We start from the raw sequence: 56038 nt of genomic DNA on the forward strand, positions 1-56038 counted from the left end.
CATTTCGCGCAGGCGCAGGCGGCGCTCAGCGCCACGCTGGCGGCGGCCGCGCGCTGGCTGGAACTGGAGCAGGCGCCGCCGGCCGCCATGGCGCAGCAGGATTTGCGCGGCGCCATGCAGACGCTGACCGACATGCTGAGACGGCAAGACCTCGACGCCCTGGCGCAGTTCCGCCAGTTGCGCCCGCAATTGGCCAGCGCGCGCGGCGCCGCCGCCGCGGCCCAGCTTGAAACCGCCATAGAAGCGCTGGACTTCGGTACCGCGCTCGACGTCCTGAGTGAGGAAGCATGGAAAGCACCATCCTGATCATCGATGACAACCCCGACACCATCCGCCTGCTCAGCGTCATGCTGCGCCAACAGGCGCGCGTGCTGTTCGCCACCAATGGCATGGCCGGGCTGGAAATCGCCCGCGCCCAGCGTCCCAACCTGATCCTTCTGGACGTGCAGATGAAGAGCATGGACGGCTTTGCCGTGTGCGAGCGCATCATGGCCGACCCCGACCTGCGCCACTGCCCGGTCATCTTCGTCACCGCCAGCGGCGGCGTGGAAAGCGAGATCGCCTGCCTCGATGCCGGCGCCGTGGACTTCATCACCAAGCCGCTGAGCGGGCCGGTGGTGCAGGCGCGCGTGCGCACCCACCTGCGGCTGCAGGCGGCGCTGGCCAGCCTGGACAACCTGGCGCACAAGGACGGACTGACCGGCCTGCACAACCGCCGCTACTTCGATGAACAGATGGCGCTGGAGATCGCGCGCCACCGGCGCCAGGGCGCGGCGCTGGGCGTGGCGCTGGTCGATGTCGACCACTTCAAGCTGTACAACGACCATTACGGCCACCAGATGGGCGACGAATGCCTGCGCGCCGTGGCGCAGGCGCTGACGCAGTGCACGCGCCGCCCGGGCGAACTGGTGGCGCGCTACGGCGGCGAGGAATTCGTGGTGCTGCTGCCCAATAGCTGCGAGGAGGAAGTGCTGCGCTACGGCGACTGGATCTGCCGCCACGTGGCCGCGCTCGCGCTGCCGCACGCCGCGTCGCCGGTGGCGCGCCACGTGACCATCAGCGCCGGCCTGTGCTCGGTGGCGCCGGACATCGAGGACGGCCCGGCCAGCCTGCTGGAGGCGGCCGACAAGGCGCTGTACGAAGCCAAGCGCTCCGGCCGCAACCGCGCCTGCATCGGCGGCCCGGCGCAGGCTAAGTGCCTGGCAGGCTGATACGGTTACGCCCCATATGCTTGGCGCGGTAGAGCGCCGCGTCGGCGGTGGCCACCAGCTGCGCCGGCTGCTGTTCGTGCGAGGCGATGGCGGTGGCGGCGCCGATGCTGACGGTGACGAAACGGGCCGGCGCGCCGCGATTGGGCTGGCGCAGCGCTTCGACCCGGCAGCGGATGCGTTCGGCCACGATGGCGGCGCCCTTCAGCGACTGGTTGGGCAGGATCACGGCGAATTCCTCGCCGCCGTAGCGCGCCACCAGGTCGTTGGCGCGCATTTCGCTGGCCAGCGCGGTGGCGATGCGCTTCAGGCAGTCGTCCCCGCCTACATGGCCGTAAGCGTCGTTGTACTGCTTGAAATTATCGACGTCGACCATCAGCAGCGACAAGGGCTGCGCCTGGCGCAGGGCGCGCTGCCATTCGGCCAGCAGCGTATGGTCGAAGCAGCGCCGGTTGGCCAAGCCGGTCAGGCCGTCGCGCGTGGCCAGTTGCTCGAGCGCGATCTGGGCCTGCTTTTCTTCGGTCAGGTCGCGCAGCGTCTCCACCACCGCCACCAGCAGGCCGTCGCTGTCGTAGATCGGGCTGGCGTCGGCCGCCAGGTAGCGGCGGCCGGTGGTGCGCGGCATCTCGCACCAGTTTTCCGCGCACAGCTTGTCGCGCGTGCCGCCCGGGTCGCGCGCCTGGCCGTCATACAGGTCGAGGATTTCGCCGGTGCGCCCGGCAATCACCAGGTCGGCCAGGGTAGGGCGCTGCATGGCGTAAAAGGCGCACCAGTGGCCGCTGGTGCCGAGCAGCTCGGCGGCCGGCACGCCGGTCAGGCGCTCGCAGGCGCGGTTCCAGATGATGACGCGGCCGGCGGCGTCGAGCACGAAGGTGGGAATTACCAGCAGCTCCATGAGCTTCAGGGCGAAGCCTTGCGGCTGCGCGGCCGTGGATGCGTCCATCAGAGGGGAGATCTTGAGGAGACTATTCATTTGGCGGCGTCCTGTTCACTGCGTCCGGAACCTGATTGTGCCGCCGCTGCCAGCGCTAAATGTTGACGAAGCGCAAAGCCGTTTCGTTTCGTGAAACGCGCTATAATGTAGGGTTGCCGATCAGTGGATTCACCCCGTGACTTATAGCATCAAGGAAATTTTCTACACCCTGCAGGGCGAAGGCGCCCATGCCGGGCGTCCCGCCGTGTTCTGCCGCTTTGCCGGCTGCAACCTGTGGACTGGCCGCGAACAAGACCGCGCCAGCGCCGTCTGCCAGTTCTGCGATACCGATTTCGTCGGCACGGACGGCGAGCGCGGCGGCAAGTTCGCCGCGCCGGCCGCGCTGGCGCAGGAAATCGACAGCCTGTGGCCGGCCGGGGCGGGGCACAAGTACGTGGTGTTTACCGGCGGCGAACCGCTGCTGCAGCTCGATGCGCCGCTGATCGAGGCCATGCATGCGCTGGGCTTTACCATTGCGATTGAAACCAATGGCACCATCGCGGTGCCGCCGGGCGTGGACTGGGTCTGCGTCAGCCCGAAGATGGGTTCGCAGCTGGTGGTGCGCAAAGGCAATGAAATCAAGGTCGTGATCCCGCAGAAGGAGCAGGACCTGGCCGCCTACGAAGGCCTGGATTTCGAGAACTTCTTCGTGCAGCCGATGGACGGCCCGCTGGCGGCCTTCAATACCGCGCTGGCGATCGAAACCTGCAAGCGCAATCCGAAATGGAAACTGAGCCTGCAAACCCATAAACTGTTGAATATTCCGTAAATGCTGACTATCACGCGCAAGCTGGAATTCGATGCCGGCCATCGTATTCCTGACCACAAGAGCCAGTGCCGCAACCTGCACGGCCACCGCTACACCCTGGAAATCACCCTGACCGGCAAGGTGATCGACGCCGAAGGCAATTCCGACAACGGCATGATCATGGATTTTTCCGACGTCAAGACCATCGCCAAGGAGCACCTGGTCGACGTCTGGGACCACGCCTTCCTGGTGTATGAAAAGGACGCGTCGGTGAAGGACTTCCTGGCCTCGCTGCCGAACCACAAGACGGTGGTGATCGACCGCATCCCGACGGTGGAAAACCTGGCCGCCGTGGCCTGGGACATCCTGCAAGCCGCCTTCCAGGACCGCTACGGCACCGGCCTGCACCTGCACAAGCTGGTGCTGCACGAAACCCCGAACTGCTGGGCTGAAATTGTCGAGTGAAGCGTATATGCGCGAAGCGCTGCTTGAAGCGCGCCGCGCCTGGGCCGAAGGCGAGGTGCCGGTGGGCGCCGTCGTCGTCAAGGACGGGGTGGTGATCGGCCGCGGCTACAACCAGCCGATCGGCCGCCACGACCCGACCGCCCACGCCGAAATCGTCGCCATGCGCGCCGCCGCCGAAGCGCTGGGCAATTACCGCCTGCCCGGCTGCGAGCTGTATGTCACGCTCGAGCCTTGCGTGATGTGTTCCGGCGCCATGATGCACGCCCGCCTGGCGCGCATTATTTACGGCGCGAGCGACCCCAAGACCGGGGCCTGCGGCTCGGTGGTGAATATCTTCGGGAGCGAACAGCTGAACCACCATGCCGAAGTGGAAGGCGGCCTGCTGGCCGGCGACTGCGGCCAGGTGCTGAAGGATTTCTTCGCCGAACGCCGGGCTTTGCGCAAAAACAACGTGGCCTAAGGGCGCGCCACGCCCGGCCGTGGCGGTGCTATGCTGGGCCATGGCCAGCGTTGATATAAACGGTATTACCATTAGTTACGAGTGCAGCGGCGACCCGGCCGGGCCGGCCGTGCTGCTGAACATGGGCCTGGCACTGCAACTCATTTCCTGGCCATATGAATTCGTCGATGGGCTGGTGCAGCGCGGCTACCGCGTCATCCGCTACGACAACCGCGATGCCGGCCTGTCTTCCCAGCTCGACCACCTCGGGGCGCCGAATCTCTGGCTGGCCTACCTGCGCCACCTGTTCGGCTGGCGCCAGCGCGCGGCCTATACCCTGAACGATATGGCCGGCGACGCGGTCGGCCTGCTCGATGCATTGGGCGTGGCGGCCGCGCATATCGTTGGCGTATCGATGGGCGGCATGGTGTCGCAGATCCTGGCGGCGCGCTATCCGGCGCGCACCCTGAGCCTGACCTCCATCATGTCGAGCAGCGGCCGTCCGGGCTTGCCGGGCCCTACGCCGGCTGCGCGCCGCATCCTGCTGCGCCGCACGCCCAGCGCCCACCACCGGGCGCGCGTGGTGGAGCAGATGGTCGACACCTTCCGCACGATCGGCAGCCCGGCCTTCCCGATGCCGGAACAGCTGCTGCGCCAGATGGTGGGCGAAGCCGTCGCCCGCAACGTCAATGGCGACGGCGTGGCGCGCCAGCTGCTGGCGATTGCGGCGTCCGGTGACCGCAGCGCACTGCTGCACGATATCCGCTGCCCGTCGCTGGTGATCCACGGCGATGCCGATCCGCTGGTGCCCTGCGCTTGCGGCATCGACACGGCGCGCCAGATCCCGGGCGCACGGCTGGAAGTGATCGAAGGCATGGGGCATGACATGCCGCCGGCCGTTGTTGGCAGGCTGCTAACCTTGCTCGAACAACACCTGCGGAGTAATATGGCCGGGTGAAAAATATCGGAATTGCCATCGCCGCTCCCGGCGGCTACGCCCTCGATGACGCCGCGCTGGCACGCGGCATTGCCCGCCTTGAAGCGCAGGGCCACATCGTCCACAACTACTACGATGCGGAGCGCAAGTTCCAGCGTTTCGCCGCGAGCGACGACGGCCGCCTGGCGCAGCTCAACGCCGCTGCCGCGGACCCGGCTTGCCAGCTCGTGGTGATGCTGCGCGGGCAGTACGGCATCAGCCGCATCCTGCCGCGCATCGATTTCCGGGCGATGGCCGACAGCGGCAAGCTGTTTTCGGGCTATAGCGATATCACCGCTTTTCATATGGGGCTGTTCCAGGCCACCGGCCGCATCAGCTTTGCCGGGCCCATGATGTGCGATGACTTCATCCGCGAAGAGCCGGTGGAGTACACGCTGCAGCAGTTCTGGGACTGCCTGCGCGGGCCGACCCATTCGGTGCGTGGTACGGCGGCCGGCAATCCGGCGCTCGACGTGGCGGGCACGCTGTGGGGCGGCAACCTGGCGATGGTCAACCATTTGATCGGCACGCCGTACTGGCCGCGGATTGAGGGCGGCATCCTGTTCCTGGAGGATATCGCCGAGCATCCCTATCGTATTGAGCGCATGCTGCTGCAGCTGCATTTCGCTGGTGTGCTGGGGCGGCAGAGAGCCATCGTTCTGGGGGACTTCTCCGGCTACCGCTTGTCTCCTAATGACAATGGCTTTGATTTCGACGCCATGCTGGCCTTCATCCGCGAGACAGTTGGCGTTCCGGTGCTGACTGGACTGCCGTTCGGCCACGTCAAGGAGCGTTGCACCTTGCCTTTCGGTGCGCAGGCGCACCTGGTTTCGGATGCCGAAGGATTCGAACTCACTGTCAGTGGCTATCCCACCTTGTGATGAACGGCGCGGGGAGCTACTACCGCGCCACCGCTCCCGGCGCGCAATACGCCGCGCTGGCGGGCCGTCATAAGGCTCGTGTCTGCATTATCGGTGCCGGTTTCGCAGGCCTTGCCACGGCCATGTCGCTCATGGAGCACGGCGAACGGGATGTGGTGCTGCTGGAGGCTGAACGGATCGGCCACGGCGCTTCCGGCCGCAACGGCGGCTTTGTGTTCGGCGGCTATTCGCTCGATGAACAGGCCTTGCTTGCGACGGTCGGGGTGGAGCAGGGGAGGCGGCTTTACCAGCTGACGCTGGGCGCCGTTGAGCAGATTCGCCGCCGCATCTCTCAATACTCGATCGATTGCGACGCGACGCATAGCGGCATCTATCTCGCCAACTGGTTCGACGATCCGCGCGCGCTCGATGAGCGCCAAACCTTCATGCGCGAACATCTCGGCGTTGAATGGCTGCGTATCCCGCCCGCCGATTTTGCGGACCGTGCGCGCAGCGAGCGCTATTTCGGCGCGCTGTATGAAGAAAACGCCTTCCACTTTCATCCGCTGAAGTACGCGCAGGGCCTGGCAGGCGCGCTGCAAGCGGGCGGCTTGCGCGTTCACGAAACAAGCCGCGCGACCGCGATCGAAGCTTTGGTCCGTATCGCCGATGGCGCAGGTGGCGGCGCACGCTGGCGCGTCGCAACGGCGGGCGGGGAGGTGGTTTGCGACGAGGTGGTTGTCTGCTGCGGCGGCTACATCGAGCGCCTTTATCCCGCGCTTGCCGGTGCTATTTTGCCAATCGCCACCTATGTCATGGTGACGGAGCCGCTGGGCGATCGCATGTCCCTGGCACTGGCGACCGAAGCCGCCATCTACGACACCCGCTTCGCGTTCGATTACTACCGCCCATTGCAGGACAGCCGCCTGCTGTGGGGCGGTCGTATCTCGATTCGTTCCCGCGGCCCGCAAGACGTGGCGCGCTTGCTGTACGAAGACATGCTGAAAGTCTACCCTCAGCTGTCTGGGGCCAAGGTCGATTACGCCTGGAGTGGCTTGATGAGCTATGGCCGCCATAAAATGCCGCAACTCGGCAAGCTGCCAAATGGCGTCTGGTACGGCATGGGTTTTGGCGGACACGGAGTCGGCCCCACCTCGCTGGCTGGCGACGTCCTCTCCGCAGCCCTGATGGGCGAATTGAGCAAAGTCGACCAGTTCGCCGCCTGGGGATTGCCCACCACCGGTGGCCCGGCCGGCCTCCTGGCCGCACAGCTCACTTACTGGTACTACGAGTTGCGGGACTGGATGCGGCAGTAGGGGATATATGTCGATTTCCCCCAAAAGTCTCCCACGGTCTGAAGCGAACTTTTTTGGTCTCCCTTGAACTTTTTTGGTCTGGTTTAGGTCCAAGTTGGCGCTCAAATTTGAAAGGACGAACGCTATGAAACCGTTTCTGTTCAGCTTGCCGGCGTCATTTGAAACCTATCAGGGCCTAGGGAATTTCATGTGCGAGCAGGGCATCAAGCAAGAAATGTATGAGCTTGTGGACTCCATTGTCAAAGAATGGATGGAGCGCTTCCTCGATCGACAAGCTCATCAATCAGCCTCGACGCTCGACGGCTATCAGTGGAAGTGCCTTTTTCTTCCAAATGGAACGACTTTGCGGACAGTCTACAAGCGTAAGAGTTATCTGGCTCATGTGGAAGGGAGTGAGCTTCGTTTTGAGGGGCGGTGCGTATCGCCAGGACAGTTCGTTGATGAGGTCGCCCATTGTCCCCGAAACGCTTGGCGGACTATATGGTTGCGCTATCCAAATGAGGTCGAATGGAAACAGGCGATGACTTTGCGCATGAAAACGACAGATCGGGAGACCAAAAGAGACGCTGGGAGACCAAAAAAGTAGCAAAGAGACCGAATCAGACTTTCGGCCCAAATCGAAAAGGGTCATCGACCGCTCCCGCGGCGTTCGCAGTGGTGATCTTTGCAATATTTTAGCCGCGCGTCCCATGGCCGATCCTAGGCGGCCGCTCGGTCGGCGGGGTATAATGCCCGATTCGCTTTTTCCCACTATTATTCCAGCATGCTTTCTACCGCTAACATCACCATGCAGTTCGGCGCCAAGCCGCTGTTCGAGAACATTTCCGTCAAGTTTGGCGACGGTAACCGCTACGGCCTGATCGGCGCGAACGGCTGCGGCAAGTCGACCTTCATGAAAATCCTTGGCGGCGACCTCGAACCGTCCGCCGGCAACGTGAGCCTGGACGCCAACGAGCGCCTCGGCAAGCTGCGCCAGGACCAGTTCGCCTACGAAGAGATGCGCGTGCTGGACGTGGTCATGATGGGCCACACCGAAATGTGGGAAGCGATGACCAAGCGCGACGCCATCTACGCCAACCCGGAAGCGACCGACGACGACTACATGGAAGCGGCCGAACTGGAAGGCAAGGTCGCCGAATACGACGGCTATACCGCCGAAGCGCGCGCCGGCGAACTGCTGATGGGCGCCGGCATCGACATCAGCCTGCACCAGGGCCCGATGAGCGCCGTGGCGCCGGGCTGGAAGCTGCGCGTGCTGCTGGCGCAGGCGCTGTTCTCCAACCCGCACATCCTGCTGCTGGACGAACCGACCAACAACCTGGACATCAACACCATCCGCTGGCTGGAAGACACGCTGAACCAGCGTGATTCCACGATGATCATCATTTCCCACGATCGCCACTTCCTGAACCAGGTCTGCACCCACGTGGCCGACATGGACTACGGCACGCTGAAGATCTATCCGGGCAACTACGACGAATACATGCTGGCCTCGACCCAGGCCCGCAACCAGCAGCTGGCCAACAACGCCAAGGCCAAAGAGAAGGTCGCCGAACTGCAGGACTTCGTACGCCGCTTCTCGGCCAACAAGTCCAAGGCCCGCCAGGCGACTTCGCGCGCCAAGATGATCGACAAGATCAAGATCGAGGACATCAAGCCATCGTCGCGTGCCTATCCGTTCGTGCGCTTTGACGGCGAGAAGAAGCTGCACCGCCTGGCCGTGGAAACCCAGGGCATCTCGAAAACTTACGACCGTACCCTGTTCAAGAACGTGGACCTGATGGTCGAAGCCGGCGAGCGCATCGCCATCATCGGCGCCAACGGCGCCGGCAAGACCACCATGCTGCGCTGCATCGGCGGCAAGGACATCACTGGCCTGGACAGCGACACCGGCCTGGTGAAATGGGCGGAAAACGCCAATGTCGGCTACATGCCGCAAGACCCGACCGAAGAATTCGCGGTCGACATCAACCTGACCGACTGGATGGGCCAGTGGACCAAGGAAGGCGACGACGACCAGGCCGTGCGCTCCTCGCTGGGCCGCCTGCTGTTCGGCGGCGATGAAGTCAAGAAATCTGTGAAGGTCCTGTCGGGTGGTGAAAAAGGCCGTATGATGTATGGCAAGCTGATGCTGGGCCGTCACAATGTCCTGCTGCTGGACGAGCCGACCAACCACATGGACATGGAATCGATCGAGTCGCTCAACATCGCCCTGGAAAAGTACGCCGGCACCCTGATCTTCGTGTCGCACGACCGCGAGTTCGTTTCCTCGCTGGCCACCCGCATCATCGAGATCAAGGAAAACGAAGTCGTGGACTTCCGCGGCGGCTATGAAGAATACCTGAAGAGCCAAGGCATCGAGTAATGATTGAAACTCCGATCAAGACTGTCGAATTCGAGAAGCCAGTCGAAGGCGGCAGCTGCGTGGCCCATGCGTGGGCGCGCACCCCGGCACCTGTGCCGGCCAATGAAAAGATCCTGCTGAAGGAACGCATCAAGACCCTGCTGCGCCAGCGCAACGCCGTGCTGGTGGCCCACTACTACGTGGACGCCGACCTGCAGGACCTGGCCGAAGAAACCGGCGGCTGCGTGTCCGACTCGCTGGAAATGGCGCGCTTCGGGCGCGACCACCCGGCCAAGACCCTGGTCGTGGCAGGCGTGAAATTCATGGGCGAGACGTCGAAGATCCTGAGCCCTGAAAAGACCGTCCTGATGCCGGACCTGGACGCCACCTGCTCGCTGGACCTGGGCTGCCCGCCGGAAGACTTCATCGCCTTCTGCGACCAGCACCCGGACCGCACCGTGGTGGTGTACGCCAACACCAGCGCCGCCGTGAAAGCGCGCGCCGACTGGATGGTGACCTCCTCGATCGGCCTGGACATCGTCAAGCACCTGCACGAGCAGGGCAAGAAGATCCTGTGGGCGCCGGACAAGCACCTGGGCGGCTACATCCAGAAGCAGACCGGCGCCGACATGCTGCTGTGGCAGGGCTCCTGCCTGGTGCACGACGAATTCAAGGGCGTCGAACTGGACCTGCTGAAAGCCGAACACCCGAACGCAAAAGTCCTGGTGCACCCTGAATCGCCGGCCAGCGTGGTCGAGCAGGCCGACGTGGTGGGCTCCACCTCGCAGCTGATCGCCGCCGCAGTCAGCCTGCCGAACACCGAATTCATCGTCGCCACCGACAACGGCATCCTGCACAAGATGCGCATGGCCGCGCCGGGCAAGACCTTCTTCGAAGCGCCGACCGCCGGCAACAGCGCCACCTGCAAGAGCTGCGCGCACTGCCCGTGGATGGCGATGAATGGCCTGCGCAACCTGGCCGACGTGCTGGAAAACATGAACAACGAAATCCACGTCGATCCTGAAGTGGGCAAGCTGGCGCAGCGTTCGATCAACCGCATGCTCGATTTCGCGGCCGCCAAGAAGGCCAAAGTCGCTCCAGGTGCAGACCTGGCGAAAGAAGCGCAACTGTTCCAAGGTATTGGTCCCGCATGAGCACCCTCAAAAATAGATTCGCACCGTTTGACGATGCGCTGGCGGGCGCGTACGAGCGCAACCTGCTGGCGGCCCTGATGGAAGACATCGGTACCGGCGACCTGACCGGCAAGCTGGTGCCGGAAGACGGCCGCGCCACCGCGCGCGTGATCGTGCGCGAAGAAGCCGTGCTGTGCGGCGCGCCCTGGTTCGAAGGGGTGATGGAAGCGCTCGATCCGTCCATCGGCATCGAATGGCACTACGCGGAAGGCGACCTGATGGCCGCCGACTCGCCCGTGTGCACCATCGTCGGCCCGGCGCGCGCCATCCTCACTGCCGAGCGCTCGGCGCTGAACTTCATGCAGCTGATGTCCGGGGTGGCGAGCGCCACCCGCCGCTATGTCGACGTGATCGCCGGCACCACTGCGGCCATCCTCGACACCCGCAAGAGCATTCCGGGCATGCGCCTGGCGCAGAAGTACGCGGTACGCGTGGGCGGCGGCCAGAACCAGCGCCTGGCGCTGTACGACGGCATTCTGATCAAGGAAAACCACATCGCGGCGGCCGGCGGCATCACCGCCGCGCTGGCGGCGGCCAAGCGCCTCGATGCCAAGGTCAGCATCCAGGTCGAAGTGGAAACCCTGGCGCAGCTGGAAGAAGCGTTGAGTGCGGGCGCGCTCTCGATCCTGCTCGACAACTTCAACCTCGATATGATGCGCCAGGCAGTGCAGATCAACGGCGGCCGTGCGCTGCTGGAAGCCTCCGGCGGCGTCAACTTCGACACCGTGCGCGCGATTGCCGAAACCGGCGTGCACCGCATCTCCATCGGCGCCCTGACCAAAGACATCAAGGCCACCGACTTCTCCCTGCGCATCATCGGCTAAACCGCCGGCGTAGCCGATACAGCTCAACACGCCGGCCTGTGTCCCCATCTAAGATGGTCTGGGGTGCAGGCTGGAACGTGCAATGGGCTGGTTTCTCGGCTATTCGTTTTGCTGGGACTCGCGGTAATGTCTGTTTGGCAGCACTGGATAAAATAAAGCCGCCCGTAGGCGGCTTTACCGGCTTGAGCGCAGTAAGTTTTAGTCGTGCGCGTAGATGTTATTGTCCTTGGTCTCACCCACGAACAGCGCGCCGATCACCAGGGTCGCCAGGGCGATCACGATCGGGTACCACAGGCCGTAGTAGATGTCGCCCTTGAAGGCCACCAGCGCGAAGGCGGTGGTCGGCAGCAGGCCGCCGAACCAGCCGTTGCCGATATGGTATGGCAGCGACATCGACGTGTAGCGGATACGGGTCGGGAACAGCTCGACCAGCATGGCGGCGATCGGGCCGTAGACCATGGTCACGTACAGCACCAGGATCCACAGGATCAGCACCATCATCGGCTTGTTGATCTGGGCCGGGTCAGCCTTGGCCGGATAGCCGGCGGCCTTGACGGTGTCGCCCACTGCCTTTTTCAGCTCGCCTTCCTTCTTCTTCGAATCGGCATCGAAGTTCAGGCCATCGGCGGTCATGCTGGCATTGAACGACTGCACTTCCTTGTCGCCCACCTTGATCACGGCAACGCTGCCGGCTGGCGCATCCTGGCGGGTATAGGCCACCGAAGCCTTGGACAGCATGGACGTGGCGATATCGCAGGACGATGGGAATTTCTTCTCGCCGGTCGCGTTGAACTGGAAGTGGCAGGAGGCAGGGTCAGCCACCACCACCACCGGCGAATTCTTGATCGCCGCTTCCAGCGCCGGATTGCCGTAGTGGGTGAGGGCGCCGAAGAGCGGGAAGTAGGTCGCTGCGGCGATCAGGCAGCCGCCCAGGATGATCCATTTGCGGCCGATCTTGTCCGACAGGCTGCCGAAGAAGATGAAGAACGGGGTCGCCAGCGCCAGGGCAATGGCGATCAGGATGTTCGCCGTGGCGATATCCATCTTCAGCGTCTGGATCATGAAGAACAGCGCGTAGAACTGGCCGGTGTACCACACCACCGCCTGGCCCATGGTCAGGCCGACCAGCGCCAGGATCACGATCTTCAGGTTCTTCCACTGGCCGAATGCCTCGCTCAGGGGCGCCTTGGAAGTCTTGCCTTCGGCCTTCATCTTGGCGAATGCAGGGGACTCATTCATGGACAGTCGGATCCACACGGAGATGCCCAGCAGCGCCACCGAGACCAGGAACGGAATGCGCCAGCCCCAGGCTTCGAATTCTTCCAGCGGCATCGCGGTGCGGCAGGCCAGGATCACCAGCAGCGACAGGAAGAAGCCCAGCGTGGCGGTGGTCTGGATCCAGGCCGTGAACATGCCGCGCTTGCCATGCGGCGCATGCTCGGCCACATAGGTTGCCGCGCCGCCGTACTCGCCGCCCAGCGCCAGGCCTTGCAGCAGGCGCAGCGTGACCAGGATGATCGGCGCCGCTGCGCCGATGCTGTCGTAGTTGGGCAGCAGGCCGACGATGAAGGTGGACAGGCCCATGATCAGGATCGTCACCAGGAAGGTGTACTTACGCCCGATCATGTCGCCCAGGCGGCCGAACACGATGGCGCCGAAGGGGCGCACGATGAAGCCGGCGGCAAAGGCCAGCAGGGCGAAAATGAAGGACGTGGTCGGATCGCCTTTGAAGAACTGCTTGGCGATGATGGACGCCAGGGAACCGTACAGGTAAAAGTCGTACCATTCGAACACGGTACCGAGGGAAGAGGCGAAGATGACCTTCTTCTCTTCCTTGGTCATCGGGGCTGCTTTACCCCCTACGCTCCGCCCGTCGGCGGTGCCGGAACTGATTGCCATGATGCTTATCTCCAATATAGTAGTAGTGTGTATTTCAAATGCTTCAACGGCAGGATGGAGTCTGGACCCTGTTCCTTACGTCATGCTTGCTTGAAACTTACACAAAACTTACACACCAAACAATTTATAGCACGACCGTGCTAAAGCTGTGCTATGCTGGCCCGAGACTATTTCACGAGGAGAGCTTCATGACCGACGCCGTCATCGTTTCGACCGCCCGCACCGGCCTTGCCAAGTCCTGGAAAGGCGCCTTCAACATGACCCACGGCGCCACGCTGGGCGGCCACGTGCTGCAGGCGGCCATCGCCCGCGCCGGCATCGAGGCTGGCGAGATCGAAGACGTGATCATGGGCTGCGCCAATCCGGAAGGCGCCACCGGCGGCAATATCGCGCGCCAGATCGCCCTGCGCGCCGGCGCCCCGGTCAGCGTGCCGGGCATGACCGTCAACCGCTTCTGTTCCTCCGGCTTGCAGACCATCGCCACCGCCGCCCAGCGCGTGCTGGCCGGCGAAGGCGACATTTTCGCCGCTGGCGGCGTGGAATCGATCTCCTGCGTGCAGCAGGAAATGAATATGCACATGTATATGGACGTCTGGCTCAAGGAGCACAAGCCGGCCATCTACCTGCCCATGCTGCAGACCGCGGAAATCGTGGCCAAGCGCTACTGCATCCCGAAAGAGCGCCAGGATGAATACGGCGTGCAGTCGCAGCAGCGCGCCGCCGCTGCGCAGGCCGCCGGCCGCTTCGACGCCGAGATCGTGCCGATAACCGTCACCATGGGCGTGGCCGACAAGGCCAGCGGCACCCTGGGCACGCGCCAGGTCACCATCGCCGCCGACGAGGGCATCCGCGCCGACACCACCATCGAAGCGGTGCGCGCCATCCGCACTGCGGTGCCGGGCGGGGTGATCACGGCCGGCAACGCCAGCCAGTTTTCCGACGGCGCCTCCTGCGCCATCGTCATGAGCGACCGCGTGGCCGCCGCCAAAGGCTTGCAGCCGCTGGGCATCTTCCGCGCCTTCGCCGTGGCCGGCTGCGAGCCCGACGAAATGGGCATCGGCCCGGTGTTCGCCGTGCCCAAGCTGCTCAAGAAGGCCGGCCTGAAAGTGGAAGACATCGGCCTGTGGGAATTGAACGAAGCCTTCGCCGTCCAGGTGCTGTATTGCGCCGACCAGCTGGGCATCCCGCTGGAGCGCTTGAACGTCAATGGCGGCGCCATCGCCGTCGGCCATCCTTACGGCGTGTCCGGCGCCCGCATGGTTGGCCACGCGCTGATCGAGGGCAAGCGGCGTGGCGTGAAATATGTGGTGGTCACCATGTGCATCGGTGGCGGCCAGGGCGCGGCAGGCCTGTTCGAGGTAGTGTGATGGCGCCCCGCCTGCTGAACAGGCGCGACCTCGAGTTCATGCTGTACGACTGGCTCGATGTCGAAAGCCTGGCCGCGCGCCCGCGCTTTGCCGACCATAGCCGCGAGACCTTCACGGCCGCCCTCGACACCGCCGAGCAGATCGCCACCGACTTGTTCGCCCCGCACAACAAGCTGAGCGACCGGCAGGAGCCGCAGTTCGACGGCGAGCGCGTGAGCGTGATCCCGGAGGTCAAGCGCGCGCTCGATGCCTTTTCGGCGGCAGGCCTGATGGCGGCCAGCCAGGATTACGCGCTGGGCGGCATGCAGCTGCCGCTGACGGTGGAAAAGGCGCTCACCGCCTATTTCACCGCCGCGAACATGGCCACCGCCAGCTATGCCTTCCTCACCATCGGCAACGCGAATACCTTGCTCAAATGCGCCAGCAGCGCCCAGGTCGAACATTACGTGCGGCCCATGCTGGAGGGGCGCTGGTTCGGCACCATGTGCCTGAGCGAGCCGCAGGCCGGCTCCAGCCTGTCCGACATCAGCACCCGCGCCGAGCCGGATGCCGGCGCACCCGGCCAGTATCGCCTGAGCGGCAACAAGATGTGGATTTCCGCCGGCGAGCACGAACTGGCGGAGAATATCGTGCACCTGGTGCTGGCGAAAATCCCCGGCGCCGATGGCAAGCTGGTGCCCGGGGTCAAGGGCATCTCGCTGTTCATCGTCCCCAAATTCCTCGACGGCGGCGAGCGCAATGACATCGCGCTGGCGGGCCTGAACCACAAGATGGGCAACCGCGGCACCACCAACTGCCTGCTCAATTTCGGCGAAGGCCGCCACCGCCCCGGCGGACGGGCCGGCGCCATCGGCTACCTGGTGGGCCGCGAAGGCCAGGGCTTGCTCAACATGTTCCACATGATGAACGAGGCGCGCATCGGCGTTGGCCTCGCCGCGGCCGTGCTGGGCTACACCGGCTACCTGCACGCGCTGGACTACGCGCGCGAGCGCCCGCAAGGCCGTCATCCCGCCGCCAAGGACCCGTCTTCGCCGCAGCTGCCCATCATTGCCCACACCGACGTGCGGCGCATGCTGCTGGCGCAAAAGGCTTACGTGGAAGGGGCGCTTGGCTTGTGCCTGTACAGCGCGCACCTGGTCGACGACGAGCACTCCGGCGACACGCCGGAGCAGCGCCAGCGCGCTGGCCGCCTGCTGGAATTCCTGACGCCCATTACCAAATCCTGGCCTTCGCAATGGTGCCTGGAGGCGAACAGCCTGGCCATCCAGGTGCACGGCGGCTACGGCTACACCCGCGAATACAACGTCGAACAGTTCTACCGCGACAACCGTCTGAACCAGATCCACGAGGGCACGCACGGCATCCACGGCCTGGACCTGCTGGGACGCAAGGCCACCATCCACGATGGGGCGCTGCTCAAGACCATGGGCGAAGAAGTGCGCGCCACGGTGAACACCGCGCGCGGCGTGCGCCAGCTGGCCGCGCACGCCGACGCGCTCGATGCCGCCTGGCGCCGGATCGAGCAGGTCACACAGGCCCTGTATGGCGCGCCCGACTTGAACCAGACCCTGGCCAACGCCACCGTCTACCTGGAAGCGGTCGGGCACGTCGTCGTCGCCTGGATCTGGCTGCAGCAAGCCATGGCGGCCGTCGCAGGGCTGCCTGAAGACGACGATTTCCGCCGCGGCAAACTGCAGGCCTGCCGCTATTTCTACCAATGGGAGCTGCCCAAGGTCCAGCCGCAGCTGGATTTGCTGGCCGCACTCGACACCACAACACTCGACATGCAAGACGCATGGTTCTAACAAGGAGATTTTGATGCGCACCACCCAGGAACTGTTCAACCTTTCAGGCAAAACCGCGCTGGTGACCGGCGGCTCGCGCGGCCTCGGCCTGCAAATGGCGCTCGCACTGGGCGAGCTGGGCGCGAAACTGGTGCTCACATCGCGCAAGCAGTCGGACCTCGACGAAGCGGTCGCGCTGCTCAAGGCGCAGGGCATCGAAGCCGTCGCCATCGCGGCCGACCTGGGCAAGGAGGCCGCCATCGGCCCGCTGGTCGAGGCCGCGCTTGAGGCGCTGGGCGGCCAGATCGACATCCTGGTCAACAACGCCGGCGCCACCTGGGGTGCGCCGGCCGAAGACTATCCGCTGGAAGCCTGGGACAAGGTGATGAACCTGAACGTGCGCAGCATCTTCCTCTTGTCGCAGGCGGTGGGCAAGCGTTCCATGATCCCGCGCCGCTCCGGCCGCATTATCAATATCGCATCGATCGCCGGCCTGGCAGGCAATGGCCCCGGCACCATGAAGACCGTCGCTTACAATACGTCCAAGGCGGCCTTGATCAACTTTACCCGCACGCTGGCCGGCGAGTGGGGCGAGTACGGCATCAACGTCAACGCGCTGGCGCCGGGCTTCTTCCCGTCGAAACTGAGTGCGGGCGTGATCAAGGCCATGGGCGAAGACAAGCTGGCGGCGGCAGCGCCGCTGCAGCGCCTGGGCGGCGAGGAGGACCTGAAGGGCGCGGTGGCGCTGTTCGCTTCCGACGCCGGCCGGCACATCACCGGCCAGGTCCTTGCCGTCGACGGCGGGGTATCGGCAGTTTAAGGAGTTTGCATGACCAAGTATCAACGCATCGTGCTGGCCTCGCGCCCGCGCGGCGCAGTCGTGCCGGAGAATTTCCGGCTCGAGGAAGCGGAAGTGCCGGCACTGGCCGAGGGCCAGCTGCTGGTGCGCAATCACTACCTCTCGCTGGACCCGTATATGCGCGGCCGCATGAGCGAAGCGAAAAGCTACGCCGTCCCGCAGCCGCTGGATGAGACCATGATCGGCGGCACCGTCGGGGAAGTGGTTGAATCGCGCCATCCGGGCTTCGCCGTGGGCGAGTTCGTGGCCGGCATGTTCGGCTGGGCCGAAATGGGCGTCTCCGGCGGCGCCGGCCTGCGCAAGGTCGACACCGGCGCCATCCCGGCTTCGGCCCATCTTGGGGTGGTCGGCATGCCGGGCATGACGGCCTGGTACGGCATGCACGAAATCCTGCGCCCGGCGCTGGGCGAAACTGTCGTGGTCTCCGCGGCCAGCGGCGCGGTCGGCAGCGCGGTCGGCCAGCTGGCCAAACTGGCTGGCTGCCGCGCGGTCGGCATCGCCGGCGGCCGTGCCAAATGCGACTATGTGGTGCAGGAGCTGGGCTTTGACGCCTGCGTCGACTACAAGGCCGGCAACCTGAAGGCCGACCTGGCCGCCGCCACGCCGGACGGGATCGACGCCATTTTTGAAAACGTGGGCGGCGAAGTATTCGACACGGCGCTGGGGCGTACCAACGCTTTCGCCCGGGTTGCCTTGTGCGGCCTGCTGGCCGGCTACACCGGCGCCGAGATCCCGATCCGCAACGCCAAGAAGCTTCTGCTGAGCCGCATCATGCTGCGCGGCTTCATCGTCACCGAGCATATGGACATGTGGCCGCAGGGCTTGTCCGACATGGGCCGCCTGGTCGCCGCCGGCAAATTGAAATACCGCGAAAGCATTTCGCAGGGCCTGGCCTCGGCGCCGGACGCCCTGATCGGCCTGCTGCAAGGCCGGAATTTCGGCAAACAACTTGTGAAACTCATCTGAGAGACGATATGAAAAAATTCCAGGGCAGGGTTGCAGTCATCACCGGCGGCGCCAGCGGTTTTGGCCGCGAATTCGCGCTGAAAGCCCACGCGCTGGGCATGAAGCTGGTGCTGGCGGACGTCCAGCAGGACGCCCTCGATGCGACGGTGCACGGTTTGCGGGCCGCCGGCGCGCAAGTGATCGGGCAGCGCTGCGACGTGTGCAAGGCGGCCGAAGTGCAGGCCCTGGCCGATGCCGCCATGCGCGAATTCGGCGCCGTGCACCTGGTCTTCAACAACGCGGGGGTCGGCTTTGGCGGCCTGCTGTGGGAGGCCAGCGAGGCTGACTGGGACTGGGTGATGGGCGTAAACGTGAACGGCGTGGTTCACGGCGTGCGCATCTTTACCCCGCTGATGCTCGAATGCTCCAGGCGCGATCCGGATTACGAAGGCCACATCGTCAATACCGCTTCCATGGCGGGCGTGCTGTGCCCGCCGGTGATGGGCGTCTACAACGTCTCCAAGCACGCCGTGGTGGCCTTGAGCGAAAGCCTTTACCACGACCTGGCGCTGGTTGCGGCGCCGATCGGCGCTTCGGTGCTGTGCCCGTATTTCGTCCCGACCGGCATCCACCAGTCGCACCGCAACCGGCCGCAGGACACGCCGATGGAAGGCAAGCCGACCGCCAGCCAGATGGCGGCGCAGGCGATGGTGAGCAAGGCTGTCGCTTCGGGCAAGGTATCGGCGCAGGACGTCGCCCAGCTCACCTTCGATGCGATTGCGCAGGACAAGTTCTACATTTTCACCCACCCGCAGGCCCTGGACGGCGTGGCGCAGCGCGCGCGCGACATGGTGGCGCAGGCCAATCCCGCCGACCCCTACGCGGCCGCGCCGCAAGTGCGCGAGACCCTGCGCTCCATGTTGTGAGAGAATGCGCGGCATGACGACGACACTCCGCTTTGGCGATTGGTCCGCAATGCAGGCCGACGCAAAACCGATCCGCATGGAAGTCTTCGTGCGGGAACAGAATGTGCCAGCCGAGCTGGAAATGGACGATAAGGACGCCGCCTGCCTGCACGCGGTGGCCTACGGTGCCGCCGGCCAGCCGCTGGGCACCGGCCGCCTGCTGCCGGACGGCCATATCGGCCGCATGGCCGTGTTGAGCAACGCACGCGGCCAGGGTATCGGCGGCGCCATCCTGCAGGGGCTGATGGACAAGGCGCGCGAGCGCGGCGACCACCAAGTCGTCCTCAGCGCGCAGACCCACGCGGCGGAGTTCTACCTGGCCCACGGTTTTGCCATGGCCGGCGACGTCTTCTACGAAGCAGGCATCCCCCACATCGAAATGCATTTCGAATTTTAGGAGTTGAAAATGAAACGTTCGATCATCGCCCTCGGCGTATGCGCCGTGTTCGGCGCAGGCTTCCTGGCCGGTTCCATCAGCCCGTTCCAGACGGCGCAGGCGCAGGTAGGCGGCAGCAGCATGACCTGGCCCGCTGCCGCGGCAGCGCCGGCCAGCGCCAACGGCGCGACCCATTTCTATGCCATCGACACCGGCACCCGCACCCTGATTTCCTGCTCCCGCCAGGGCAAGGACAAGCCGGCCTGCACCCGCGAGCAGCTGCCCTGAATCCCCTTAGCGAATCTGTACTTCGTGCAGTTCCGCCGGCGCGTCGGCGTACAGCTTGACCACGGTGGAACTGCGGGTTCCGTAGTTAGGTGACTCGATCTTCACTGCCGACAGCAGGCGTTCCAGTTCCAGCGGCACGCCTGTTTCCGGCAAGCGCATGTCCGGCGCCCGTGCGGTGTCGGACAGCATCTCGAAATAGGCGTCTTCCGGGGCGCCAAGGCACAGCAGGCTGGCAAATTGCGCCTTGGTCTTGAGCACCTTGGGCCAGGCCGAATCGAGCAGCGCATTGGAAAGGCCATAAATGCCCGCCGCGAGCGGCTGGCCGTTGCGCGGGTCGTCGTTGCCCTTGTTCGAATACCAGACCAGCTCCCTGCCGTCGCACAGGACCAGGTTGAAGCCGTTGTATTGCGCCGCGCGCGGCGCGATCTGCGCCACGTATTCCTGCGCCGACATGGCGCCAGCCAGGAAATCGGCCACCAGCTGGCCGCGTGAAGGCGCCAGCGGATTGTGTTCCTGCGGATTGCGTACATTGGTAATCGCCGCAAAGCGCGAAGGGGCGCAGGCCGAAGCGGCCGCGCCGGCAGGCGCATCGCCCGCACCGCATTCGGCCCGCAAGTCCGGCAAGGCGCCAGGCGCAGCCGCGCCGGCTTCGGCCGGGCGCGTGATGCCCATCCAGCTGCCGCCGGCCTTCAGGTCGCGTCCCGCGTAGATGTGCGGTGCGTCTGCCCATGGCGCGGCAGGCGTGGTGTCGCGGTCGTAGAATTCATCGCGGTTGGCGGCGGCAATCAGCGGCACGCCGGGCACGACCTGCCAGGCAAAGACAATCAGGCACATGGCGGCAAATCCTCAAACATCTCGACATGGCGTGCGCCATCGATCCATTGCGCCAGCCCGGCGCGTGCCGCGGCGGCCTCAAGAGAGGCCAGGAAGTCCTCGCCCCCGGCCGCCGGATACACTTCCATCCAGGTCTGCACGCCCGCGGCGGCTTGCGGACGGCGCTTCAGCTGTGGCGCCACGCCATGCGCCGCCGACAAAGCGGACTGCATGGCGATAACCGCCGCCTGCAGGCCAGCCGCGTGCGCGGCCTGCACCTTGTAATACACGTAGAAGTCCATGGTCAGACGTCGAGCTTATCCAGCACGTAGGGCAGGGGCTTGAACTGCAGGGCCGGGCCGCTGGCCGAACCAAAGCGTACGTCGCCCGCTTCCAGCGCTTCCAGCTTCATCTCCACCAGCGCATCGACGCCGCCCGTGCCATTGCGCGCAGTGTTGACCACCATGCCGCAAGGCTGCTCCGGGTCGGCCGGAGAAAACACTTCGGCGCCAGGCGCCGCCGCCGCATCGGCGATCGAAGCCAGCGCGGTACGGCGCTTCAGCTTGCCCAGGTACTGGCTGCGCGCCACGATTTCCTGGCCAGGGTAGCAGCCTTTCTTGAAATTGACGCCGCCCAGCAGCTCGAAATTCACCATCTGCGGCACGAACTGTTCCTGGGTGCCCGGGCCGACTTGCGGGATGCCGGCATGGATCTCGGACAGGCGCCAGCCTTCGTTGCCGCCAACGGCCAGCCGTTCTTTGAGCACCGGGGCCGCGACCGATGCCGTTTCCGGCGAGGTCAGCCACAGGTAGCGCGCGGCGCCGAATGCATCGGCCACGCGCAGCAGCGTACCCAGCGGATGATCGAGCTTGCTGAACGGTTTGGCCGGCAGCGCATCGAACCAGTTCTGCAGCATCGCCTCGGCGTCGCCGCCGCCGATCCCCAGCGTGACGAACTGCTCGGAAACGTCAGCCGGCTTGGTCTTCGCGCGCAGGATAAACATCTGCAGGCGCTTCTGCACCGCCGGCTGGATCGCGCGCGGCAGCTGCAGGAAGATCGATTCGTCCGTGCGCCACATCAGGAAGGAGGCCAGCAAGCGCCCCTTGGGCGAGCAATAGCCGGCCAGGCGCACGTCGCCCGGGCCCAGGTGCTCGACATCATTGGTCAACTGGCTGTGCAGGAAACTGGCCGATTCCTCGCCGGTGAAGGCGATCAGGCCCTGGTCGGTCACGGCGGCCACGAAGCCGGTCGCGAGCTGGGTGGCGCCCAGGCTTTCTTGTTCCTGTGTCAAAACTTGATTCCAGTTATTCATAATTTCACATATCCTGACGGTGAGGCATTATCATTACGGGCTTCATTATAGTGATCCCGCGAAATTTGCGCCGGGTGTCCGGAATTTGCTGTTGCCCGGGCTGAATCTGGTTCAAGATGGGAGTATCGAACAGGCATTCGAAATGGCGTTTATAAGCAAGACGATAGGATTGGGTTTGCTGGCTGCGGCAGGGGCCGTGGGCGGGTTCGCCTGGTGGGCCGGCCAGCCTGTGATAGGCCAGGAGCCGGCCATTGAATTCACCATCAGCAAAGGCAGCGGCGCCAGCGCCGCGGGCCAGCAGATCGCTGCCGCCGGCGTGCCGATCCAGCCGCTCATGTTCAACCTGCTGGCGCGGGCCACGGGCAAGAGCGGCCAGCTCAAAGCTGGCACGTACGAACTCAAACCTGGCACGACTCCGCTGCGCCTGATCGACCAGCTGGTGCGCGGCGAATTCGCGCAGGAATCGCTGACCATCATCGAAGGCTGGACTTTCCGCCAGATGCGCCAGGCCGTAGCCGCGCACACCGGCCTCAAGCACGACACGGCCGAGCTGAGCGACCGCGAACTGATGGAGCGCATCGACCCGGACTTCAAGGAGCCGGAAGGCCTGTTCTTCCCGGACACCTACCTGTTTGCCAAGAATTCCAGCGAGCTGGCGATCTTCCGCCAGGCCCACAGCATGCTCATGAAGCGCCTGGGCGACGCCTGGGAAAAGCGCGCCCCCGGCTTGCCATACAGGACGCCGTATGAAGCCCTGACCATGGCTTCCATTGTGGAAAAGGAAACGGGGCAGAAATCCGAACGCGCCATGATTGCCGCCGTCTTCGTCAATCGCCTCAAGCTCGGCATGCTGCTGCAGACCGATCCGACCGTCATTTACGGCATCGGGCCCAAATTCGACGGCAATATCCGGAAAAAAGACCTGGAAACCGATACCCCCTACAATACCTATACGCGGGTGGGCCTGCCGCCGACCCCGATTGCCTTGCCCGGCGTCGCCTCGCTGACGGCCGCGCTGGACCCGGCCAAGTCCGGCGCCCTGTATTTCGTCGCGCGCGGCAATGGCACCAGCCAGTTTTCCGATAACCTGACCGACCATAACCGGGCGGTCAACCAGTACCAAAAACAATAAGACAATGAGCAAGCGCGGTAAATTCATCACATTCGAAGGCATCGACGGTGCCGGCAAATCGACCCATATCCAGTTCGTCGGCGAACTGGTCAAGGCACGCGGCCTGGAGCTGGTCAGTTCCCGCGAACCCGGCGGCACGCCCCTGGGGGAAAAGCTGCGCGAACTGTGGCTGCATGAAGCCATGCATGTGGAAACCGAAACCCTGCTGGTCTTTGCCAGCCGCCGCGAACATCTGGCCCAGGTGATCGAGCCGGGCCTGGCGCGCGGCGCCTGGGTCATCTCCGACCGCTTCACCGACGCCAGCTTCGCCTACCAGGGCGGCGGCCGCGGCCTGAGCCGTGAAAAGCTGGAAGTGCTGGCGCACTGGGTGCACCCGAACCTGGAACCGGACCTGACCATCCTGTTCGACCTGCCGCTGGAAGTGGCGCGCGCGCGCCTGGACGCCACGCGGGACCTGGACCGTTTCGAGCGCGAACAAGCCGACTTCTTCATGGCCACCCGTGCCGAATACCTGCGCCGCGCGGCCGAAGCGCCGCACCGCTTCCGCGTCATCGATTCCACGCGCAGCATCGCCGACATCCAGGCCGAGCTGGCACACATCATTGGAGCGCTCGCGTGAGCGGACAAAGCTATCCATGGCAGGAAGGCGCCTGGCAGCAGCTGCAGCAGCTGCGCCAGCGCATGCCGCACGCCATCCTGTTCCACGGCGCCGCCGGCATCGGCAAGGCCGATTTCATCGAACAGTTCGCCCAGGCGCTGCTGTGCGAAAACGCCCGGCCGGACGGCCATGCCTGCGGCGAATGCCCGAGCTGCGGCTGGTTCCTGCAAGGGAGCCACCCCGACTACCGCCGGGTGCGCCCGGAGGCGATGGAAGACGAACCGGGCGAAGGCGAGGAGGGCGAAGACAGGAAAGCGGCCAAGAAGGCGCCTTCCAAAGAAATCAAGATCGAGCAGATCCGCGCCTTGTCCGACTTCATGAACATTTCGACCCACCGCCAGGGCTTGCGGGTGGTGGTGCTGTACCCGGCCGAAGCGCTGAACATGCCGGCCTCCAACGCCTTGCTGAAGACGCTGGAAGAGCCGCCGCCGGGCACCGTCTTCCTGCTCTCGTCCAATGGCCTGGACCGTGTGCTGCCAACCATCCTGTCGCGCTGCCGCAAATTCGCCATGCCGATGCCGGCCCACGCTGAAGCGCTGGCCTGGCTCAAGCAGCAGGGCGTGCCCGACGCCGACAGCTGGCTGCGCGAGCAGGGCGGCTCGCCGCTGGCCGCTGCCGCTGCCTCCGAAACAGGCAATCGTGAAGAATTGGACGCCTTCCTGCAGTACCTGGCACGCCCAAGCGTGGAAGGGGCCTTGAAAACTGCCGACAAATTGCAGAAAGTACCGTTGACCGCCTTGGTTAGTTGGCAACAGCGCTGGCTTTATGACCTGTTTTCGTACAAACTTGCAGGAAACATCCGTTATTATCCTCGTTACCAGCGTGAGCTGGCTGGACTGGCGGATAAGGTGAACATCAGCCGGCTGATGGGAGCGATCAAGGGCGCCAACGAGCGCCGCGCAACTTCGGACCACCCGCTGTCGCCGAAACTGTTTATTGAAGATATGCTTCTTGACTACACTGCTTGCTGTAGCTGAAGAAAGGAAAAAATGAGCGCAAGCCCTACCGATCCGAGCACCGCGGCCATCAACCGGCCGACGGTGCTGTCACTGGCCATCAAGGAAAAGGCGGCCCTGTACGCAGCCTATATGCCGTTCCTGAAAAACGGCGGCATGTTCGTGCCGACCCAAAAGCCATACAAGATTGGTGACGAAATCTATCTGTTGCTGACCCTGATGGACGATCCGAACAAATACGCGATCGCCGGCAAGGTCGTCTGGATCACGCCTGCGGGAGCGGCCAATAACAAGACCCAGGGCATCGGCGTGCATTTCCCGGAAGACGAATCCGGCACCCGTACCCGCCTGCGTATTGAAGAGATCCTGGGCGCCGCGCTGCGCTCTTCCCGCGCCACCCACACGCTTTAACGCATGACGACGTTCCGCCATCGCCTCGCCACGCTGGACGACCTGCCCGCCATTGTCGCCATCTACAACAGCACCATCGCCTCGCGCAAAGTGACTGCCGATACCGAGCCGGTATCGGTCGCATCGCGCCTGCCGTGGTTCCATGAGCACCAGCCCGGCCGCCGGCCGCTGTGGGTGCTCGAAGAAGCCGGCCGCGACGGCATTATCGGCTGGATCTCGTATTCCAACTTCTATGGCCGTCCCGCCTATTCCGGCACCGCCGAAGTCTCGATCTACATCGACCAGGCATGGCGCGGCAAAGGCGTCGGCCGCTACGCCCTGCAGGAAGCCATCGCTTTCGCCCCGCAGGTGAATGTGCACACCGTGCTTGGCTTCATCTTCGGCCACAACAAGCCATCGCTGGCATTGTTCGAGAAGTTCGGCTTCGAAACCTGGGCCAATCTGCCGCGCGTCGCCAACCTCGACGGCGTCGAGCGCGACCTGATCATTCTCGGCAAGCGCGTCGCATGAGGGCAGCTGACTCACCAAGGTCCCGCCAGCCGTGCAATGATGCCCAAGACCAGGGCCAGGATCGATAGCAATGCGCTGAAAGTCCAGCGGAATCCGCCTTGCATTTCTTGCCGCAACTCGACGACGGAGCCTTGGACTGGTTTATCCTGAACAGTTCAAGAAGCCGGACGCAGCGTCGTCGGTATACAATGCCGGGATGTTTATCGACTCCCACTGCCATATCGACTTCCCGGAGCTGTCCGCCCGGATGCCTGAAATCCTCGCCAAGATGGCGGAAAACAAGGTCAGCCACGCGCTCTGCGTGTCGGTTGACTTGCCTGACTTCCCGCGCGTCCTGGCGCTGGCCGAGCAGTATCCGCATATCTACGCCTCCGTCGGCGTGCACCCGGACTACGAAGACACGCCCGAACCGACCGTCGAGCAACTGGCCGAGCTCGCAAAGCACCCAAAAATCGTCGCCATCGGCGAAACCGGCCTCGACTACTACCGCCTGGAAGGCAACCTCGAATGGCAGCGTGAGCGCTTCCGCACCCACATCCGCGCCTCGCGCGAGACGCGCAAGCCGCTGATCATCCATACCCGCTCCGCTTCCGAAGACACCATCCGCATCATGCGCGAGGAAGGCGCGGGCACCGATAAGGGCGGCGTTGCAGGCGTCATGCACTGCTTCACCGAATCGCTGGAAGTGGCGCGCGCTTCGATGGAACAGGGCTTCTACATTTCCTTCTCCGGCATCGTCACCTTCAAGAGCGCCAGGGAGTTGCAGGCTGTAGCGCTGGAAGTGCCGCTCGAACGCATGTTGATCGAAACGGACTCGCCTTACCTGGCGCCGGTGCCGTATCGCGGCAAGATGAACGAGCCGGGCTACGTAGCCCACGTGGCCGAATTCATCGCCAAGCTGAAGGGCGTGCCGCTGGAACAGGTCGCCGAACAAACCAGCGCCAACTTCTTCGAACTGTTCAAGGCGGCCGCCTGATGCCAACCCGCCGCGCAGCACTCGCCATCCTGGCCAGCGCCGCGCTGGCGCTGGCGAGCGGGCAATCGCGGGCGGCAACGGATGCGGAAGCCGACGCCGTCAGCTTTTTCCGCGCCATCCAGCTCGATAACGATGTCGCGGTGAAGGCCGTCCTTGCGCGCGGCCTCGACCCCAACCTGCGCGATCCGGTGCGCGGCGAAACCGGCCTGATCGTCGCCATGCGCTACGATGCGATGAAGGTCGCCCAGCTCCTGCTCGCCCATCCCAAACTGAAAATCGACCAGCAAGCCGCCAACGGCAACACCGCCCTGATGATGGCGGCTTTCCAGAAAAACAAGCCCGCTGTGCTGGCGATGCTGGAAAAAGGCGCCCAGGTCAACCGGCCGGGCTGGACCGCCCTGCATTACGCCGCCGCCGCCGGCGACACCGCCATCATGAAATTGCTGCTCGAGCGCCACGCCTCTATCGATGCCGAATCGCCAACGGGCACCACGCCGCTCATGCTGGCCGCCCGTGAAGGCCAGGAAGATGCGGTCCGGCTGCTGCTGGAAGAGGGCGCCGACGCTTCCCTGAAGGACCGCGCCTGGAAGGAAAACGCCGCTGAATTCGCTATTCGCGCGCAAAAACCGTGGATCGCCGAGCAGATCCGCCGTTACCCCGGCCGTAAATAGAGCGGTATTTCCCTTTCATATCGTGCAAATGGCGCAAGCCGGATGGGGCGACAATGCAAACGTCGAAAACCCACTGCGCCTTGCCGCGCCACCGCCATGCTGAATGAACGCGAAATCGAAAGCTGCTACCTTGGCCAGTTCATCCCGGTCCATTACCACCACAATATGCTGATGGATGCCAACCGCATGCACAACTTCAAGGCGGCCATCGATTACGTGGTCCAGCCGGGCATGAAGGTGCTGGAACTGGGCGGCGGCACCGGCGTGCTGTCCTTCTTCGCGGCGCAAAAGGCCAGCAAGGTCTACTGCGTCGAATTCAATCCCGACATGGTGCAGGAAGCGCGCAAGTTCCTGGCCATCAACAAAAATGGCGAGCGCGTCGAGGTCATCCATGCCGACGCCTTCGAATACCTGCCGCCGGAGCCGGTCGATGTCGTGATCTGCGAAATGATCCACGTCGCGATGCTGCGTGAAAAGCAGGTCGAAGTCATCGAACACTTCAAGCAGCGCTACCTGGAACGTTTCGGCGGCCCGCTGCCGGTCTTCATGCCGGAAGCGGTGCTGATGGCGGTCCAGCCGGTGCAGCAGGAATACGATTTCGACGGTTTTATTGCCCCGATCGTCCAGTTCCAGCAGCCCGGGCAGATCCAGAACGGTACCGTCGAGCTAAGCCAGCCGCAAGTCTATTCCCTGATTGATTTCACCCAGCCCAACGATACGCTTTACCGCTGGGAAGGCCTGTTCACAGCCGAGCGCGACGGACAATTGAACGCCCTGCGCTTCATTACCAAAAACATCCTGGCCGTGGTCCCGGAACGCAACAGCACGATCGACTGGCTGAACCATTACATGACGCTGCCGCTGGCCGAACCGGTCAATGTGCGCGCCGGCGAGACTGTCCAGGTCAGCTTTGCCTATCGCGCCGGCGGCCAGATCCAGTCCCTGCAGGCGGCCATGCGCGCCGTGGCGCTGCGCGAAGCTTCGTCCATCCCTGCCTTCGCAGCATAAGGCGCCATCTATCCCCGGATTTCGGCCCTTCATCGCCTCCTGCGGCATTTGGTCGCATGCCCGTTGTCCGGGGCGGACGTCCGCTTTACAGTTGCCACATCTTCAATCGGAGGTATTGGGATGTTCGGCTTCTTACTTTGGCTCTTGCTGCTGTTCCTTTGCTGGCCGCTGGCCTTGCTGGCCCTGGTGCTGTATCCGGTCGTCTGGCTGATGCTGCTGCCGTTCCGCCTGCTCGGCATTGGCGTCGAAGCCGTGTTCGAACTCTTGCGCGCAATTGTCCTGCTGCCGGCAAGGGTGCTCGGAGGGCGCTAGAATGGCGCATGACTCAGCCATTTGAACACTTCAAACCCGTCGACCTGGACCACGCCAGCCGCCTGCTCAACCATGGCCCGACAGTCCTGGTCACCAGCGCCCATGCGGGGCGCCGCAACATCATGGCTGCCGCCTGGTCAATGCCGGTGGAATTCACCCCGCCGCGCATCGCCATCGTCATCGACAAGAATACACTCAGCCGCGAACTGATCGCCGCCAGCGGCGTTTTTGGCATTTGCCTCCCGGGTGCTGCGGCCGCCGACCTGGCCTACGCCGTTGGCACATCCAGCGGCCGGGAAGGTGATAAATTCAGCCGTTTCAGCCTCGTTTCCGTCCCGGGCCGCCAGACCGGCGTTCCCCTGGTCGCCGATGGCTGCGTGGCCTGGCTCGAATGCCGCCTGATCCCGGAGCGCCATACGGAACACGCCTACGACACCTGCTTTGCCGAAGTCGTGGCGGCCGCAGCCGATGACCGTGTGTTTTCCAGCGGACACTGGTCCTTCCGCGAAGACAATGCCGACCTGCATACCTTGCACCACCTCGGTGCGGGCAACTTTGCCCGCGCCAGCGCGATGATAAAGGCGAAACCGCTCCCTTGATTTCTTGTTGAGCCGCCCAATCTTCGCAGTCCTGTTACTGATAGAATCGAAGATGCCCGCAAGGCATCGTTCAAGGAGATTGTGATGAGCCGCAAGACACCTATCGAGCGTTACCGCAATATCGGCATTAGCGCCCACATCGACGCCGGCAAGACGACGACGACGGAGCGTATCCTGTTCTACACCGGGGTCAACCACAAGCTGGGTGAGGTGCACAATGGCGCCGCGACCATGGACTGGATGGAACAGGAGCAGGAACGCGGCATCACCATCACCTCGGCAGCCACCACCGCCTTCTGGAAAGGCATGGGCGGCAATTTCCCCGAGCACCGCATCAACATCATCGACACGCCGGGCCACGTCGACTTCACGATTGAAGTGGAGCGCTCGATGCGCGTGCTCGACGGCGCGGTCATGGTCTATGACTCGGTGGGCGGCGTGCAGCCGCAATCGGAAACCGTCTGGCGCCAGGCCAATAAATACAAGGTGCCGCGCCTTGCCTTCGTCAACAAGATGGACCGCGTCGGCGCCGACTTCTTCCGCGTGCAGCAGCAGATCAAGGATCGCCTGAAGGGCACTGCCGTGCCGATCCAGATCCCGATCGGCGCCGAGGAAAACTTCCATGGCGTGGTCGACCTGGTCAAGATGCGCGCCATCATGTGGGACGATGAGACGCTGGGCGTCAAGTTCACCTACGAGGACATCCCCGCCAACCTGAAAGAGCTGGCGCAGAAGTGGCACGACCATATGGTCGAGGCAGCCGCCGAAGCGACGCCCGAGCTGACGGAAAAATACCTGAACGGCGAAACCTTGAGCGAAGACGAAATCAAGGCGGCCCTGCGCGAGCGCACGATCCGCAATGAAATCGTGCCGATGCTGGCCGGCAGCGCCTTCAAGAACCGCGGCGTGCAAGCCATGCTGGACGCGGTGATCGAATACCTGCCGTCGCCGATCGACGTGCCTGCGATTGCCGGCCATGATGAAGACGACCAGGAAATCGAACGCCATCCATCGGACCAGGAGCCGTTCTCCGCGCTCGCCTTCAAGATCATGACCGATCCGTTCGTCGGCCAGCTGACTTTCTTCCGCGTCTATTCGGGCCTGGTGAATTCAGGCGACACCGTCTACAACCCGACCAAGGGTCAGAAAGAACGCCTGGGGCGCATCCTGCAGATGCATGCCAACGAACGCAAGGAGATCAAGGAAGTGTTCGCGGGCGATATCGCCGCGGCGGTGGGCCTGAAGAATGTGACCACGGGCGATACCTTGAGCGACCCGGACAAGGTCATCATCCTGGAAAAGATGGTCTTCCCCGAGCCTGTTATTTCGCAGGCGGTGGAGCCGAAGACCAAGGCTGACCAGGAAAAGATGGCGATTGCCCTGAACCGCCTGGCGCAGGAAGACCCGTCGTTCCGCGTCCACACCGACGAGGAATCGGGCCAGACCATCATGTCCGGCATGGGTGAGCTGCACCTGGAAATCCTGGTGGACCGCATGCGCCGCGAGTTCAGCGTCGAGACCACGGTGGGCAAGCCGCAGGTGGCTTACCGCGAAACGATCACCAAGCCGGTGAGCGATATCGAGGGCAAGTTCATCAAGCAGTCGGGCGGCAAAGGCCAGTACGGCCACGTCGTGCTGAAGCTGGAACCGATGGAAGCGGGCAAGGGCTTTGAATTCGTGGATGCGATCAAGGGCGGCGTGGTGCCGCGCGAGTTCATCCCTGCGGTCGAGAAGGGCATCCGCGAAACGCTCAATGCCGGCGTGCTGGCGGGCTATCCGGTGGTCGACGTGCGCGCCACGCTGACCTTCGGCTCTTATCACGACGTCGACTCGAACGAGAACGCCTTCCGCATGGCGGGTTCGATGGCGTTCAAGGACGGCATGCGCAAGGCGAACGCGCAATTGCTGGAGCCGATGATGCACGTCGAGGTGGAAACGCCCGAGGAATTCATGGGCAATGTGATGGGTGACCTGACCACGCGGCGCGGCATGGTGCAGGGGATGGACGAAATCCCTGGCGGTGGCGGCAAACAGGTGCGCGCCCTGGTGCCGCTGGCGGAAATGTTCGGTTACTCCACGTCCCTGCGCTCACTGACGCAGGGCAGGGCGACCTACACCATGGAGTTCCAGCACTACGCTGCGGTGCCGAAGCACATCCTCGACCAGGTAGCGACCGAACGCGCAGCCTCGAGAAATTAAGCTGCGTCGAGCAAGGCCGCGAATTCGTCGGCCGGGACAGGGTGGCCGTACAGGTAGCCCTGTCCCTGTTCGCAGCGCAGCAGTTTGAGGAGCTTCGCTTCTTCTTCCGTTTCAATCCCCTCGGCCACGACCTTGAGGTCCAGGTTGTGCGCCAGGGACACCACCGTGCTGACCAGGCCCATATAGCCGGCATCCTGCGACATACGGGTGACGAAGGAACGGTCGATCTTCATCACGTCCACCGGCAGGCTGACCAGGTAGGACAGCGAGGAATAGCCGGTCCCGAAATCGTCGATCGCCACCGGCACTTCAAGCGCCCGCACCCGGCTCAGGATATCGACCACGCGGTCATGGTCCGACACCAGGGAGCTCTCGGTAATCTCAATCGAGAGCGGATGCATTTCTGCGCCCGCCGTATTCAGCGCCTGCTCGATATCACTGAACAGCGAATCGCAGCGGAACTGCGCCGGCGCCACGTTGACCGCGATCTGCGGCGGCTGCAGGCCAGCTTCGCGCCAGGCGCGCCAATCCTGCATGGCGCGCTGCATGACCTGGCGGCCGACTGCGATGACCAGGCCGGTGCGTTCCAGCTCCGGCACGAATTCCGAAGGCTGCACCAAGCCGCGTTGCGGATGGCGCCAGCGCACCAGCGCCTCGGCGCCGGTCAGTTTCCCTGTGCGCAGGTCGATCTTGGGCTGGTAGAAGTTGACGAACTCCTGGCGTTCCAGGGCATCGCGCAATTCCACTTCAAGGCTGATCTGGCGCGCCACGACCCGGTCGGCTGCGCGGTCGTACTGGCCGAAGCGCAGGTCGAGGTCGCGCGCGGAGGCCAATGCATCCCAGGCCTTGACCAGCAATTCATCGGCGCTGGTGCCGTCGTCCGGCAGCGCAGCGGCGCCGGCATTGATGGTGCACCAGATCTTGTGTTCCTTGACCTGGTAAGCCCCTTGCAGCATCGGCACCGCGGTCTCATGGATGAATTCAGCGGCAGTCTGCGTCCCGTGTGCAGGCAGGAAAACGGCAAAGCGGCCCACGCCTACGTGGGCCAGCAGCATGCTCTCCGCCACCACGGAGCGCAGGCGCTGCGCGATATGGCGCATCAAGCCCACGGCGGCGGCATTGCCATAGGCAGAGCTGATCTCGTCGAAGCGGTTGATATTCAGCAGCAGCACCGTGCCGCGGGCGTCGGACGCGGCCAGGGCGGCGATTTCCTCCTCAAATTGCAGGCGGCTGGGCAGGCCTGACAGCACATTGGTGCGCGCCAGGCGGTGCATTTCCTGCGCATTGACCAGGCGCTCGATGCCGTAGCTCAGCTCATTGCTCATTTCGCCCGCGCGCTCGCGGTAGAAGGCATCGAAATGCTGTTCGCGGCGCGAATAGAAGGTCGCCACGCCCCAGGGCTGGTTGTTCACAAAGAGCGGCACGGCCATGCAGGAGGCAATCTCGTGGCCCCGGCGCGAACCCGATTGCACGCGGCCGGTGGCCATCACATGGGCCGCCAGTTCCGCCGCCAGCCAGTCGGGCGGCGTCTCGCCGGTGCTCCAGTGGCGCTCCTGGCCTTCGCGGCTGGCCGATGCGAACAGGTGCAGGAATCCGTCTTCGCCTTTGCGGCTGATCGCGGCGCAATCCAGGCCAGGCTGGTGCGCGGCCAGGCGGCAGGCGTCCAGGCATAGCTGTTCCAGCGTACGCGAGCGGGGAATCAGGGCGCTCAGGCGCGACAGCAGCACGTAGAAATTATCGTGGCGGATCAGGGCGCGTTCTTTTTCCACTTCCGTGGTGACGTCGATCGCCGAACCGCCGGTAAACGATTCGCCATTCACATGGATGGGAAATTTATGCACCAGCCAGTGGCGCTTGCCCTCATCCGTGGTCTCCATGGTCTTGGTGACGTCCGGGTTGTCCAGCGCCGCCCCGTCCTGGTAATCAAGGCTGCTGCCCATGACGTAGCCGCCTTCCGCATCCTTGATCCACAGCGGGGCAGGGGCATGCTCGGCAAATCCGGCCAGGAACCCATTGGCGCGCGCCAGGCTCTGGCGCAGGTCCTGCTGGGCGCGCACGCAGGTCGCCAGGTCGGCCAATGCGGCGCGCTGCTCATCGGAATGGTTTTGCGGCAAAAACGAGAACAAGCGCTCCTCATCGGCCAATGCTTCAGCCGGTACAGGCTTGCCGCATACAAAGCTGGCCAGGCGCTGCATTTCCCCCAGCGAACCGGCCTGCATGTGTTCAATGGAAGCGCGCTTGTTCATCTTGAATCACAGCAGTTTGAACTTTAATTGCACGGAAAAGGCGCCATGCAAACGTTCCTTGTATGTAGGTACGATAGCAAAGTTAACGCCGACGCGTTGATATTCCATGCTGATTACCGGGATAGCGGCCAGGAACCAGCCGCCGTCGCGCATTTTGGGATAACCGTTAAAGCCGCCCACGACGGCGCCCAGGCGTACCGGGCCGATGGCCCAGGGCTGGTAATAGACGCCCGCATAATTCGACATGCGGCGGTCGCTATTGTGGAAGCGGCCTGCAGTGGCGGACGCAACGGTGGAAAAGCGGTATTCGGCGCCCCAGCCAGGATTGGTGTCGTCAAAGCCCTTATCGCGCTGGAAGTGATAGGAATAGAAGCCGGGATTGACCCAAAGTTCGGAAAGCGGCTGGTTTTCGATCGTCGTAAAGGTGTCGGCAAAGGCCGGGAACGACAGGGCGGCAAAAGTTGCCCCGAGCAGAAGCTTTTTCATTTATTTCCAAAAATATAATGACTGCGAGTGAATTATAGCGTTTGTGTCTTTTCGATAGATTTCAATTGCCCGCCTTTGCATGAACAAAATGTAATACTGTTGTAATTAAGTCATCCGCATCGACGGGTTTGGCGATAAAACCATCCATGCCGGCGGCATTGCATTCGGCCCGTTCATCGAGTGTCACGCCGGCGCTCATCGCCACTACAGGCAAATCCAGGTGCAACTCATGGCGGATTGCCTGGGTCGCGGCAAAGCCATCCATCACCGGCATTTGCACGTCCATCAGGACCAGATCCAGCGGCGGGGGCGCATTGCGCAGGAACTCCAGCGCCAGGGCACCATTCTCGACAATGTGTACGGTGGCGCCGACGGCTTCGAGCATGCTGCGCGCCACGAGCTGGTTCAATGCATTGTCCTCCGCCAGCAGGATGGTCAAGCCCTCCAGCGCCTTGTTGCCACTCCTGAAGGCAGTCTGGGGCACGGTCTCGGCGGCGCTCGCCTTCTGCTGCGCCAACAAAGCATGGAACAGGGCGCTGCGCGTCAAGGGGCGCAGCAATTCGGGATCGTGACTGGCGCCCGCTGCGGCGGCCTGCAAGCCGCTGCGTACGCAGATGCGCTGTGCCGCGCCAGCCGTGCCCGCGCTGGCAGCCAGGCAGCTGTCATAAATCAGCAAGTCGTAATTTCCGCGCGCAAGCGCGGCCTCAATTCCCGCCGCCCTATCGACGCTGTCGCAGCGCCAACCCCAGCGCGCAGCGATCTGGACGACATCGTCGTGCAGCTGCGGGTTCGGATCGGCGTAAAGTACCCGCCAACCACGGCGCACGCTGGACATGGCATAAGGATCGGGCAAATCGCCTTCCCTGAGCGGCATCAGGAAAGTGAAGGTGGTGCCGCGGCCCGGCACGCTCGCCACGTCGATCGAGCCGCCCATCATCTGGGCCAGGCGCTGGGAAATCGCCAGTCCTAGTCCGGTGCCGCCATAGCGCCGCGCCATCGACGCATCGGCCTGGCTGAACGGGGTGAAAAGGCGCTGTAATTGTTCGCTGCTGATGCCGATCCCGGTATCGCGGATTTCCCAGCGCAGCATGCCTGGCTGTACCGGGTCGCGGCTGCCGTGCACACTGACCATGCCGTGTTCAGTGAACTTGAGCGCATTGCTGACCAGGTTGAGCAGCACCTGCTGGATGCGCTGCACATCGCCGTGCAAGGAGACCGGCACATCGGCCTCGACGCAGAGCGAGAGCGCCAGGCCTTTTTCCGCACTGGTCATCGCCATGACTGCGGACAGCGCCGACAGCACATCATCGACCAGGAAATCTTCTTCGGCGAGTTCCAGTTTGTTGGCTTCGATCTTGGAGAAGTCGAGTACGTCGTTCAGCAAAGCCAGCAGGGAGCGGCCGGCGCCGGACACCATGTCCAGGTACTGGCGCTGTTCGGCATTCAGCGGCGTGCGCGCCAGGATCTGGCTGACACCAAGCACGGCGTTCATCGGCGTACGCAGTTCGTGGCTGATATTTGCTACGAAAGCGCTTTTGGCCGCACTGGCCGATTCGGCCTGGGTCTTGGCGTCGTTCAATTCCTTTGCAGCGGCTTTCTCGGCCGTCACGTCGCGTACGATCATGGCATAGCCGATGCAGCGCCGCTGTTCATCATGGACCGGGAACAGTTGCTTCAGCCCCAGGAAGGTGCTGCCGTCGCGCCGGCGGCGGGCAGACGTGGCTTCGTACTGTCCATGCTCGAGCGCCAGCGTCATGCTGGTCAGGCTGTCGCTCTCGGGCGAGAGCCGCTGCAAGGGCTGGCCAACAATTTCGTCGGCACGGTAGCCGAACAGTTTTTCCGCACCTTCATTCCATGTGGTGATAATGCCGGCAGGGTCGAGCAGCACGATGGCGTGGTTGCGGATGTGCGAAGTGAGCAGCTTGAACCGCGCCTCGGATTCTTCCAGGCTCGCAGTCTGCTGCTCCAGTGCTTTCGCCGACTGGTCCTTGGCCCGCACCGCAGCAGCACGCTCGTGGACCAGGTTGCGGCTGGCGCCAAAAAACAGCAGGCTGATAAGCGTACCCATCACCAGCACCATGAAGGACTTGCCCTGGTCCACCGAAGCGTCGAACAGCGCTGTCGGACGGATGCTCAGGGACCAGGTCTGGCCGTTGCCGCCCACTTCCACCTTTTGCACGCTGAGCAAGCGCGTGAAGCTTTGCCCGACGCCGCTGCGGGCGCTGGTGTACATCAGCTGGCCCTTCGGATCATCGAAATTGACGTCGAGGCGCACTTCCCGCAAAGCTTCGCCAAAGATGCCCTGCATCAGGTCGCCCATGCGGAACGGACTGTAGACGAAGCCTTTCAGTACATGCTGGCCTGCCGTGTTGTTGCCATAGACCGGATTGAAGACCAGGAAGCCGATTTGCTTGGGGCCGCTGACCTCCTGCACAAGCGTAATGGGACCGCTGGCGGTCATCTTTCCACTCTGCATGGCCGCCACCATTGCGTCGCGCCGGGTCGGTTCGGACATCATGTCGAAGCCGATGGCCACCAGGTTGCGCGGAGAGCGCGGTTCAAGGTAAAGGATGGGCGCGTACAGATCGCGGTTGCCTTCCGGCCAGACCCGAACTTCCTTGTTCAGCGTAGCCAGGGCGCCGGCCGGTGCGAAACGCGCAAAGCCCAGGCCAAGTACGCCGGGATAGTCCTCCGGCAGCCGCAAACCAGCCACGAAGGCTTGCCATTCAGCGCGCTCGACATTGGATGAGGCATCGAAAAGGGCGCTGCCTGCACGCAATAGCGCCTCATAGCTTTCCATGCGCAGGCGCAGCGTTTCCCTCACGTTGTCGGCGGCGCGCTCGAAACGCTCGCGCGTGCGGCTTTCCGTGTCAAAGCTGATCCAGCCCCAGGCCGCGACCGTGATCGACATGCACGCCAGCAGCGTCAGGATCGGCGTCCAGGCATAACCTTCGGCCACTCCGGGATCGTCTTCCGTTGCCAGGACCCAGGCCAGGATGCTGGTGATGGCCAGGTAGGTGGAAAGCGAGAGCAGGGAATGGTGCAGGACGCCTGAGACGAAAGGTCCGTGGTTCAGTACCGTGGCCGGAATGGCGACGCCCGCAATAATCAGCAGTGTCATGCGCACCATCGCGCGCCAGCGCTTTACTGCGGCCAGGCCGAGGAAGAACAGCAGGCAATACGGCAGGAATTGGGCCGCACCGTACTGCGCATCGGTCAGGAACACGGCCAGCGCAGCTGCGGACAGGATGCCGAGGAAAGCGTATTGGCCGGACGTCCACTGGGGCAGCCGCGGATGGTCCGGCACGGCCATCGCCAGCGGCGCCAGCAGCAGTAGCCCAAGAAAGTCGCCGGTCCACCAGGTCGCGGCAACTTGCCCCGCAAGCTCGGAAGGGATGATCCCGAACGCGATCAGCGACAGCACGCCGACCAGTGCGGAGGCCAGCGCCGCGAGCGCGACGCCGCCGCCAAACTTGTAGACCTCGCGCTGGGTTGCCAGCCGGAGATCTGCGATGGCCAGGTGGCGCAACAGCCAATGCGCCAGCAGCGCCTCCGCCGTGTTGCCTGCTGCGATTGTTAACGACGCGGCCAGCAGCACCGGCATCGAAGCGGCATGATTGTTGTGGAATACAGCGAGGTTGGCGAGGAAGGCGCCGGCGAGGATTGCCGGCCACAAGTTCCGTCCAAAGCGCAGCAAGAGTACCAGCGCAAAACCGGATGGCGGCCAGATCGGACTGGCGTTGCTATGGGCCAGTGCAAGCATCAGGCCAAAGCGGGCCAGCAAGTAATACGCTCCAGCGGCGAGCAACGTGGCTGTTAGCGTACGCAGGCGAGGTGGCATGGTTTGGCGTGCGGGTCGATGGTGATGCCTTTATATCACGGGGAAGGCCATATCTGAAATGATCTTGTCATAATTGACCAGTAGCATCACATCATGCAATTCACTCAAGAAAATCGAATCCGCCTGCGCGGCACGGTGTTTGGAAAGACCGCTGCCGGCCGGGCAGAAGTTGGACAGCGCAGCGCCGGCTTGACGGCCCGTCAGCGCTCCGTGCTGATCATGCTGGACGGACAAAAGTCGCTGGCTGATATCGGCCCGCTGGTGGGTGAGGACGAGATGCTGGCAGCCGTCGAAGGCCTGCTGCGTAAAGGCCTGGTCGGCATTTCATCGGCCCCTGCCTCTGCCGCCGCCGTCGCAAAGCCTGAACCGCCGGCCCTGTCGCCGCGGGCGGCAGGCGTCGGCGCCGCTGCATTGGCCGCCGCACGCGACTTGATGGCGGTGGCAGCGCGCCAGCATCTTGGCCTGCTTGCAGCTGACCTGGTGCGCCGCATCGAACACGCAAAGGACGAAAGCCAGCTGGCCGGCGTGATCGGCCTGTGGCATGTCTCAATCAGGGAATCGAAGACCGGCAAGCCCTGCGCCGAGGACTTGCTGGCCGAAGCTCGCGCGCTGCTGGCCTAGCCAGGGCGCTTGCGGTGGAATACCAGCGGGCTGTAAGGCACCGCCGATGGAGGCGGAGAGTTGAGGATGCCCGGCTTCATCGCGCCGACGACGTGCATTTCGCACGGCTTGCAATCGAAGCGCAAGGTGTAGGTATGGTCACCGCTGACCAATTGCATCGGCTCGGCCTTCACCTGGCCCTGCACGCCTTGCACGCCCTTGGCCTGCTTTGGACACAGGTTGAACGAGAAGCGCAGGCAATGCTTGGTGATCATCAGCGGCACTTCGCCGGGCTCCTCATGGGCTTCATACGCCGCATCGATCAGCTGCACACCATGCTTGTGGTAGAACTCGCGCGCCTTTTCGTTGTAAACGTTGGCGAGGTAGCTCAATTGGGTGTCGGGGTACACGGCGCGCGGTTGCGCCGGAGCCTTGCGCTGCGGACGCTGCCAGGCCGCGAGCCGCGCCGCTTCATGCGCCGCCACCGCATCGCGGCGCAGCGCGTTGATCGCGGATGAAGGCACGAACCAAGGCTGCGACAGTTTCAGCTCCACGTGGTCGGCCACGAACATGGTATTGCCCATCTTCGCCAGGCTTGCGCGCAGGCCGCTCTCGGCCTGTTCGGCATTCTGGGCCGGCTGCAGGGCGATGGCTGCATCGGTGCTGCTGGTAATGCCGTCTTCATCGATGATGGAAAGGCGCAAGCCGCCTTCGATCTCCGACAGCGCCAGTTGCAGGCCAACGTGGCGGTCCGAGGACTTCTTGTGCAGCGCCGCTTCCCACTGGTGGTCGCGGTTGCGGTGGATCACAGTGCCGACTTTGAGCCCCGGCAGGGCGGCCATCTGTTCGTTCGGGAATATGCGCCAGCGCTGGCCGTCTTCCGTATCGCCCAGCTTCTCGGCCCAGTTGGCCTGGATGCCGACGGTGGTGCGCTTGTTCATGTAATTCAGGCCATCCCCATTGGCCATCGGCGCATTGGTGATGACGTCAATATGGTCGCCGCCCATGCGCGCTACGCTGCCCAGCTCCACGCCAATGTATTTCGGCGAATCGAAAGCGCCGATATCGTCTTGGCGCCCGTTGGCGAAGTAGTCGGTATGGCCGCGGTGGAAGGTCTTGTCGACGTCCGGCGTAAACAGCACGCGGGTGCGGCCGCTGGCGGCGCGCGCAAATTCAGGACGCCGTTCCAGCAGTTCGTCCAGCAGCAGGCGGTAGTGGGCGGTAATGTTCTTCACATAGCCCATGTCCTTGTAACGGCCTTCGATCTTGAACGAGCGGATGCCGGCATCGACCAGCGCTTCCAGGTTGGCGCTCTGGTCGTTATCCTTCATCGACAGCAGGTGCTTTTCGAAGGCGACCACACGGCCCTGGTTGTCCGACAGGGTGTAAGGCAGGCGGCAAGCCTGCGAGCAGTCGCCGCGATTGGCGCTGCGGCCGGTGTCGGCGTGCGAGATATAGCACTGGCCGGAGAAGGCCACGCACAGCGCGCCGTGCACGAAGTATTCGAGCGGGGTATCGACTTCGGCGCGAATCTGCCTGATCTTGTCCAGGGTCAGCTCGCGCGCCAGCACCAGCTGCGAGAAACCCACGTCGCCCAGGAACTTGGCTTTTTCAACCGTGCGGATATCGCACTGGGTCGATGCGTGCAATTGAATCGGTGGCAGGTCCATTTCCAGCAGACCCATGTCCTGGATGATCAGCGCATCGACGCCGGCTTCATACAGCTGCCAGATTTGCTTGCGCGCGAGGTCCAGCTCCGAATCGTGCATGATGGTATTCATTGTCACGAAGATGCGCGAGCGGTAGCGATGGGCGAATTCCACCAGCGCGGAGATGTCCTCGATCGGGTTGCTGGCGTTGTGGCGCGCGCCAAAGGCTGGGCCGCCGATATAAACGGCGTCCGCTCCATGCAGGATGGCCTCGCGGCCAATGTCCGCGGTCTTGGCTGGCGCCAGCAGTTCGAGCTCGTGGTCAAGCAATGACATTCTGTGATAACCCTACAGTTGCAAGGGTGGATATTATACCGGCTCGTCGAAGCCGCGATCGCCCAGTTTTTCCTTCATGTAGCCGACAAACGACGCGATGCGCGCCGAGAGCGCGGTATTGCGGTAGTAAACGGCATTGATCGGTTGCCGAACCTCCAATGTTTCGGCCGTCAATAGCTGCTGCAGGCGGCCCGATTTACGGTCGGCGCAGGTCATGAAATCGGACAGGCAGACGATGCCGGCTCCCTTCAGCGCAAGTTGCAGCAGGGTTTCGCCGCTGGACGAGTAGATTTGCGGCGTAATGTTCAGCGGCTGGCCATCGCTATCCGGCAGAGGCCATTCGTTGAGCGATGAGGGCTGGTTGAATCCCAGCAGCGTGTGGTTCGCCAGGTCGGCCACCGTAGCCGGCATGCTGTACTTCTGCAGGTACTCCGGGCTGGCCAGGACACGCAGGCGGCTGCTGCCGATCGGCGTGGCATGCAGGGTCGAGTCCTTCAAGCGGCCAATGCGGAAGGCGACGTCGGTGCGTTTTTCCATCAGGTCGATGAAGCCTTCATTGCTGTTCAATTCCAGTTCAACCCGCGGAAAGCGCTCGCGGTAGCCGTTCACCAGCGGCACGATGATGTGCAGCATGAAAGGCGTCGCCGCGTCGATGCGCAAGCGGCCGGCGGGCCCCTGGCGGCGCAGCGACATCTTTTCTTCCGTCTCCTCGACTTTTTCGATAATGCTGCGCGCGCAGTCGAGGAAGGCTTGGCCCTCTTCGGTCAATTCAAGGCGGCGGGTGGTGCGGCGCACCAGCGTGGTTTCAAGTTTCTCTTCGAGCCGCGACAGCGTGCGGCTGGCAGCGGAAACGGTCAGGCCCAATTGCTCAGCGGCGGCGCTGATCGATCCCGTCGTCACAATGGCAATAAATGCCTGCATTTCATCGAGTGTCGTCTTCATCCTTGAATTATATTCAAATATCTTTCGCGGAAAACCAGCTTTTTCGGAAAGAGTTCGGCCGGTAGAGTGTCATTCATCTTGAATCAGCCAAGGACTAAGAATGACTATCCCATCGCTCGGCGCAGGCACCTTCCGCCTGCAAGGACAAGCCGCCTTCGATTCCGTGCGCAATGCCCTCGAAGTTGGCTACCGCGCTATCGACACCGCACAGATTTATGGCAACGAAGCCGAAGTAGGCCAGGGCGTGGCCGGATCGGGCATCGCCCGCAAGGACCTGTTCCTGACCACCAAAGTGTGGAACGAGAATCTCGCTGGTGACCGCCTGGTGGCCAGCCTCGAAGAAAGCCTGGAAAAGCTGCGCACTGACTACGTCGACCTGGCGCTGATCCACTGGCCGCTGAGCAAGGTGCCGGTCGAGGAATACATGGTGGCGCTGGCCACCGCGCGCGAACGCGGCCTGGCGCGGCAGATCGGGGTTTCCAATTTCAATATCGATTACACCAGGCGGGCAATTGCCGCTGTCGGCGCTGCACAGATCGCGACCAACCAGATCGAGCTCAGCCCATACCTGCAAAACCGCAAACTCGTCGAATTCCTGCAAGGGCAGGGCATTCACATCACCTCGTACATGACACTGGGTTATGGCAAGGTGCTTGAGGACCCGGTGATCGCGGCGATCGCCGAACGCCGCAAAGCGACTCCCGCGCAGGTGGCGCTGGCCTGGGCAATGCAGCTTGGCTACGCCGTGATCCCATCTTCCACCAGGCGTGAAAACCTCGCCAGCAACCTGCTTGCGGCCACACTGGTGTTGAGCGAGCAGGAGATGGCCGAAATTGCGGCGCTGGAGCGCAATGGGCGCATGGTCAACCCTGAAGGACTTGCGCCTGTTTGGGATGTGTAACCGCAGCGGGCCGGCCTGCAGGCCCCGGGAGGCAGCCAAGGCCCGCCAGGGTGCGGGCGAGGGCCGTCTCGAGCGGCGTATGAGGCTCGGCGCCCAACACCTCGCGCAGCAGCCGGTTATCCATCCGGACCGGCTGTTGCCACAGATAGCGCATTTCCATCATTTCGCGCAGGGTCTCGTTGAACGGAGCGACCAGGCGAATCATCCACCACGGGAAAGCCTTCAGCGCCGGCGCCTTTGCGCCATGTGCGGCGACGACGCGCTGGATTGCACGCCCCAGCTCGGCCCCATCGCTGTCCCAGTAGCCGCCAAAGTTGTAGGAGGCGAAGGCGGGCAAGCTCCCGTCTTTTTCCAGGAGCGCGATCATGGTCGCCGCCACGTCCGGCAAGTAGGCGTATTGGTGCCCGACACCGCGCGCGTTCGGCAGCTTGACCTGCGTTGGCACCTCGCCAGGACGAATGATGCCTTGCGAAAGCCAGTTATTCCGGGCGCCCGGCCCAATGAAGTCGCCAGCCCGCACGACGATCGCACGAAGCTGGCCATCTTCGGCGGCCTTGCGCAAGCGCGCCTCCATCTCCACACGGATCTTGCCTTTGCGCGTTACAGGGCGCTGGGGCGAGTCTTCACGCAGCACAGGGAAGGCATCCGGCCCAAAGTTGTAGACGGTGCCAGGCAAGACAACCGTGGCGCCATGCACGGAAGCTGCAGCAATCGTGTTGTCGATCATCGGCAGGACCTGCTGTCCCCAGCCACGGTAGCCCGGCGGATTGACGGCATGGACGATCACCTTGCAAGCCTCCGCCGCTTTGGCTACGTCCGGCGCATTCATCGCATCACCTTCAATCCACTCCACGCCATCGGTCAGGCGGCTCGGCACGCCAAGTCCACGTTTCAAGGCGCGCACTTTCCAGCCTTTTGCGGCCAGCTGGCGCGCCATTTCTCCGCCAATGCCGCCGCTCGCGCCAAGAACCAGGGCCGTTCGATTCGTTTTCATGCTGCTCTCCGTAAGGTTGACGATGAAGGCAATTATGGGCAAACTTGGGTAAAACGAAAATCCGCCAAAGACTTATTGTCGCTATACAGATTTGTATGACGAATTCTATTCCCTGGGATTTGTACCGCACCTTCCTGCATGTCTTGAATGCCCAATCGCTGTCGGGCGCGGCGCGCAGCCTCGGCCTGACGCAACCGACTGTCGGGCGCCACATCACGGAGCTGGAAAGCGGCCTCGGCGTGGCGCTGTTTACGCGCTCGCAGGCCGGCCTGCAGCCGACCGAGGCGGCACAACAGCTGCGCACGCAGCTGGAGGAGATGCAGCAGGTTGCCGCCTCGATCGAACGCAGCGCCCACGGGCAAAATACGGTGCGCGGCGCAGTGCGGATATCAGCAAGTGAAATGGTTGGCGTGGAGATCCTCCCGCCAATCCTGGCGCCGCTGCGCGCCACCCACCCTGAACTGGAAATTGAACTGGCGCTGAGCGACGCGCTCGAGGACCTGGTGGGACGCTCAGCCGACATTGCCGTGCGCATGACGCGGCCGCAGCAGGATGTACTGCTCGCACAGCGTATCGGCAAAGTGGAGTTGGGCTTCTTCGCGCATAAGGACTACCTTGAACGCATGGGCAAGCCGAAAAGCATGGCCGCACTCTCTGGCCACAGCCTGGTCGGATTCGACGTGGAAACGCCTTTCCTGCGTGCCGCCGGCGCCGCGATAGGCGGTTGGCCGCGCGACTCGTTCGCCTATCGGTGCGACAGTAACCTGGCACAAATGGCGCTGATACGCGCCGGCGCCGGCATCGGCGTAGCCCAGGTGGGATTGGCGTCGCGCGACGCCAACCTGGTCCGGCTCCTGCGTAAGGAAATGGATCTGACGATCGAAGCCTGGGTCACAATGCATGCCGATTTGCGTAATAGCGCGCGCTGCAGGACGGTCTTTGACGCGCTGGTGGCCGGACTGCGCTCGGTATGGAGCGCCGCCTGAGCGCTTCGATAGCTATTGCGTGTGCGGCGCATCCAGCCAGGGCGCCAGTGAAATCGACCAGATGTTCTGGCTGCCGTTATCCCAGGATTGAATCCGGCGCAAATCCGCCTCTGCTTGCGCGCGCGTGCGCGGCAGCTTGACCGGCTGCGTGCGGTCGGTACTGAAATACAGTGTGCGGAAGTCCGGACCAAGGCGCGCTTCGTTGCTGTCGTTGTCGGCGCTGTTCACCGCCGGACCAAGATCCACCGGCTTGCCCCAGCCCGCCGCGTTGCGGAACGAAATATACAGGCGCTCATGCGCGCCGGGGCCCGGATGCATGGAGCCGAATACGATAAACGATTCGTCAGGCGCCACGGCAGGATCCACGTCCTGCGTCGCCTCATCGCCAAAATTCAGGGCCGTGGGGGTCTCATAGCTCCCGTTACGGAATTGCGAACGCCATAAACGGAAGGGCGCCTGTGGTGAAGCGCGCTCGATGAAATACAAGCTGCCGTCGGCTGCGACGCTGGGCGCCCAGGTACTGTTGCCCCGATTGACCGTTTCCGGCAAATGCGCCGGCTGGCCCCAGCCGTCGCGTGTGCGCTCAACGCGCCACAGGTTGCCAGCCGGGCGTTTGTCGTCACCCGCGTTCACGGGCCGGTTCGACACGAAGACCAGGAATTTGCCATCGGGCGACATGGTAGGTTGCTGGTCCGACCATTGACCGGAAAATGGGGCGATCACGGGAGTCTCCCATTTGCCTTTGGCCATACGCGAAACAAGGAGCACGCCATTGCGGCTGAAGACCAGCAGTTTGCCGTCCGGCGCGAAGGCGGGATCGGCATCGTTCGCGGGGCCGGAAATGACTCCAGGGGCGAAGATCCCGGGCGCAGAAGCGGGGAGTGCGGCTGCAGAACTGCCGGCCGCCGCCGAAACCAGGGAGGCGAGGGCGAACAGGAGGAGGCTGCTGGACATTCGTACCATCTGATCGGCTCCGCCGGCTTGTCAAAAAATACATCATAAGCCGAATTGCAAAGCGAAAAGCTTAAGGCTGGCTTAGTAACTTCCTTTGCTGCAAAGCGGAAAAGCCGGATAATGGCGCCATCTCAGATCATCTATGCAATTCTCCAATGGAAATTAAGGTCAATTTTCTCGACAAGCTTCGCCTGGAAGCCAAGTTTGACGACTTCACGGTCATCGCCGACCAGCCAATCCGCTACAAAGGCGATGGCTCCGCGCCCGGACCATTCGATTACTTCCTGGCCTCATCGGCGCTGTGCGCAGCCTATTTTGTCAAGCTGTATTGCAACACTCGCAATATTCCGACCGAAAATATTCGTCTGTCGCAAAACAATATCGTCGACCCGGAAAACCGCTACCAGCAGACTTTCAAGATCCAAGTCGAGCTTCCGCCCGATATCTCGGCAAAGGACCGTGAAGGCATCCTGCGCTCGATCGACCGCTGTACGGTAAAGAAAGTGGTGCAGCAAGGTCCGGAGTTCATCATCGAAGAAGTCGAGAACCTCGATGCCGACGCCCAGTCGCTGCTGACGCTCAATCCGTCCGCAGAACAGAGCACCTATATCCTGGGCAAGGATTTGCCGCTGGAGCAGACGATCGCCAATATGTCCGCCCAATTGGCGCGCCTGGGAATCAAGATCGAAATCGCTTCCTGGCGCAATATTGTCCCCAATGTGTGGTCGCTGCATATCCGCGACGCGCACTCGCCGATGTGCTTCACCAACGGCAAAGGGGCGACCAAGGAAAGTGCGCTGGCATCGGCACTTGGCGAATACATCGAGCGCACGAATAACAATCACTTTTACGCCGGCGTGTACTGGGGCGAAGACATCGCCAACGCTCCGTTCGTGCACTACCCGAACGAGCGCTGGTTCAAGCCCGGCCCCGGCGACTCGCTGCCGCCGGAGATCCTGGACGAATACACCCTGGAGATCTACAACCCCGATGGCGAGCTGAATGGCTCGCACCTGTACGATACCAATTCCGGCAACGTGGAGCGGGGCATTTGCTCACTTCCGTACCTGCGCCAATCGGACGGGGAGACGGTTTATTTCCCGTCCAACCTGGTTGAAAACCTCTTCGTCAGCAACGGCATGAGCGCCGGGAACACGCTGGCCGAGGCACAGGTCCAGTGCCTGTCGGAGATTTTCGAGAGGGCGGTTAAACGCGAAATTATCGAGGGCGAAATCGCCTTGCCGGACGTGCCGCAGGAAGTGCTGGCCAAGTATCCAGGCATTGTGGCCGGCATCAAGGGCCTCGAAGAACAAGGTTTCCCGGTTCTGGTGAAGGATGCCTCGCTGGGCGGTCAATATCCGGTCATGTGCGTTACCTTGATGAATCCGCGCACCGGCGGCGTGTTTGCTTCCTTTGGCGCGCATCCGAGCTTCGAAGTGGCGCTGGAGCGCAGCCTGACCGAACTGCTGCAGGGCCGCAGCTTCGAAGGCCTGAATGATCTGCCGCGCCCGACCTTCGTCAGCAACGCGGTGACCGAACCAAACAACTTCGTGGAACACTTTATCGACTCCAGCGGACTGGTCTCCTGGCGCTTCTTCAGCGCCAAATCCGATTACGGCTTTGTCGAATGGGATTTCTCCGGCCACGGAGAAAATTCAAACGCTGACGAAGCGGCGACCTTGTTCGGCATTCTCGAAAACATGGGCAAGGAAGCTTACGTAGCCGTGTACGACCAGCTTGGCGCCACAGCGTGCAGGATCCTTGTGCCGGGGTATTCGGAAATCTATCCGGTGGAAGACCTGGTCTGGGACAACACGAACAAAGCGCTATTGTTCCGCTCGGACATCCTGCACCTGCACCTGTTGGACGATGATGCGCTGGAATCGCTGCTCGAGCGCCTGGAGAACAGCGAACTCGATGAATACGGCGACATCGCTACGCTGATCGGCATCGAGTTCGATGAAAACACGGTCTGGGGCCAACTGACGGTGCTGGAATTGCGGCTGCTGATCAACCTGGCCCTGAACGAATTTGAAGCGGCAAAAGAACTCATCGAAGCCTTCTTGCAATACAACGACAACACCGTGGACCGCGGCTTGTTCTACCAGGCGCTGGATGCGGTGCTCGAAGTTGAGCTGTCCGAAGATATGGATCTGGCCGATTACGAATTCAATTTCCGCCGCATGTTCGGCGACGAGCGAATGGACGCGGTCATCGGCTCTGTCAACGGCAGCGTCCGCTTCTACGGCCTGACGCCGACGAGCATGAAGCTGGAAGGGCTGGACAGGCACCAGCGGCTGCTGGATAGCTATAAAAAACTGCACGCTGGCCGCGCCAAAGCGGCCGCAGCTGTAAGCTGAAGCAGCGGCGTCTTAATGGCGCCGGCCTGGTTCATGGCCTTCGTCCTTCTCAGGCCGGTCGGCTTTGTCCGGTCGGCCGCCGTGTTCCGGCCTTGCGTTCCGGGCAGCTTCGCGTTGTTCAGCATGGCCAGGATTCATGAATGCTTCGTTGCGCGGTGCGTCAGTCCGCATGGGCGGGCGCTCGTGCGGGGCTGGGCGCGCTTCGCGTGACGGTGCATGTTGGAATGGTGGCGCTTCGGCGCGATCCATTTGCCGCCTGTCGCCGTAGCGTGGTTCGGTTGGCCGGGCTGACTGGGGCTGGGACTGGTGCGCAGGAGCCGTTCGCTCCGCCGGACGGTTGGCGCCCGCTGCGACCTGTGCCGGCCATCGTTGCCGCGTTTGCGGATCATGCGGCGCGTAACGGTAGTGTTGCTGGACGAGCTCCCGGCGCTGCACTTCATTTGGGTAATTCGCACGCGTGAAGCGCTGCTGGTAGACCGGCAGCGGGGCCGGCGCCGGCACTGCGGCGCGATTCCAGCGCTGCCAATTGCGGTGGCGATGCGCCCAGCCCGGCCCCCAGACCGAATCCCAGCGCGGCGGAGCGCTCATGACCCAGCTTGTGAACATCGGCGGTGGCGCGACGTAATAGCGCACCGGTACCCTCAAAACAAACAGCGGCACGCTATCGACGGCGACAAGATCCCATGGGCCGTCATACCAGGGACTGGAATACCATACGCCATCCGCGTAGACCCAATAGAGGCCGTCGTAGAAGAAGTAATTGGCGTGCAAATGCGGCGCGTAATAAACGGGGTACCCAGGGACCCGCTGCAAAACCGGATATTGAACGACGTCGATGGAGATGTTGACGCTGGCATTTCCCAAAGCAGGCACACAAGCAAATGCCGCCAAGGCGATAGAGGTGACTAATTTGCGCATGATATTCCCCCTGAAACAGGGTTGTTGCGGACAATAATCTCACTTTAGTCTACCCATATTGACGCGTCTGTGCGCTGCTGCACTGAGGAAACCACACCAGTCAGCACATTCAATTGGTAAATTTCGGTCTATCACCTAAGGAAATTCATAACGTAGCGGCCGGACCTGGGCGGTTAGCATTCCCCTTACCATCGCGACCGAAACAGGAATGGGGACATGATCAAAACAGCGCGGAAGTTCAGGATGTCGTTGAATTCTTGTTTGTTCGGGATATTGGCGCTCTTAAGTATCCTCAGCAGCGCCAACGCGGCGAATATGCAAAAGTCGACTGCTATCTGCAGCAACCCGAAGGCGATGACCTTGCCGACCGTGTTGAATGGTCCCGCGAGCGTTTGCCTGTTCACTTCAGGCACGATGACCAGTGTCGCGTCCAGGCTGGCAGACACATTCACGATCAATGGTGTTTCATATCGAAACATCACATCAACCCAGATGCCAGCGAGCATTAATGGCAATTATTACATCCGATACGTTGCCAGGCAGAGCGGCGCCCAGTTACAGGTCAATGGCAGCGATAGCAGCGCTCCCGCCAATTACACATTGGCAGTCGCAGTGGGCGGCGGCGGCAATGGGACGACCAGCCTTGCGCCGGGCAATTACAGCTACCCGGCAGGCTCTGCGGTGACGATCACAGCAGAGCCAAGGCAGGGCTCCTTGTTCTCTGGTTGGGGCGGCTCGGTCAGCGACAGCGCTAACCCCTTGACCATTACCATGGACAGCAACAAGGCACTGACCGCGTATTTCAGCACGGACAGCAGTGCGGCCGGGCTGAAATCGCTGGCGGGTTTCCCGGTCGGTGTGGCGGTCAATGCAGGGTTCGAGAACAACAGCATCATCAACAGCGGCTCCAGCGCACAGCAACAGGCTGTAGTGTTCCCGAATTTCAACCAGATGACAGCTGGAAACATCATGAAGATGGGTTACCTGCATCCGCAGGAGAATACGTTTACTTTCGACCAGGCCGACCAATTCATATCCTTCGCGAACGCGAATGGCATCGAGGTGCATGGGCACACGCTGATCTGGCATGCCGACTACCAAGTGCCCAGTTTCATGACGAACTACAGCGGCGACTTTGCCGCCATGCTGAAGAACCACGTCCAGACCATCGTCGGGCATTTCCAGGGCAGGGTGGTCAGTTGGGATGTGGTCAACGAGGCGCTGGCCGACGACGGGCAAGCGACGGTCGACAATATCCTGTGCAGCACTTTGTTCAGCCAAAGGATGGGGCATGATTTCATCGACCAGTCCTTCATCAACGCCCGCGCCATCGATCCGCAAGTCGACCTGTTTTACAACGACTACAACATTGAGGCCGGCGGCCAGAAGACAGCTAACTTGCTGGCGCTTGTCGATGGCATGCGATCTCGCAGCGTGCCGATTACCGGGGTGGGCTTCCAGATGCACGTGACCATTGACTGGCCGAACATCACGGCCATCGAATCCTCGCTCAAGGCCATCGCGGACCGCGGCCTGAAGGTGAAGATCTCCGAACTGGACGTGAGCATGAAAAGTGCCTATACCAGTTTCACGCCGGAGGCTGCGAGCAGGCAGCAGCAACGCTATCACGAAATCATTGCCGCGTATTTGAGGGCCGTGCCGCCTGCGCAGCGGGCCGGCATCACGGTCTGGGGCGTTTGGGACGCCGATAGCTGGATCAATCAGCCAGGATCGCCGGACTGGCCGTTGTTGTTCGATGCGAATTTCCAGGCAAAACCGGCGCTTCAGGGCTTCAAGGATGCCTTGGTGGGCAATTGAGCGTACCACGCCAACACTTCGCATAATCTATATTATGTCAAATTAAAGATGAAGGAGTTTCTGGTGTTCCGGTAGCATTTGCTCGTATGATTCGCAGCATGATTACCTGCTTCGATATTGGCGGTACCGCCATCAAATGCGCCGTTGCGACGGCTGACGGCAAGATCAGCGAGCTGCACCGGGTTCCGACACCCACCAAGGACTTTGGCGCTTTCACGGACGCCATGCGGACATTGATTGTCGCCGGCGGCCTTTCTCGTGGCGTCGCCATCTCGATCGCTGGCGTGATTGATCCGGACGATGGCCGCATCAAATGTGCAAATATCCCCTGCATCGATGGCCGGACCTTGGCCGCCGACCTGACTGCGGCCTTCGGCCTGCCTGTCTGGATCATCAACGACGCTGACAGCTTCGCCCTGGCCGAAGCCCATGCCGGTGCGGGTCGCGGCCACCCTACTGTCTTTGGGCTTATCCTGGGCACTGGCGTCGGTGGCGGCCTGGTCATCGGTGGACGCTTGATCAGCGGCCCGGGCGGTTTTGCCGGCGAATGGGGCCACGGTCCGGTGGCTGCCCAGTTTGCCGGCACGCCGCCACAGTCCATTCCCCGATATCGTTGCGGCTGCGGGCAGACTGGCTGTCTCGATACGGTCGGCAGCGCGCGCGGCATGGAACGCCTGCACCTTGCCTTGCACCAGTCGCCAATGGACAGCCGCGAAATCATCGCCGCCTGGCAGGCTGGCGATGCCAGTGCCGAGCGAACTATTTCCTGTTTCATCGACCTGTTAAGCGGCCCGCTGGCAATGCTGGTCAACACCGTTGGCGCGTCCATCCTGCCGGTCGGCGGCGGCCTGGCGAACAGCGCACCGCTCATCGCGCGGCTGGATCAGGCGGTTCGCGCAGCTATCCTGCGCAAGACTGGCGCGCCAATCATCGTCCCTGGCCAATCCGGGGTGGAGCCAGGTTTGATCGGCGCTGCCTGGCTGGGGCTGGAAAAACTGGGAAGCGCACATGTCTAAGGCGATCACACTGGAAGTCTGCGTGGATAACGTCGATGGCCTGGCCGCCGCCTTGTGCGGCGGTGCAGACAGGATCGAGTTATGCAGCGCGCTGGAAGTCGGCGGCTTGACGCCTACCGCTGGCTTGTTGCGTGCAGCATCGGAGAGCCCGGTTCCAGTCGTGGCGATGATACGTCCGCGTGGTGGCGACTTCTGCTTCAACGAGGCGGAAACGCTGTTGATGCTGGATGAGATAGACGCCGTTGCCGCCGCTGGCTTGCAAGGGGTCGTGCTGGGTGCATCGGTGGCCGATGGCCAGCTCGACCTGAACACGCTTGAGCGCCTCGTGCGGCGGGCTGCGGCGCGCGGACTCCGCTGCGTCCTGCACCGCGCCATTGACCTTTGCCCGGACTTGGCCGGGGCTACGCGCCAAGCTATCGATCTGGGGTTCGAGCGTATCCTCACTTCCGGCGGCGCAAGGAGCGCCCTTGATGGACTGGCTGGACTCGAACGCAGTTTTGACGCCGCTGCCGGACGTATCACAATCATGCCTGGCGCCGGCATCAACGCCGGCAATGCCGGTTTGCTGCGCGCACGCCTGCCGCTGACCGACGTCCACGCATCTTGTTCCGGGTTGCTGCCGCCGGCGTCCACCCAGATACTGGCTTTCGGTTTCGATTCCGGCGGCCGCCGCCAGACCGATAGCGGAAAAGTCGCGGAGCTGAAAGCCGCGCTGCTGGCCTGACTCGGCGCTCCTCTTGAAATTCAATGCTGTTTATGTGACACTCGTCCGGTTTGCAGTGAAACCGGTTTCACTTTTAGCGGAGCAGCCTGTTTGACGTTCGACCTGACCTTACTTGCGCCCTACCTTGGCGACTTGGCAGCTGGTGCGCGTTTGACCGCCCTCGCCTGTGCGTTCGCGCTGGCCGGCGGACTGCTCCTTGGTGTCATGGCGGCACTGATGCGCACCGCCGCGTCGCCCGTGGCGCGCCGTATTGCGGACGTCTACGTCGACATCTTCCGCAACGTCCCCTTCATCGTCCAACTGTTCTTCCTGTTTTACGGCCTTCCCGAGATCGGCATCGAAATGAGCGCTTTCTGCACCGGAGTGCTCGCCTTGTCGTTGGCGGGTGGCGCCTTCACATCGGACGTAATCCGCTCCGGCATCCTGGCCGTGGAACCGGGCGTGCTCGAGGCGGCCCAGGTCAGCGGCTTATCGCGTCTTGCCATCTACCGCCGCATCGTGCTGCCGATCGCACTGCGCAGTTCCGTGCGGCCCCTCGGTGCGGTGTTCGTCAACCTGATCCTGACCTCCTCCATCCTGTCGGCGGTCACGCTCAATGAATTGACCGGGAGCGCCAGGATTGTTGCGGCCGACACCTTCCAGCCGTTCGAGGTGTATGCCTTGCTTCTGGTGCTGTATGCGGCCATGACCTGGCTGGTGTCGCTGTCGGCGGGCGTTCTGCATCGCCGCCTGAACAGGGAGCACGGCTGATGCGCTACACCGATTTCACATCCCATGACCTGCTGCTCCTGCTGCAAGGGCTCGGCGTCTCCGTAGGGCTGTTCATCGCGACCACCGTCATCGGCTTGCTGCTCGGCCTGTCATGGGCGATGCTGCGCTACTACCGCACACCATTGGCGGCGCCGCTCGCTGCGGCACTGGCCGAACTGCTGAAGAATTCACCGGTCCTGGTGCAACTGTTCCTGGTGTTCTTCGGCTTGCCGGTACTGCTGCAAATGGACCTGACTCCGGTTCAGGCGGCGCTCATCACGCTGTCCGGAAATACGGCGGCCTTCATCTATGTCATCGCTGTTTCCGCCATCGAATCGGTCGGCCGCGAGCAGCTTGAAACGGCGCGCGTGTTCGGCATGAGCCGCTGGCAAACGCTGCGCCGAATCGTCGCGCCGCAAGCTGCGGCTTTCGGCCTCGGTCCATTGGCGGGCCTGCTGGTCAATCAGCTGCAGGTAACGTCGCTGATCTCGGTGATTGGCGTGGTAGACCTGACCAAGGTCGGCGCCATCCTGAACTTGCGCACGCTGAAGCCATTTATCGTCTGGACCGTGATCGGCCTGCTGTACTACCTGATGGCCCGGCTGGTTGCCTGGGCCTGCGCCCGCGTCGAAGGCCGTTTGCGTGTGCATAGCCAATGGAAGGGTTTGTAACGTGATACTTATCGAAGGCGCAGCGAAGCGCTTCGGCAGCCATGCGGTACTGGATGGCATAAACCTGCGCGTCGAACCGGGCGAAGTGGTATCCATCCTCGGCGCCAGCGGTTCCGGAAAATCGACGCTGATCCGCTGCATCAACGGCCTCGAAAAGCTCGACGCAGGCACGATTTCCGTCGATGGTCATCGCGTAGACGATTCCAGGCAGTTGCAGCTGGCACGCCGCTGTTCGGGCACGGTATTCCAGCAATTCAACCTTTACCCGCATATGACTGCACTGCAGAACATTACGCTGGCGCCGATTGAAGTGTTGAAGGTGCCGCGAATACAGGCTGACGACGAGGCGCGCAAGCTTCTGGCGTCGGTTGGCCTGTCCGAGCGCGCCGACGCCTATCCCTCACAGCTCTCGGGTGGCCAGCGCCAACGCGTCGGGATTTGCCGCGCCCTGGCAATGAAACCGCGCTACCTGCTGCTGGACGAAGTCACCAGCGCACTCGATCCCGAGATGACAGCCGAAGTGTTGGCAATCCTCGCAAAACTGGCCGCTGAAGGTACGACGATGCTCTTCGTCACGCATGAAATCGAATTCGCCCGACAGATCTCCAGCCGCGTGGTGTTCCTTGACCAGGGCCGCCTGCTTGCCGACCTGCCGGCCGTGCAGTTCTTCGCCGCAAATGGCGGCCTGGCCCAGCCCCGCATCGCCCAATTCCTTTCCAAAATGAGTAAGTCATGAAAATGCTGCTTGCAAATGCCGAGGCATGGCCCGGATTTGATACCACGGTCGAATTGCTGAGACAGGGCGGCGCCGGCATCGACTCGATGGTCAGCGGCATCGCCAAGGTTGAACGTGAAGCCAAGGTGCGCAGCGTAGGCTATGGCGGCTGGCCTAATATGTTGGGCGAAATGGAATTCGACGCCGGTGTCATGGACGGCACGACGCGCGACGTCGGCGCGGTCGGCGCCGTGCCGGCCACCCTCCCCGTTTCCGCACTGGCGCACGAGGTGATGAAGCACCTGCCGCACGTCATGCTGACCGGCGCCGGAGCGCGCCGCTTCGCCAGCGAACGCGGCTTCGCAGTGGACGAGGTGCTGCATCCGGACAGCAAGCGTGTCTGGTGGGAGCGGCTGCAAAAGGAAATGTCGGCAGAACAGCAGGCCGCGTTTCCCGATATCCCGCTGGCGCCTCTCAGTAACACCATCACCGATCCGGAACGGGTACGCGACACCACGGTCTTCCTGGGCCGCGACGCCAGCAACGGCATTGGCGTGGTGACTTCGACATCCGGCTGGGCATGGAAGTATCCGGGGCGACTGGGCGATTCGCCGATTCCGGGCGCCGGCTTCTACGCGGACAGCCGCTATGGCGCCGCCGCCTGCACGCACACTGGCGAGATGACCATGCGCTGCAGTACTTCGCGCAGCATCGTGCTGGCGATGCGGCTTGGTTATACTCTGGCGGACGCAATCAAGCTTGCAGTGGACGAACTCTCCGAACTGCGGACCGGGTTCCTCGCTGGTGTGGTGATCCACGCCATCGATGCCAAAGGAAATCACCAGGTGGTCAATTACCGCTGCGACGAAGAGATCCGCTACTGGTATTGGGACGAACGCATGGCTGCACCGGAATTGCGCGTCGCAACCGCCGTCAAACTGTGAAAGGACTGATCATGCAGCACCGCTTGAAACGCTTTGCCGCCGCCGCGGCGTTGATGCTCGCCGCAGCGTCCGCACTGGCCGGCCGCATCGAGGAAATCAAGGCGCGCGGCTACGTACGCATCGGCGTATCGCTCGGCGGCGAGCCGGTTGGCTTTCGCAACGCCAGCAACGAACCGGTCGGATACGATGTCGACGTCGCTACGCAACTGGCCGCGAAGCTGGGCGTCCCGGTGCGCTTTTCCGATGTCTCAGGCGACGCACGCATTTCGATGCTGATGTCCAGGCAACTGGACCTGGTGGTGGCCAATGTCTCGATCACGCCGAAACGCGCGCGCGTGGTGGACTTCTCCATCCCCTACAACCTGGCTGGACTGCGTGTGATTGCGCAAAAAAGCGCGCACGTCAAAACGCTGGCGGACCTGAACGGCAAGCGCGTCGTGGTCGGCCGGGGCACCACGGCGGACGCCTTCCTGAAGGAATCCGCCCCGCAAGCGGTGTTCGTCTACACCGACAACTTCGCGCCGGATGGCGTTTTGCTGCTGCAGCAAAAACGTGCCGATGCTGGAGTCGAGGATTCTTCTCTGCTTGACTACCTGGCCGGCCGGAACGACCAGCTGGAAACCCTGCCGACAATGTACGGCAATACCCCGATCGGGATCGCAATGGCCAAGGGCGACCCGGCGCTGCTGAAATTCGTGAATGGCTTTGTTTCCGACTATATCAAGTCCGGCGCTTACGCGGCGAACTACAAGAAATGGTGGGGCAGCAAGAACACGCCGCCGCCACTGGCGGTTTCTGCTC

Annotated in this window: 56 protein-coding genes (1 of these 56 cut by a window edge); 42 read left to right on the forward strand and 14 right to left on the reverse strand. The window is 63.0% G+C overall.

The annotated features are described in order from the left end of the window. On the forward strand, positions 1-306 hold a 306-nt coding region (locus GM658_RS28935; protein WP_170298958.1), incomplete at its 5' end, for a hypothetical protein. Further along, positions 288-1211 carry a diguanylate cyclase domain-containing protein gene (locus GM658_RS24700; RefSeq protein WP_155456732.1) on the forward strand — a complete coding sequence of 308 codons (924 nt, stop codon included), beginning with the start codon at positions 288-290 and terminating at the stop codon, positions 1209-1211. The genes GM658_RS28935 and GM658_RS24700, both read left to right, overlap by 19 nt. On the opposite strand, the gene GM658_RS24705 is transcribed toward GM658_RS24700, so the two are convergent. Then, positions 1192-2181, reverse strand: a complete 990-nt coding sequence (locus tag GM658_RS24705; RefSeq protein WP_155456733.1) for a sensor domain-containing diguanylate cyclase — start codon at positions 2179-2181, stop codon at positions 1192-1194. The genes GM658_RS24700 and GM658_RS24705 overlap by 20 nt on opposite strands. A 136-nt stretch (positions 2182-2317) precedes the next feature. On the opposite strand from GM658_RS24705, the gene queE reads away from it, so the two are divergent. The 10 genes from queE to nadC all read left to right on the forward strand — a co-directional run bounded on the left by queE (position 2318) and on the right by nadC (position 11346). Then, complete coding sequence (gene queE, locus GM658_RS24710) at positions 2318-2950, forward strand: 7-carboxy-7-deazaguanine synthase (RefSeq protein ID WP_170298959.1); 633 nt, start codon at positions 2318-2320, stop codon at positions 2948-2950. After that, the gene (gene queD, locus GM658_RS24715) at positions 2951-3394 is read left to right on the forward strand and encodes a 6-carboxytetrahydropterin synthase QueD (protein ID WP_155456734.1); all 444 of its coding nucleotides are present in this window, start codon (positions 2951-2953) and stop codon (positions 3392-3394) included. Positions 3395-3401: 7 nt separating this feature from the next. Beyond that, on the forward strand, positions 3402-3854 hold the full coding sequence (gene tadA / locus GM658_RS24720; protein ID WP_229417057.1) for a tRNA adenosine(34) deaminase TadA: 453 nt from the start codon (positions 3402-3404) through the stop codon (positions 3852-3854). A gap of 40 nt (positions 3855-3894) precedes the next feature. Continuing rightward, positions 3895-4791, forward strand: coding sequence for an alpha/beta fold hydrolase (locus GM658_RS24725; RefSeq protein ID WP_155456736.1), 897 nt, complete (start codon positions 3895-3897; stop codon positions 4789-4791). After that, complete coding sequence (gene ldcA / locus GM658_RS24730) at positions 4788-5690, forward strand: muramoyltetrapeptide carboxypeptidase (protein ID WP_170298960.1); 903 nt, start codon at positions 4788-4790, stop codon at positions 5688-5690. Before GM658_RS24725 ends, ldcA begins: the two co-directional genes overlap by 4 nt. Continuing rightward, a complete protein-coding gene (locus GM658_RS24735) occupies positions 5690-6985 on the forward strand; it encodes an NAD(P)/FAD-dependent oxidoreductase (RefSeq protein WP_155456737.1) in 1296 nt (431 codons plus the stop codon). Before ldcA ends, GM658_RS24735 begins: the two co-directional genes overlap by 1 nt. 124 nt (positions 6986-7109) lie before the next feature. Beyond that, on the forward strand, positions 7110-7571 hold the full coding sequence (locus GM658_RS24740; RefSeq protein ID WP_155456738.1) for a hypothetical protein: 462 nt from the start codon (positions 7110-7112) through the stop codon (positions 7569-7571). A 177-nt stretch (positions 7572-7748) separates the two neighbouring features. Then, positions 7749-9350 (forward strand): ABC-F family ATPase, encoded by a 1602-nt coding sequence (locus GM658_RS24745; protein WP_155456739.1) that lies wholly within the window; start codon positions 7749-7751, stop codon positions 9348-9350. Next, positions 9350-10483: a quinolinate synthase NadA gene (gene nadA / locus GM658_RS24750; protein ID WP_155456740.1), complete on the forward strand. Its 1134-nt coding sequence runs from the start codon at positions 9350-9352 to the stop codon at positions 10481-10483. The genes GM658_RS24745 and nadA overlap by 1 nt, the downstream gene beginning before the upstream one ends. Then, positions 10480-11346 carry a carboxylating nicotinate-nucleotide diphosphorylase gene (nadC, locus tag GM658_RS24755; protein WP_155456741.1) on the forward strand — a complete coding sequence of 289 codons (867 nt, stop codon included), beginning with the start codon at positions 10480-10482 and terminating at the stop codon, positions 11344-11346. Before nadA ends, nadC begins: the two co-directional genes overlap by 4 nt. Positions 11347-11544: 198 nt before the next feature. Here the strand turns inward: nadC and GM658_RS24760 are convergent, their stop codons facing one another. Next, positions 11545-13245 carry an MFS transporter gene (locus tag GM658_RS24760; RefSeq protein ID WP_155456742.1) on the reverse strand — a complete coding sequence of 567 codons (1701 nt, stop codon included), beginning with the start codon at positions 13243-13245 and terminating at the stop codon, positions 11545-11547. Between the two features lie 188 nt (positions 13246-13433). Between GM658_RS24760 and GM658_RS24765 the strand changes: the two genes are divergently transcribed. Genes GM658_RS24765 through GM658_RS24795 form a run of 7 tightly spaced genes read left to right on the forward strand, consistent with a single transcriptional unit; the run spans position 13434 to position 19829 of the window. Continuing rightward, entirely contained in the window at positions 13434-14612 is a 1179-nt protein-coding gene (locus GM658_RS24765; protein WP_155456743.1) for an acetyl-CoA C-acyltransferase, read from the forward strand. After that, positions 14612-16417 (forward strand): acyl-CoA dehydrogenase, encoded by a 1806-nt coding sequence (locus GM658_RS24770; RefSeq protein ID WP_155456744.1) that lies wholly within the window; start codon positions 14612-14614, stop codon positions 16415-16417. The genes GM658_RS24765 and GM658_RS24770 overlap by 1 nt, the downstream gene beginning before the upstream one ends. Positions 16418-16430: 13 nt before the next feature. Further along, positions 16431-17216, forward strand: coding sequence for an SDR family oxidoreductase (locus GM658_RS24775; RefSeq protein WP_155456745.1), 786 nt, complete (start codon positions 16431-16433; stop codon positions 17214-17216). 9 nt (positions 17217-17225) lie between these two features. Next, a complete protein-coding gene (locus tag GM658_RS24780) occupies positions 17226-18221 on the forward strand; it encodes an NADP-dependent oxidoreductase (RefSeq protein ID WP_155456746.1) in 996 nt (331 codons plus the stop codon). Between the two features lie 8 nt (positions 18222-18229). Further along, a complete protein-coding gene (locus tag GM658_RS24785; RefSeq protein ID WP_155456747.1) occupies positions 18230-19126 on the forward strand; it encodes an SDR family oxidoreductase in 897 nt (298 codons plus the stop codon). A 13-nt stretch (positions 19127-19139) separates the two neighbouring features. After that, a complete protein-coding gene (locus GM658_RS24790; protein ID WP_155456748.1) occupies positions 19140-19562 on the forward strand; it encodes a GNAT family N-acetyltransferase in 423 nt (140 codons plus the stop codon). Positions 19563-19571: 9 nt separating this feature from the next. Next, the gene (locus GM658_RS24795; RefSeq protein ID WP_155456749.1) at positions 19572-19829 is read left to right on the forward strand and encodes a hypothetical protein; all 258 of its coding nucleotides are present in this window, start codon (positions 19572-19574) and stop codon (positions 19827-19829) included. Between the two features lie 6 nt (positions 19830-19835). On the opposite strand, the gene GM658_RS24800 is transcribed toward GM658_RS24795, so the two are convergent. Genes GM658_RS24800 through ygfZ form a run of 3 tightly spaced genes read right to left on the reverse strand, consistent with a single transcriptional unit; the run spans position 19836 to position 21954 of the window. Then, the gene (locus tag GM658_RS24800) at positions 19836-20663 is read right to left on the reverse strand and encodes an NRDE family protein (protein ID WP_155456750.1); all 828 of its coding nucleotides are present in this window, start codon (positions 20661-20663) and stop codon (positions 19836-19838) included. Further along, the gene (locus GM658_RS24805) at positions 20654-20944 is read right to left on the reverse strand and encodes a DUF4936 family protein (RefSeq protein ID WP_155456751.1); all 291 of its coding nucleotides are present in this window, start codon (positions 20942-20944) and stop codon (positions 20654-20656) included. Before GM658_RS24805 ends, GM658_RS24800 begins: the two co-directional genes overlap by 10 nt. A gap of 2 nt (positions 20945-20946) precedes the next feature. Continuing rightward, on the reverse strand, positions 20947-21954 hold the full coding sequence (gene ygfZ, locus GM658_RS24810; protein WP_155456752.1) for a CAF17-like 4Fe-4S cluster assembly/insertion protein YgfZ: 1008 nt from the start codon (positions 21952-21954) through the stop codon (positions 20947-20949). 142 nt (positions 21955-22096) lie between these two features. On the opposite strand from ygfZ, the gene mltG reads away from it, so the two are divergent. The 11 genes from mltG to fusA all read left to right on the forward strand — a co-directional run bounded on the left by mltG (position 22097) and on the right by fusA (position 31386). Next, positions 22097-23086 carry an endolytic transglycosylase MltG gene (gene mltG / locus GM658_RS24815; RefSeq protein ID WP_155456753.1) on the forward strand — a complete coding sequence of 330 codons (990 nt, stop codon included), beginning with the start codon at positions 22097-22099 and terminating at the stop codon, positions 23084-23086. 4 nt (positions 23087-23090) lie between these two features. After that, on the forward strand, positions 23091-23705 hold the full coding sequence (gene tmk, locus GM658_RS24820) for a dTMP kinase (protein ID WP_155456754.1): 615 nt from the start codon (positions 23091-23093) through the stop codon (positions 23703-23705). Continuing rightward, positions 23702-24721, forward strand: a complete 1020-nt coding sequence (locus GM658_RS24825; RefSeq protein ID WP_170298961.1) for a DNA polymerase III subunit delta' — start codon at positions 23702-23704, stop codon at positions 24719-24721. The genes tmk and GM658_RS24825 overlap by 4 nt, the downstream gene beginning before the upstream one ends. A gap of 12 nt (positions 24722-24733) precedes the next feature. Next, positions 24734-25111, forward strand: coding sequence for a PilZ domain-containing protein (locus GM658_RS24830; protein WP_155456755.1), 378 nt, complete (start codon positions 24734-24736; stop codon positions 25109-25111). 3 nt (positions 25112-25114) lie between these two features. After that, positions 25115-25621 (forward strand): GNAT family N-acetyltransferase, encoded by a 507-nt coding sequence (locus GM658_RS24835; protein WP_155456756.1) that lies wholly within the window; start codon positions 25115-25117, stop codon positions 25619-25621. Between the two features lie 196 nt (positions 25622-25817). Continuing rightward, positions 25818-26597, forward strand: a complete 780-nt coding sequence (locus GM658_RS24840) for a TatD family hydrolase (protein WP_155456757.1) — start codon at positions 25818-25820, stop codon at positions 26595-26597. Beyond that, a complete protein-coding gene (locus GM658_RS24845) occupies positions 26597-27268 on the forward strand; it encodes an ankyrin repeat domain-containing protein (protein WP_155456758.1) in 672 nt (223 codons plus the stop codon). Before GM658_RS24840 ends, GM658_RS24845 begins: the two co-directional genes overlap by 1 nt. Positions 27269-27364: 96 nt before the next feature. After that, positions 27365-28276, forward strand: a complete 912-nt coding sequence (locus tag GM658_RS24850) for a class I SAM-dependent methyltransferase (RefSeq protein WP_155456759.1) — start codon at positions 27365-27367, stop codon at positions 28274-28276. 120 nt (positions 28277-28396) lie between these two features. Continuing rightward, positions 28397-28588, forward strand: coding sequence for a hypothetical protein (locus GM658_RS24855; RefSeq protein ID WP_155456760.1), 192 nt, complete (start codon positions 28397-28399; stop codon positions 28586-28588). An 8-nt stretch (positions 28589-28596) separates the two neighbouring features. Continuing rightward, a complete protein-coding gene (locus GM658_RS24860) occupies positions 28597-29187 on the forward strand; it encodes a flavin reductase family protein (RefSeq protein ID WP_155456761.1) in 591 nt (196 codons plus the stop codon). An 84-nt stretch (positions 29188-29271) separates the two neighbouring features. After that, on the forward strand, positions 29272-31386 hold the full coding sequence (fusA, locus tag GM658_RS24865) for an elongation factor G (RefSeq protein ID WP_155456762.1): 2115 nt from the start codon (positions 29272-29274) through the stop codon (positions 31384-31386). Here the strand turns inward: fusA and GM658_RS24870 are convergent. The 3 genes from GM658_RS24870 to GM658_RS24880 form a co-directional block, all read right to left on the reverse strand. Beyond that, positions 31383-33632 (reverse strand): putative bifunctional diguanylate cyclase/phosphodiesterase, encoded by a 2250-nt coding sequence (locus GM658_RS24870; RefSeq protein ID WP_155456763.1) that lies wholly within the window; start codon positions 33630-33632, stop codon positions 31383-31385. The two genes, fusA and GM658_RS24870, sit on opposite strands and share 4 nt — an antisense overlap. Before the next feature lie 6 nt (positions 33633-33638). Beyond that, positions 33639-34118, reverse strand: coding sequence for a hypothetical protein (locus GM658_RS24875; protein ID WP_155456764.1), 480 nt, complete (start codon positions 34116-34118; stop codon positions 33639-33641). A 61-nt stretch (positions 34119-34179) separates the two neighbouring features. Further along, positions 34180-37959: a CHASE domain-containing protein gene (locus GM658_RS24880; RefSeq protein ID WP_155456765.1), complete on the reverse strand. Its 3780-nt coding sequence runs from the start codon at positions 37957-37959 to the stop codon at positions 34180-34182. A gap of 93 nt (positions 37960-38052) precedes the next feature. On the opposite strand from GM658_RS24880, the gene GM658_RS24885 reads away from it, so the two are divergent. Further along, on the forward strand, positions 38053-38580 hold the full coding sequence (locus GM658_RS24885) for a hypothetical protein (protein WP_155456766.1): 528 nt from the start codon (positions 38053-38055) through the stop codon (positions 38578-38580). Here GM658_RS24885 and GM658_RS24890 read toward each other — a convergent pair. Next, positions 38577-40544 carry a peptidase U32 family protein gene (locus GM658_RS24890; RefSeq protein WP_155456767.1) on the reverse strand — a complete coding sequence of 656 codons (1968 nt, stop codon included), beginning with the start codon at positions 40542-40544 and terminating at the stop codon, positions 38577-38579. The two genes, GM658_RS24885 and GM658_RS24890, sit on opposite strands and share 4 nt — an antisense overlap. 33 nt (positions 40545-40577) lie before the next feature. Then, positions 40578-41486, reverse strand: coding sequence for a LysR family transcriptional regulator (locus GM658_RS24895; protein WP_155456768.1), 909 nt, complete (start codon positions 41484-41486; stop codon positions 40578-40580). A 100-nt stretch (positions 41487-41586) separates the two neighbouring features. On the opposite strand from GM658_RS24895, the gene dkgB reads away from it, so the two are divergent. Next, entirely contained in the window at positions 41587-42387 is an 801-nt protein-coding gene (gene dkgB, locus GM658_RS24900) for a 2,5-didehydrogluconate reductase DkgB (protein ID WP_155456769.1), read from the forward strand. Here dkgB and GM658_RS24905 read toward each other — a convergent pair. Next, complete coding sequence (locus GM658_RS24905; protein ID WP_155456770.1) at positions 42350-43381, reverse strand: NAD-dependent epimerase/dehydratase family protein; 1032 nt, start codon at positions 43379-43381, stop codon at positions 42350-42352. The two genes, dkgB and GM658_RS24905, sit on opposite strands and share 38 nt — an antisense overlap. A gap of 95 nt (positions 43382-43476) precedes the next feature. On the opposite strand from GM658_RS24905, the gene GM658_RS24910 reads away from it, so the two are divergent. After that, positions 43477-44367, forward strand: coding sequence for a LysR family transcriptional regulator (locus GM658_RS24910; RefSeq protein WP_155456771.1), 891 nt, complete (start codon positions 43477-43479; stop codon positions 44365-44367). Between the two features lie 12 nt (positions 44368-44379). Here the strand turns inward: GM658_RS24910 and GM658_RS24915 are convergent, their stop codons facing one another. Beyond that, the gene (locus tag GM658_RS24915; protein WP_170298962.1) at positions 44380-45321 is read right to left on the reverse strand and encodes a TolB family protein; all 942 of its coding nucleotides are present in this window, start codon (positions 45319-45321) and stop codon (positions 44380-44382) included. 155 nt (positions 45322-45476) lie between these two features. Between GM658_RS24915 and GM658_RS24920 the strand changes: the two genes are divergently transcribed. Beyond that, a complete protein-coding gene (locus GM658_RS24920) occupies positions 45477-47681 on the forward strand; it encodes an OsmC domain/YcaO domain-containing protein (protein WP_155456773.1) in 2205 nt (734 codons plus the stop codon). A gap of 12 nt (positions 47682-47693) precedes the next feature. Here GM658_RS24920 and GM658_RS24925 read toward each other — a convergent pair whose 3' ends face one another. Beyond that, a complete protein-coding gene (locus tag GM658_RS24925) occupies positions 47694-48599 on the reverse strand; it encodes a hypothetical protein (protein ID WP_155456774.1) in 906 nt (301 codons plus the stop codon). Between the two features lie 185 nt (positions 48600-48784). After that, on the reverse strand, positions 48785-49105 hold the full coding sequence (locus GM658_RS29430; protein ID WP_229417058.1) for a hypothetical protein: 321 nt from the start codon (positions 49103-49105) through the stop codon (positions 48785-48787). Here GM658_RS29430 and GM658_RS24930 point away from each other — a divergent pair. The 8 genes from GM658_RS24930 to GM658_RS24965 all read left to right on the forward strand — a co-directional run. Further along, complete coding sequence (locus GM658_RS24930; protein ID WP_371865268.1) at positions 48996-50417, forward strand: endo-1,4-beta-xylanase; 1422 nt, start codon at positions 48996-48998, stop codon at positions 50415-50417. The two genes, GM658_RS29430 and GM658_RS24930, sit on opposite strands and share 110 nt — an antisense overlap. Before the next feature lie 86 nt (positions 50418-50503). Next, positions 50504-51433 (forward strand): ROK family protein, encoded by a 930-nt coding sequence (locus tag GM658_RS24935; protein WP_211841931.1) that lies wholly within the window; start codon positions 50504-50506, stop codon positions 51431-51433. Further along, positions 51426-52157, forward strand: coding sequence for a copper homeostasis protein CutC (locus GM658_RS24940; protein ID WP_155456777.1), 732 nt, complete (start codon positions 51426-51428; stop codon positions 52155-52157). Before GM658_RS24935 ends, GM658_RS24940 begins: the two co-directional genes overlap by 8 nt. Positions 52158-52247: 90 nt before the next feature. Then, entirely contained in the window at positions 52248-52907 is a 660-nt protein-coding gene (locus GM658_RS24945) for an amino acid ABC transporter permease (RefSeq protein WP_155456778.1), read from the forward strand. Further along, complete coding sequence (locus GM658_RS24950; RefSeq protein WP_155456779.1) at positions 52907-53578, forward strand: amino acid ABC transporter permease; 672 nt, start codon at positions 52907-52909, stop codon at positions 53576-53578. The genes GM658_RS24945 and GM658_RS24950 overlap by 1 nt, the downstream gene beginning before the upstream one ends. A gap of 1 nt (position 53579) precedes the next feature. Then, a complete protein-coding gene (locus tag GM658_RS24955; RefSeq protein ID WP_170298963.1) occupies positions 53580-54314 on the forward strand; it encodes an amino acid ABC transporter ATP-binding protein in 735 nt (244 codons plus the stop codon). After that, positions 54311-55237: an isoaspartyl peptidase/L-asparaginase gene (locus GM658_RS24960; RefSeq protein ID WP_155456781.1), complete on the forward strand. Its 927-nt coding sequence runs from the start codon at positions 54311-54313 to the stop codon at positions 55235-55237. The genes GM658_RS24955 and GM658_RS24960 overlap by 4 nt, the downstream gene beginning before the upstream one ends. An 11-nt stretch (positions 55238-55248) precedes the next feature. Then, positions 55249-56038, forward strand: the 5' portion of a protein-coding gene (locus GM658_RS24965; RefSeq protein WP_155456782.1) for a transporter substrate-binding domain-containing protein. The gene runs 5 nt beyond the window's last position; the window shows 790 of its 795 coding nt (coding positions 1-790); the start codon lies at positions 55249-55251; its stop codon lies beyond the right edge, outside the window.

The organism is Massilia eburnea (genome assembly GCF_009720745.1).
Classification (GTDB): domain Bacteria; phylum Pseudomonadota; class Gammaproteobacteria; order Burkholderiales; family Burkholderiaceae_D; genus Rugamonas; species Rugamonas eburnea.

What these genes read in the sequence shown, in the direction of transcription:
- GM658_RS24895 (WP_155456768.1), bottom strand. Translation starts at nt 41,486, where the DNA reads ATGAAGACGACACTCGATGAAATGCAGGCATTTATTGCCATTGTGACG.
- GM658_RS24780 (WP_155456746.1), top strand. Translation starts at nt 17,226, where the DNA reads ATGACCAAGTATCAACGCATCGTGCTGGCCTCGCGCCCGCGCGGCGCA.
- GM658_RS24760 (WP_155456742.1), bottom strand. Translation starts at nt 13,245, where the DNA reads ATGGCAATCAGTTCCGGCACCGCCGACGGGCGGAGCGTAGGGGGTAAA.
- GM658_RS24790 (WP_155456748.1), top strand. Translation starts at nt 19,140, where the DNA reads ATGACGACGACACTCCGCTTTGGCGATTGGTCCGCAATGCAGGCCGAC.
- GM658_RS24925 (WP_155456774.1), bottom strand. Translation starts at nt 48,599, where the DNA reads ATGCGCAAATTAGTCACCTCTATCGCCTTGGCGGCATTTGCTTGTGTG.
- GM658_RS24705 (WP_155456733.1), bottom strand. Translation starts at nt 2,181, where the DNA reads ATGAATAGTCTCCTCAAGATCTCCCCTCTGATGGACGCATCCACGGCC.
- GM658_RS24875 (WP_155456764.1), bottom strand. Translation starts at nt 34,118, where the DNA reads ATGAAAAAGCTTCTGCTCGGGGCAACTTTTGCCGCCCTGTCGTTCCCG.
- GM658_RS24910 (WP_155456771.1), top strand. Translation starts at nt 43,477, where the DNA reads ATGACGAATTCTATTCCCTGGGATTTGTACCGCACCTTCCTGCATGTC.
- ygfZ (WP_155456752.1), bottom strand. Translation starts at nt 21,954, where the DNA reads ATGAATAACTGGAATCAAGTTTTGACACAGGAACAAGAAAGCCTGGGC.
- queD (WP_155456734.1), top strand. Translation starts at nt 2,951, where the DNA reads ATGCTGACTATCACGCGCAAGCTGGAATTCGATGCCGGCCATCGTATT.
- GM658_RS24935 (WP_211841931.1), top strand. Translation starts at nt 50,504, where the DNA reads ATGATTCGCAGCATGATTACCTGCTTCGATATTGGCGGTACCGCCATC.
- GM658_RS24860 (WP_155456761.1), top strand. Translation starts at nt 28,597, where the DNA reads ATGACTCAGCCATTTGAACACTTCAAACCCGTCGACCTGGACCACGCC.
- GM658_RS24840 (WP_155456757.1), top strand. Translation starts at nt 25,818, where the DNA reads ATGTTTATCGACTCCCACTGCCATATCGACTTCCCGGAGCTGTCCGCC.
- GM658_RS29430 (WP_229417058.1), bottom strand. Translation starts at nt 49,105, where the DNA reads ATGCTCGCTGGCATCTGGGTTGATGTGATGTTTCGATATGAAACACCA.
- GM658_RS24850 (WP_155456759.1), top strand. Translation starts at nt 27,365, where the DNA reads ATGCTGAATGAACGCGAAATCGAAAGCTGCTACCTTGGCCAGTTCATC.
- GM658_RS24735 (WP_155456737.1), top strand. Translation starts at nt 5,690, where the DNA reads ATGAACGGCGCGGGGAGCTACTACCGCGCCACCGCTCCCGGCGCGCAA.
- fusA (WP_155456762.1), top strand. Translation starts at nt 29,272, where the DNA reads ATGAGCCGCAAGACACCTATCGAGCGTTACCGCAATATCGGCATTAGC.
- GM658_RS24765 (WP_155456743.1), top strand. Translation starts at nt 13,434, where the DNA reads ATGACCGACGCCGTCATCGTTTCGACCGCCCGCACCGGCCTTGCCAAG.
- GM658_RS24950 (WP_155456779.1), top strand. Translation starts at nt 52,907, where the DNA reads ATGCGCTACACCGATTTCACATCCCATGACCTGCTGCTCCTGCTGCAA.
- GM658_RS24845 (WP_155456758.1), top strand. Translation starts at nt 26,597, where the DNA reads ATGCCAACCCGCCGCGCAGCACTCGCCATCCTGGCCAGCGCCGCGCTG.
- GM658_RS24905 (WP_155456770.1), bottom strand. Translation starts at nt 43,381, where the DNA reads ATGAAAACGAATCGAACGGCCCTGGTTCTTGGCGCGAGCGGCGGCATT.
- dkgB (WP_155456769.1), top strand. Translation starts at nt 41,587, where the DNA reads ATGACTATCCCATCGCTCGGCGCAGGCACCTTCCGCCTGCAAGGACAA.
- GM658_RS24835 (WP_155456756.1), top strand. Translation starts at nt 25,115, where the DNA reads ATGACGACGTTCCGCCATCGCCTCGCCACGCTGGACGACCTGCCCGCC.
- GM658_RS24740 (WP_155456738.1), top strand. Translation starts at nt 7,110, where the DNA reads ATGAAACCGTTTCTGTTCAGCTTGCCGGCGTCATTTGAAACCTATCAG.
- mltG (WP_155456753.1), top strand. Translation starts at nt 22,097, where the DNA reads ATGGCGTTTATAAGCAAGACGATAGGATTGGGTTTGCTGGCTGCGGCA.
- nadC (WP_155456741.1), top strand. Translation starts at nt 10,480, where the DNA reads ATGAGCACCCTCAAAAATAGATTCGCACCGTTTGACGATGCGCTGGCG.
- GM658_RS24745 (WP_155456739.1), top strand. Translation starts at nt 7,749, where the DNA reads ATGCTTTCTACCGCTAACATCACCATGCAGTTCGGCGCCAAGCCGCTG.
- GM658_RS24855 (WP_155456760.1), top strand. Translation starts at nt 28,397, where the DNA reads ATGTTCGGCTTCTTACTTTGGCTCTTGCTGCTGTTCCTTTGCTGGCCG.
- GM658_RS24940 (WP_155456777.1), top strand. Translation starts at nt 51,426, where the DNA reads ATGTCTAAGGCGATCACACTGGAAGTCTGCGTGGATAACGTCGATGGC.
- GM658_RS24800 (WP_155456750.1), bottom strand. Translation starts at nt 20,663, where the DNA reads ATGTGCCTGATTGTCTTTGCCTGGCAGGTCGTGCCCGGCGTGCCGCTG.
- nadA (WP_155456740.1), top strand. Translation starts at nt 9,350, where the DNA reads ATGATTGAAACTCCGATCAAGACTGTCGAATTCGAGAAGCCAGTCGAA.
- GM658_RS24805 (WP_155456751.1), bottom strand. Translation starts at nt 20,944, where the DNA reads ATGGACTTCTACGTGTATTACAAGGTGCAGGCCGCGCACGCGGCTGGC.
- tmk (WP_155456754.1), top strand. Translation starts at nt 23,091, where the DNA reads ATGAGCAAGCGCGGTAAATTCATCACATTCGAAGGCATCGACGGTGCC.
- GM658_RS24915 (WP_170298962.1), bottom strand. Translation starts at nt 45,321, where the DNA reads ATGTCCAGCAGCCTCCTCCTGTTCGCCCTCGCCTCCCTGGTTTCGGCG.
- GM658_RS24795 (WP_155456749.1), top strand. Translation starts at nt 19,572, where the DNA reads ATGAAACGTTCGATCATCGCCCTCGGCGTATGCGCCGTGTTCGGCGCA.
- GM658_RS24880 (WP_155456765.1), bottom strand. Translation starts at nt 37,959, where the DNA reads ATGCCACCTCGCCTGCGTACGCTAACAGCCACGTTGCTCGCCGCTGGA.
- GM658_RS24885 (WP_155456766.1), top strand. Translation starts at nt 38,053, where the DNA reads ATGCAATTCACTCAAGAAAATCGAATCCGCCTGCGCGGCACGGTGTTT.
- GM658_RS24785 (WP_155456747.1), top strand. Translation starts at nt 18,230, where the DNA reads ATGAAAAAATTCCAGGGCAGGGTTGCAGTCATCACCGGCGGCGCCAGC.
- GM658_RS24870 (WP_155456763.1), bottom strand. Translation starts at nt 33,632, where the DNA reads ATGAACAAGCGCGCTTCCATTGAACACATGCAGGCCGGTTCGCTGGGG.
- GM658_RS24960 (WP_155456781.1), top strand. Translation starts at nt 54,311, where the DNA reads ATGAAAATGCTGCTTGCAAATGCCGAGGCATGGCCCGGATTTGATACC.
- tadA (WP_229417057.1), top strand. Translation starts at nt 3,402, where the DNA reads ATGCGCGAAGCGCTGCTTGAAGCGCGCCGCGCCTGGGCCGAAGGCGAG.
- GM658_RS24890 (WP_155456767.1), bottom strand. Translation starts at nt 40,544, where the DNA reads ATGTCATTGCTTGACCACGAGCTCGAACTGCTGGCGCCAGCCAAGACC.
- GM658_RS24770 (WP_155456744.1), top strand. Translation starts at nt 14,612, where the DNA reads ATGGCGCCCCGCCTGCTGAACAGGCGCGACCTCGAGTTCATGCTGTAC.
- GM658_RS24775 (WP_155456745.1), top strand. Translation starts at nt 16,431, where the DNA reads ATGCGCACCACCCAGGAACTGTTCAACCTTTCAGGCAAAACCGCGCTG.
- GM658_RS24700 (WP_155456732.1), top strand. Translation starts at nt 288, where the DNA reads ATGGAAAGCACCATCCTGATCATCGATGACAACCCCGACACCATCCGC.
- GM658_RS24830 (WP_155456755.1), top strand. Translation starts at nt 24,734, where the DNA reads ATGAGCGCAAGCCCTACCGATCCGAGCACCGCGGCCATCAACCGGCCG.
- GM658_RS24920 (WP_155456773.1), top strand. Translation starts at nt 45,477, where the DNA reads ATGGAAATTAAGGTCAATTTTCTCGACAAGCTTCGCCTGGAAGCCAAG.
- GM658_RS24725 (WP_155456736.1), top strand. Translation starts at nt 3,895, where the DNA reads ATGGCCAGCGTTGATATAAACGGTATTACCATTAGTTACGAGTGCAGC.